We start from the raw sequence: 57,671 nt of genomic DNA, 5'->3' as shown, positions 1-57,671 counted from the left end.
CCCGGACCATCTGGCGCTTTGCCAGCCGGTCCATGCGCCGCGCCGGTCTGTCCGGCGCAGGCGCTTTTTTTTGAATCCTGATGAGGTGAACCATGCTTGACGCCGCCCTGATCCCCCAACTGAAAGCCTACCTGGAGAAGCTGCAGCACCCCGTGGAACTGGTGGCGACGCTGGGTGAGGACGAATCCTCGGCCCGGATGCGCGAGCTGCTGGGCGACATCGCGGCCTGCTCGGATAAGGTCAGCGTGCGCCTGGATGGTGACGATGCGCGCCGCCCGTCGTTCAGCATCGGGCGTCCGGGCGTGGACATGGGCATCCGCTTCGCCGGGCTGCCCATGGGGCACGAGTTCACCTCGCTGGTGCTGGCGCTGCTGCAGGCCGGCGGCCACCCGCCACGCATCGAGGCCGAGCAGATCGACGCCATCCGCGCGCTGCCTGGCTCGTGGGATTTCGTCACCTACATGTCGCTGACCTGCCAGAACTGCCCCGAAGTCGTGCAGGCGCTGAACCTGATGGCGGTGCTCAACCCCGGCATCCGCCACGTGACGGTGGATGGCGCGCTCTTCCAGGACGAAGTGCAGTCGCGCCAGATCATGGCCGTGCCGAGCGTCTACCTGAACGGCGAACCCTTCGGTCAGGGCCGCATGGGCGTGGCCGACATCCTGGCGAAACTGGACACTGGCGCTGCTGTGCGAGAGGCCGAAAAAATCGCCACCAAAGACGCCTTTGACGTGCTGGTCGTGGGCGGTGGCCCGGCGGGCGCCGCGGCCGCGATTTACGCTGCACGCAAAGGCATCCGCACGGGCGTGGTCGCCGAACGCTTCGGCGGCCAGGTGCTGGACACGGCGGGCATCGAAAACTTCATCTCCGTCCCCGAAACCGAGGGCCCGCGCCTGGCGGCCGCCATGGAGCAGCACGTCAAGGCCTACGAGGTCGATGTGATGAACCTTCAGCGCGCCGAACAGCTCATCCCCGCCGGGGCCGACGGCCTGCACGAAGTGCGATTGTCCAGCGGCGCCAGCCTGAAGGCGCGCAGCGTGGTGCTGTCCACCGGCGCGCGCTGGCGCGAGCTGGGCGTCCCCGGCGAGCAGCAGTACAAGGGCAAGGGCGTGTGCTTCTGCCCGCACTGCGACGGCCCGCTGTTCAAGGGCCAGCGCGTGGCGGTGATCGGCGGGGGCAATTCGGGCGTGGAGGCGGCCATTGACCTGGCCGGCATCGTCGCACACGTGACGCTGCTGGAGTTCGCCGACACCCTGCGCGCCGACGCCGTGCTGCAGGCGCGCCTGCGCAGCCTGCCCAACGTCACCGTCATCACCCACGCGCAGACCTCGGCGGTGCTGGGCGACGGCCAGAAGGTCAACGGCCTGGAGTACACCGACCGCCGCAGCGGCCAGACGCACACGGTTGCGCTGCAGGGCCTTTTCGTGCAGATCGGCCTGCTGCCCAACACCGACTGGCTCAAGGGCACGCTGTCGCTGTCGCGCCATGGCGAGATCGAAGTGAATCCGCGCGGCGAAACCAGCATCCCCGGCGTTTTTGCGGCGGGCGACTGCACCACCGTGCCTTACAAGCAGATCGTCATCGCGGTGGGCGAAGGCGCCAAGGCCGCGCTGTCGGCCTTCGATCACCTGATCCGTCTGCCGGTGGATGCGGCTGTGGCGGAGGAGGTTTCGGGGGGCTGACTGGGCCGGGGCAAAGTGACGGAGCACACCGCCCACATACGCTAGACTGCCCCTCACCCGATCCACAAGGACATCGCTATGCCCCATCAGGTTCTGAACGACGGCCGACGCATTCCCAGCCTGGGGCTGGGGGTCTGGGATATTGCGCAGGACGAGACCGCCGCCGCCGTGCTGCAGGCGCTGGAGCTGGGCTACCGCCACATCGACACGGCGGCGGCCTACGGCAACGAGCGCGGGGTGGGCCAGGCGCTGGTGCAGTCCGGGCTGCCGCGCGACGAGGTCTTCATCACCACCAAGGTCTGGAACACCCACCACGGGCGCGAAAAAGCCACCGCTTCGGTGCACCAAAGCCTGGAGCGTCTGGGGCTGGACAGCGTGGATCTGCTGCTCATCCACTGGCCCTGCCCGGTGCTGGGCCTGACCACCGAGACCTGGGAGACGCTGATCGATCTGCAGCAGCAGGGCCTGGCGCGATCGATCGGCGTGTCCAACTTCGAACCGGCGCACATTTCGGCACTGGTCAAGGCGACGGGCGTGCGTCCGGTGGTCAACCAGATCGAGCTGCATCCGCAGTTCCAGAACCGCGCGGCTTTCGAGTTCAACCGCCAGAACGCCATCATCACGCAGGCCTGGAGCCCGCTGGCCCGCGCTGGCGACGTGCTGCGCGATCCGCTGATCGCCCAGATGGCGGCGCGCTATGGCAAAAGCCCGGCGCAGGTGGTGCTGCGCTGGCATTTGCAGGAGGGCCGGGTGGTCTTCCCCAAATCGTCCAATGCCGAGCGCCAGCGCGAGAACCTGCAGGTGTTTGATTTCCAGCTGACGCGCGAAGACCTGCAGGCCATCCGCGCCATGGATACGGGGCAGCGACTCTTTGCCGACCCGAACGACAGCCCTTATCTTGAGCCGCTGACGCCGGGCACCTGACTCCCGGGCGCCGGGTCGAACCCCCCGGCGGGCGCCAAACTCGTCCGCTTTTCCCCCACTTATCGACCGGACAGCGCGGGCGCTGAAGGGCAAGATGCGATCACAACGCTGGCCGGATCGTGGCCGCTGCGATTTCCTGCATCACGCCCGCAACGCCCGCCATGTCCGACAGCGACAAGACCCTTCCCGCCACCGAGAAACGCATCCGCAAGGCCCGCGAGGACGGGCAGGTGGCGCGTTCGCGCGAGCTGTCGCACATGGCGGTCGTGGGCATGGGCCTGCTGCTGGTTTTTGCGGCGGCGCCCTGGCTGTGGGGCTGGCTGGTGCGCCTGATGCAGCAGGGGCTGACGTTTGACGCCCAGTCGCTGCGCGCCATGACGCTGCCCCAGCGCCTGCTGGGCCCGGGGCTGGAGGCGCTGGCCGCCATCGTGCTGCTGGGGCTGTGCATCACGGCGGGCGTGGTGGCGTCCAGCCTGGCGGCGGGCGGGTGGAATTTCTCGATGAAGGCGCTGGCCCCGAAGTTTTCCAAGCTCAACCCGCTGACGGGTGTGGCGCGGCTGGTCTCGCCGCAGCAGCTGGTCGAAACGGCCAAATCCGTCGGCGTGCTGGCCGTGCTGGGCAGTGTGGCCGGCGCTTACCTGTTTCACCACCTGTCGGATTTCACTGCGCTGCTGGGGCTGGACGTGCCCCAGGCCATCGCGGCCATGGGGCACAGCATCTGGGGCGGGTTGATGCTGCTGGTGGGGGTGCTTGGCCTGTTTGGTCTGGTCGATCTGCCGCTGCAGCGCTTCATGATGGCGCGCAAGCTGCGCATGAGCCACTCCGAGGTCAAGCAGGAGCACAAGGAATCCGAAGGCAGCCCCGAAACCAAGGGCCGCCAGAAGCAGCGCATGCACGAGATCGGCCGCCGCCGCATGCTGGCCGCCGTGCCCGCCGCCGACATGGTGGTGATGAACCCCGACCACTACGCCGTGGCGCTGAAGTACGACGAGGGCAGCATGGCCGCGCCCGCTGTGGTCGCGAAAGGGACCGATTTCCTGGCCTTCCAGATCCGCGACGCGGCCCGGCGCGCCGATGTGCCGGTGCTCACCAGCCCCCCGCTGGCGCGGGCGCTTTATGCCCATGTGCCGCTGGACCGCGAGGTGCCCACCGAGCTTTTCGCCGCCGTCGCGCAGGTGCTGGCCTATGTCTACCAGCTGCGCGCCGCGCTGCGCGGGGAAGGGCCCATGCCCGGCGACATGCCCCGCGTCAGCGTGCCGCGCGGGCTGGATCCGCAGGACGCGCCGCCGCCCGAGCCCACGGCCACCGACCCGCGCCGCAGCGCCACCTACGGGCCTGAGGCATGAACGCCGCCCTGCTGCGCCTGCAGTCCCTGATGGGCGGCGACCGCCGCGCCCTGACCCAGAGCCTGCTGGTGCCGCTCTTTGTCGTCATGGTGCTGTCGCTGATGGTGCTGCCCATGCCGGCCTTCGTGCTGGACCTGTTCTTCACCTTCAACATCGCCATGGCGCTGATGGTGATGATGGTGTCGGCCAGCATGGTCAAGCCGCTGGATTTCGCCGCCTTCCCCACGGTGCTGCTGTTCACGACGCTGCTGAGGCTGTCGCTCAACGTCGCCTCGACGCGCGTGGTGCTGCTGGAAGGCCACGAGGGGCCGGGCGCGGCAGGCAAGGTGATCGAATCGTTCGGACACTTCCTGATCGGCGGCAACTTCACCGTCGGCCTGATCGTTTTCGCGATTCTGGTGGTGATCAACTTCATCGTGGTGACCAAAGGCGCCGAGCGCATCGCCGAAGTGGGCGCACGCTTCACCCTGGACGCCATGCCCGGCAAGCAGATGGCCATTGACGCCGACCTGAGCGCAGGCCTGATCAACGAGGAAGGCGCCAAGCGCCGCCGCGCCGAAGTGGCCGAGGAAGCCGACTTTTTCGGATCAATGGATGGCGCCAGCAAGTTCGTGCGCGGCGACGCCATCGCGGGCATCCTGATCCTGTTCATCAACATCATCGGCGGCATCATCGTGGGCATGGTGCAGCACGACATGAGCGCCAGCGCCGCCGCCGACAGCTACATCATTCTGGCGGTGGGCGATGCGCTGGTGGCGCAGATTCCGGGCCTGCTGATCTCGGTCGCGGCGGCCATGGTGGTGTCGCGCGTGGGCTCCGAGAAAAGCATCGGCGGCCAGATCGGCCAGCAGATGTTCGGCACGCCGCGCGCCGTGGGCATGGCGGCGGGCATCATCGGGATGCTGGGCCTGATCCCGGGCATGCCGCACCTGGTGTTCTTCCTGATCGGCGGGGCGCTGGGCACGCTGTCCTGGTGGCTGATGCGCCAGGACGGCCGCCCGGACGATGCGGCGGCGGGCGCCAGCGGCGCGGATAGTGCCCCGGCGCGCGCGGCGGGCGAAGCCGCCGAAGCCACCTGGGACGACCTGCAGCCCGTGGACACGCTGGGCCTGGAGGTGGGCTACCGCCTGATCGCCATGGTGGACAAGGCCCGCGACGGCGATCTGCTGGCGCGCATCAAGGGCGTGCGCAAGAAGTTCGCGCAGGACGTGGGTTTTCTGCCGCCGCCCGTGCACATCCGCGACAACCTGGACCTGCGCCCCAGCGCCTACCGCATCTCGCTGCGCGGCGCGGTGGTGGGCGAGGGCGAAGCCTGGCCCGGCCGCTTCCTGGCCATCAACCCGGGCGGTGTCACGCACAAGCTGCCCGGCCAGGCGACCAGCGATCCGGCCTTTGGCCTGCCCGCCGTCTGGATCGATGGCGACCAGCGCGAGAACGCGCAGATGCACGGCTTCACCGTGGTGGACAGCGAAACCGTCATTGCCACCCACCTGTCGCACCTGATGCTGACGCACGCCGGCCGCCTGCTGGGCCGCGTCGAGGTGCAGAGCCTGGTCGATCACACCGCCAAGCTGGCGCCGCGCCTGATCGAGGACGTGGTGCCCAAGCTGGTCAGCTATACCGTGCTGCACAAGGTGCTGCAGCTGCTGCTGGACGAGGGCGTGCACGTGCGCGACATGCGCGGCATCATCGAAGCGCTGGCCGAGCACGCGGGCACGGTCACCGACCCGCAGGAACTCGCGCAGCGCGTGCGCGTGCAGCTGGCCCCGGCCATCGTGCAGCAGATTTTCGGCCCGGTGCGCGAACTGGATGTCATGGCGCTGGACCCGAGCCTGGAGCGTCTGGTGGTTCAGGCGCTGACCTCACCGCATGGCGCGGCGCTGGACCCGACCGTCGCCGAGGGCCTGACGCGCCACGCGGGCGAGCTGTCCCGTCAGGTCGAAGACATGGGCATGCCCGCCTGCCTGCTGGTGCCCGACGCCATCCGCCCGGCCATGGTGCGACTGCTGCGCCGCCCGGTGCCGCGCCTCAAGGTGCTCAGCCACAGCGAAATCCCCGAAACGCATTCGATCCGGATCGGGTTTCTGGTGACGGGGTGAACCGGCGACCGCGCGTGCGGGCCGCTTGTGGCCGCTTCAGCGCGTCTGCAGCTCGCCCAGGTGCGCGAGTAAAACGCGCTCGGAGTGGCTCAGATAGCTGTCCAGCTCCTGTGCGGCGGCGGCCATGTCACCGGCGTCGTAGAGCGCCAGAATGCGCTGGTTCATGCTGACATAGGGCGCGTGCAGCAGCTCGGGCGACTGCAGCAGCCCGAAGGCCAGGCGCAGTTCGGCCAGGATGCGCTCGAACAGCAGGTTCAGGCGTGGGCTGTCGGCCAGCTCGACGATCGCCTTGTGAAAAGCCATGTTGGCCGTGCCGACGCTGGGCCAGTCCTGGCGGGCCTGCGCTTCCTGCGCGCGCTGCACGGCCTGGTGGATGCGGCTGCTGGCCGGATGGCCGGCATAGGCCTGGCGCAGCGCCTGGCATTCCAGCAGACGGCGCACACGGTAGATGTCGATCACCGTGGCCATGGTCGGCACCGTGACCGATACGCCCTTGTTGGGCTCGTGGATCAGCAGGCCTTCGGCGACCAGGATGCGAAAGGCCTCGCGCAGCGTGTTGCGCGACACCTCCAGCTGCGTGCACAGCTTCGCTTCCGACAGCCGCTGGCCCGCCCGGATCTCGCCCGCGACCACGCTGAGGCGGATGTCTTCGGCAATCCTCAGGGCCAGGCCCTGGGGTTCAGTCGGTGTAGTCATGGCGGGGACGATGGATGCGTTCATGAAGCCCATCAGTTTACCCAGGGATAGCCCGGTGGTCGGGAAAGAAAAATTGTTGAACAATCGCTCCCATTCCCGATCAACCCAAGGAGCCATCATGGCCATGGACCCCACACCCGGTGCGAAGCCGGTCTCGTTTGCGGCATCGCGGCGCTCGTCGCTGGTCGCTGCCATTTTCCTCATGGCCACCTCGGCCATCGGCCCGGGTTTCATCACCCAGACCGCCACCTTCACCTCGTCCATGGGTGCGGCGTTTGCCTTTGGCATCCTGGCTTCGGTGCTAATCGATTTTGTCGTGCAGATCAACGTCTGGCGCATGGTCAGCCTGACGCGCATGCGCGCCCCCGAACTGGCCAACGCGGCGCTGCCGGGCAGCGGCCACCTGCTGGCGATCTTCGTGATTTTTGGCGGCCTGACCTTCAACGTCGGCAACATCGCCGGGGCGGGCCTGGGCCTGAACGCCCTGATGGGGCTGGATGTGAAGTGGGGCGGGGCGCTGAGCGCGCTGGTGGCGATCGGGATTTTCTCCTCGAAGCGCGCCGGGGCGGCGGTGGACCGCATCATCATCGTGCTGGGTCTGGTGATGATTGCCCTGACGGCCTTCGTGGCCTGGGTGTCCAACCCGCCGGTGGGTGAGGCGCTGCGCCAGACGGTGATGCCGGACAGCATCAACTTCGCCACCATCACCACCATCGTGGGCGGCACGGTGGGCGGCTACATCACCTACGCGGGCGCGCACCGCCTGCTGGACAAGGGCGTGCACGGCGTCGAGAACCTGGGCGCGGTCACGCGCGGCGCACTCAGCGGCATTGCGGTCACGGGCCTGATGCGTTATGTGCTCTTCCTGGCCGTGCTGGGCGTGGTCGCCAGCGGCATCTCGCTGGATGTGTCCGGCCAGGCGGCCAACCCGGCGGCGCAGGCTTTCCAGCATGCGGCGGGCGAGCTTGGTCTGCGCGTCTTCGGTCTGGTGCTGTGGGGCGCGGCCATCACGAGCGTGATCGGCGCGGCGTACACCTCGCTGTCCTTCATCACCGTTTTTCACAAAAACGTCACCGACCAGATCCGCAATCGCGGCACGGTGGTCTTCATCGTGATTTCGCTGGCGGTTTACCTCAGCCTGGGCACTGCGCCCGCTGCGCTGCTGGTGTTTGTGGGCGGCCTCAACGGCCTGATCCTGCCGCTGGGCCTGAGCATTTTCATGTGGGTGGGCTGGACGCGCGCCGACCTGATGGGCGGCTATCACTACCCGCGCTGGCTGCTGGTGCTGGGCACCATCACCTGCCTGCTGACCTGGTATATGGGCTACAAATCGATCGGCCCGATCTTTGCTTTCCTGTCGCTGTAAGGACACACGCATGACCTCCCTGCAGATGGATCTCAACAGCGACCTGGGCGAGAGCTTCGGCGCCTGGCGCATGGGCGACGACGAAGCCATGCTGGACATCGTCACCAGCGCCAACGTGGCCTGCGGCTTCCACGCGGGCGACCCGGCCGGCATCCTGACCACGCTGAAGGCTGCCCAGGCGCGGGGCGTGGCCGTGGGCGCGCACGTGGCCTACCCCGACCTGCCGGGCTTTGGCCGCCGCAACCTGGATATGGACAGCCGCGACCTGGTCGCCAGCGTCATTTACCAGATCGGCGCCATTCAGGGCCTGGCCGCTGCGGCCGGGACAACGGTGAGCTACGTCAAGCCCCACGGCGCGCTCTACAACACCATCGCCCACGACGAGCGCCAGGCGCGTGACGTGATCGCAGCGGTCCAGGCCGTCAACCCCCACCTGGCGCTGGTGGTTCTGGCCGGATCGCCGCTGGCCGGCTGGGCGCGCCAGGCCGGGCTGAAGGTGATCGCCGAGGCCTTTGCCGACCGCGCCTACACGCCGCAGGGCACGCTGGTGTCGCGCCGCGAAAAGGGCGCCGTGCTGCACGACCCGCAGCAGGTCGCCCAGCGCATGGTCCGCCTGGTGCGCGACGGCGCCATCGAGGCCATTGATGGCTCCATGGTGCGCATCCCCGTCGATTCCATCTGCGTGCACGGCGACAGTCCGGGCGCCGTGGCCATGGCTTACGAGGTGCGCCAGGCGCTGGTGCAGGATGGCGTGACGCTGCAGCCATTTGCTGCCGCCTGAGCTGTTGGGGTCGCCATGAACGCCATTCCTGATCGGCCCTCCGCCCGGGCAGCCCCCCAGGCGGCCCACGAAGCCCGGCTGGCCTACCGCGCCGGGCGTGTGGCGCCCACGGCGGGCGTGGCGCCGGGACTGACGCAGGCCAACATGATCGCCCTGCCGCGCGACTGGGCCTACGATTTTCTGCTTTACGCCCAGCGCAATCCCAAACCCTGCCCGGTGCTGGATGTCAGCGATGCGGGCGCGTACCGCACCGTGCTGGCCCCGCAGGCCGATCTGCGCACCGATCTTCCGCTGTACCGCGTCTGGCGTGACGGCCGTCTGGATGCCGAGGTGCCCGACGCCACGGCACTGTGGGATGAGCATCCCGATCTGGTCACCTTCCTGATCGGCTGCAGCTTCACCTTCGAGGGGCCGCTGCAGGAGGCGGGCATCGAGATGCGCCACATCGCCCGGGGCTGCAACGTGCCCATGTACCGCACCGGCATCGCCTGCCGGCCGGCCGGGCGCCTGAAGGGCGAGATGGTGGTCTCGATGCGGCCGATTCCCGCGCACCGCGTGGCCGATGCGGTGACCATTTCGGCGCGCTATCCTTCCGTCCACGGTGCGCCCGTGCACATCGGCAACCCGGCCGAATTGGGCATTGCCGACCTGGCCCGGCCCGATTTTGGCGACGCAGTGCCCATCGAAGCGGGGGAAATCCCCGTGTTCTGGGCTTGCGGGGTGACGCCGCAGGCGGCCGTCATGGCGTCCGGCGTGCCCTTTGCCATCACGCACGCGCCGGGCCACATGTTCATCACTGACGTGCCGGACAGCCGTTATCACGTCTGAACGGCCCCGTCTGATTCCAAGGATTTCATTTGCGATTTCTGCCTGTCAACCTCAATGCGCTACTGGTCGAGCTGGACGATCTGCCGCAGACCCTGGCCCTTCTGGGCGCCCTGCAGGCCGATCCGGTCCCGGGCGTGCAGGAGCTGCTGCCCGCCGCGCGCACCGTGCTGGTCACCTACGATTCGCACACGGTCAGCCGCGCTGCTCTGACGGCGCGCATCGCCGCCTGCGACATCCACACCCACACCGAGCGGCCGGGAGAGCTGGTCGAGATTCCCGTGCGCTACAGCGGCGAAGACCTGGCTGAGGTCGCGCAGATGCTGGGCCTGAGCCCCGACGAAGTCATCCAGCGCCACACGGCCAGCCTGTACACGGCGGCCTTTGTCGGCTTCGCGCCGGGTTTTGCCTACCTGTCGGGCGGCGATGCGGTGTTTGACGTGCCCCGGCGCAAGACGCCGCGCACCCACGTGCCCGCTGGGGCGGTGGCGCTGGCCAGCACCTTCTGCGGCGTCTACCCCAAGGTCAGCCCGGGCGGCTGGCAGATCATCGGCCAGACCGATGTCCCGATGTGGGATCTGGCCCGCGAGGTGCCCGCGCTGGTCCAGCCCGGCAGCCGGGTGCGTTTTGTGGAGCAGGGCGCCAGCCCGGCGCTGCCCCGGCCCCAGGCTGCGGCTGCGGTCCATCCGGAGCCGAAAGGGCCGACAAAAATTCCGGCACAAGGCCCCGCGCTGGTCGTGCGCCAGACCGGCCTGCTGGCGCTGTTTCAGGATCTGGGCCGTCCGGGCCAGGCCGGGCAGGGCGTGTCGGCTTCCGGCGCCATGGATCGCGCTGCGCTGCGTGCGGCCAACCGCCTGGTCGGCAATCCGCCCGGCGCGGCCTGCATCGAGCTGGCCTACGGCGGTTTCGAGGTCGAGAGCCGGGGCGACACCGTGGTCGCCCTCACCGGCGCGGACGTGCCGCTGACGCTGATCAGCGCCGCCGGGCCGCGCTGGCCGCTGTCCAGCCACGCGCCGCTGGCGCTGGCCGACGGCGACCGCCTGCAGGTTGGCCCGCCCCGCGCCGGGATGCGCTCTTACCTGGCGCTGCGCGGCGGTTTTGCCGTCGAGCCGGTGCTGGGCAGCTGCGGCACCGACGTGCTGGCTGGCATAGGCCCCGCGCCGCTGGCGGTGGGCGATGTGCTGGGCGTCGGCGCGTTGGCGCAGGGCGTGGTCGGCGCGGCCGGATCGCCCGTGGCCGATCTGCCAGCGGCGGGCGACACCGTCACGCTGGACGTGGTGCTGGGCCCGCGCACCGACTGGCTGGTGCCCCAGGCGGTCGAGCTGCTGCGCGCCCAGGCCTGGCAGGTCACGCCGCAATCCAACCGCGTCGGGCTGCGGCTGCAGGGCAACACGCCGCTGGCGCACGCCACGCCGCGCGAACTGCCCAGCGAAGGCACGTCCTGCGGCGCCATCCAGGTGCCGCCCAGCGGCCAGCCGGTGCTCTTCCTGGCCGACCATCCCATGACCGGCGGCTATCCGGTGATCGGCGCTGTGGCGCCTTACCACCTCGATCTGGCCGGACAGATTCCCGTCGGCGCTTTTGTCCGCTTCCACCCTGTTTCCGTGTTCGACCCGGTCGAAACGGCCTCCTGAACCCCGTCCCCTGACCGAAAAACTGCTACCATGAAGACTGTCCTGATCGCCAATCGCGGTGAAATCGCCGTCCGCATCGCCCGCGCCTGCCGTGATTACGGGGTGAAATCGGTCGCGGTGTACGCCGACGCCGATTTCGGCGCCCTGCACACCCGCACCGCCGACGAGGCCTATGCGCTCGAGGGCGAGCGCCCCGCCGACACCTATCTCAATATCGACAGACTGCTGGATGTGGCGCGGCGCAGCGGCGCCGATGCGGTGCACCCGGGCTACGGATTTCTGTCGGAAAGTGCGGCGTTTGCCCGCGCCGTGATCGCCGCCGGGCTGACCTGGATCGGCCCGTCACCCGAGGCCATCGATCTTCTGGGCGACAAGGTGCAGGCGCGGCGCCTGGCGCTCAAGGTGGGTGCGCCGCTGGTCCAGGGCACGCCCGGGCCGGTGAGCGACGTCAGCGAGGTGCTGGATTTTGCCCGCCAGCACGGCCTGCCCATCGCCATCAAAGCCGCTTTTGGCGGCGGCGGCCGGGGCCTGAAAGTGGTCTGGAAGCACGAGGATATCGAAGAGATGTACGCCTCCGCCGTGCGCGAGGCCATCACGGCTTTCGGGCGCGGCGAGTGCTTTGTCGAGCAGTTCCTCGACCGCCCGCGCCACATCGAGGCGCAGGTGATCGCCGACCAGCACGGCCAGATTGTTGTGCTGGGCACGCGCGACTGCTCGCTGCAGCGGCGCAACCAGAAGCTGGTCGAAGAGGCGCCCGCGCCTTTTCTGGACGAGGCGCAGCGCGAGCGCATCCACCGCGCCGCGCACGACATCTGCGCGGCGGCGGGCTACAGCGGCGCGGGCACGGTGGAGTTCCTGCTCAGCCAGGACGGCCGCATCTCCTTCCTGGAAGTGAACACGCGGCTGCAGGTCGAGCACCCGGTCACCGAGGAAACGGCGGGCGTCGATCTGGTCGTCGAGCAGCTGCGCGTTGCCGACGGCCTGCCGCTGGGCTACACGCAGGCGCCCGCGCCGCGCGGGCACGCTTTCGAGTTCCGCATCAACGCCGAAGACGTCGGACGCGGTTTTCTGCCCACGCCCGGCCGGATCACCGCTTTTGACGCGCCCAGCGGCCCTGGCGTGCGCGTGGACAGCGGCGTCGAGGCGGGCTCGGTCGTGTCCGGTCAGTTCGATTCGCTGATGGCCAAGCTCATCGTCACCGGCGCCACCCGTCAGCAGGCGCTGGCTCGCGCCCGGCGCGCACTGGCCGAATTTGGCATTGAGGGCGTCTCCAGCGTGCTGCCCTTTCACCGCGCGGTGCTGGAGCACGCCGATTTCACCGGCCGCGACGGTTTTGCCGTCCACACCCGCTGGATCGAGACCGACTTTGCGAATGCCACGCCCCCGGGCGAGCGGCCGCAGCCGCTGGGCGGTCCGGCTCTGGAGCGCACCGAGATCGAGATCGACGGCCGCCGCGTGCGTCTGGGGCTGCCCGGCGCGCTGCTGGCGCGGCTGGGGCAGCTCGCCCCGACAGGCGCGGCGGCCAGCGCCAGCACGCCCGGGGCAGGAAGCGACGATGCCGTCAGCGCTCCCATGGCCGGGCGCCTGCTGGCCTGGCGGGTGGGCGAGGGCGACAGCGTGGCCGAGGGTCAGCCCATCGCCACGCTGGAAGCCATGAAAATGGAGATGCAGGTGGTTGCCCCCCGCGCCGGACGCATCGCCTGCGTGGCGGCGGCGGGCGTGGAGGTTGCCGCGGGGCAGGTGCTCGCGCGGATCAGCTGAAGCGCGGCGGGTGCGGGCCCGTGCGGACAACATCCTTTTCATCCAGGGGTTTTGTCCCACCTGCATCCAATGGCCCGGGGGCTCCGTAAAAGGCTGTGACGGCACGGGACACCGTGTCGCATCAACCCAAGGAGAACCCCATGAACAAGACCACCCGCACCCTCACCGCCATGGCCACCGCCGCTGCAGGCCTGACTTTGGCGGGCGCTGCCCTGGCCAATGATCAGGCCGGGATGATGCCCGTGCTCCAGGCCAAGACCATGGCCAGCATGACAGTGCCCATGGTGGGCGGCGCGCCGATGTACCCGACCAAAGACATCGTGGATAACGCGGTGAACAGCAAGGACCACACCACGCTGGTCGCCGCCGTGAAGGCGGCGGGCCTGGTGGATACGCTGAAATCCAAGGGCCCGTTCACCGTGTTCGCGCCGGTCAACGCCGCTTTTGACAAGCTGCCCGCAGGCACCGTGGACACGCTGCTCAAGCCCGAAAACAAGGCCCAGCTCACCGGCGTGCTGACTTACCACGTCGTGGCCGGCAAAGTCAGCGCCGCTGATCTGATCCAGCAGATCAAAGCCGGTAACGGCCAGGCCACGCTGAAAACCGTGCAGGGCGGCGAACTGACGGCCCGGCTGGAGGGCGGCAAGGTCGTCCTGGTCGATGCCAACGGCGGCATGTCCACCGTGACGCAGGCCGATGTCAACCAGTCCAACGGCGTGATCCACGTCGTGGACAGCGTGCTGCTGCCCAAAGGTTGATTGCGGTTTTTGACCGATGTTCTGAACGTTCATGCGGTCAGCAAAAAACCCCGCAGTGGTGACGCTGCGGGGTTTTTGCTTTGCGGTGCAGGCGTGCCTCAGCCGGTATTGCGCAGACCCGCCGCAATCCCGTTGATCGAGATGTGGATGCCGCGCTTGAGCCGCTCCAGCTGCGCGCGCTGGGCGGGGGAGAGGCGCTCGGGGTTCTGGTTCTGCTCCCAGGCTTCGCTGCGGTAGCGGCGCATCAGTTCGACCTGCAGGTGGTTGATCGGGTCGAGGTAGGGGAAGCGGTGCTCGATCGAGCGCGCCAGCGCCGGGTTGCCCGCCAGGCGGCTGTCCTGCCCGGTGATCAGCGACATCATCTCGTTGGTCAGCTGCCATTCGTCGCTGATGGCGGCAAAAATGCGCTGGCCCAGCGCCTGGTCGTCGACCAGATCGAGATAACGCGAGGCAATGTGCAGGTCGGTCTTGGCCAGCACCATGTCCAGGTTGGACAGCAGGGTGCGCAGGAAGGGCCAGCTGGTGTACATCTCCTGCAGCAGCGTCAGGCGCTCGGGCTGGATCTCGCCGGTGAGCGCGCCCTCGGGCAGGGCGTCTCCCGCGTTGTGGCCCTGCAGCCAGGCGCGCACGCCGCTGCCGAATCCCGCCCAGCCGGGCAGGGCGACGCGCGCCTGGCCCCAGCTGAAGCCCCAGGGGATGGCGCGCAGGTCTTCGATCGAGCGCGTGGCTTTGCGCGAGGCCGGGCGCGAACCGATGTTCAGCTCGGCGATCTCGCGCAGCGGCGTGGCGCTGAAGAAGTAATCGGCAAAGCCCGGCGTGCCGTAAACTAGGCTGCGGTAGGCCTGGAAGCAGGCGTCGCTGATGGCAGCGGCGGCGTGCAGGTGGCTTTGCGGCGCATCCTGCGTGGGGTGCAGCAGCGTGGCTTCCAGCGTCGCGGCGATCAGGGTTTCCAGGTTGCGCCGCCCGATGTCGGGGTGCGCGTACTTGCTGGCGATGACTTCGCCCTGTTCGGTCAGGCGGATCTGGCCCTGCACCGTGCCGGGGGGCTGCGCCAGAATGGCCTGGTAGCTGGGACCGCCGCCCCGGCCCACCGTGCCGCCGCGCCCGTGGAAGAGGCGCAGGCGGATGCCGTGGCTGCGCTGCAGCGGCCCAAAAAGCGTCACCAGGCGCAGCTCGGCCTGGTAGAGGTTCCAGTTGCTGGTGAAGGTGCCGCCGTCCTTGTTGCTGTCGCTGTAGCCCAGCATGATGTCCTGCTCGGCACCGCTGCGCTGCACCATGGGCAGGATACCGGGCAGGGCGTAGAACTCGCCCATGATGCGCGCCGAGGCGTCCAGATCGGCGATGGTTTCGAACAGCGGCGAGACGATCAGGTCGCAGCGCGCCGTTTCGGTGCCGAACTGGCGCATCAGCCCGGCCTCTTTCAGCAGCACCAGCACCTCCAGCAGATCGCTGACATCTTCGGTGTGCGAAATGATGTAGTGGCGCAGCGCGGCACGGCCGTATTCGGCCAGGCGCTCGCGGGCGGCGCGGAAAATCGCCAGCTCGCTGGCCGTTTTCTCGCTGTAGGCGGCGTGCGGCACGGTCAGCGGGCGCACGTCGCGCAGCACCTGCATGAGGCACTGGCGTTTGGCCGCCTCGTCCAGCGCGCTGTAGTCGGCCTGCAGGCGCGCGGTGGCCAGCAGCTCGGCGACCACGGCCTCGTGCTGGTCCGAGCTCTGGCGCAGGTCGATGGTGGCCAGGTGGAAGCCAAACACCTGCACCGAGCGGATCAAATCCGCCAGGCGGATGGCGACCAGCGCCCCGCCGTGGTGGCGCTGCAGCGAGTTCTCCACCGTGCGCAGGTCTTCCAGGAAATCTTCGGCGCGGGCGTAGGGCTCGGTCGGCGCGACGGCGTGGCGCAGCGCGTGCGTGCCAGTGCGCGCTTCCAGCGTCGCGGCCAGGCGGGCGTAAACGCCGATCAGCGCGCGGCGGTAGGGCTCGTCCTTGCGGTGGGCGTTGGTGTCGGGCGAGCGGTCGGCCAGTTCCTGCAGCGCGGGCGTGACGCCGACCAGCAGCGTCGACATGGACAGCTCGCCGCCCAGCACGTGCACCTGCTCCAGATAGTGGCGGATCGCCGTTTCGGCCTGACGCGCCAGCGCCATGTTCAGCGAGGCGGCGGTCACAAAGGGATTGCCGTCGCGGTCGCCGCCGATCCAGTTGCCCATGCGGAAGAAGGACGCCAGCTGCGCACCGCCCAGGGCGTGCTCGATCTCGCCGTAAAGGCGCGGAATCTCGCGCAGGAAGGTGGACTGGTAATAGGTCAGCGCGTTGTTGATTTCGTCCGAAACGGTCAGTTTCTCGTAGCGCAGCATGCGCGTCTGCCACAGCTGGGTCACGCGCGCCTTGAGCAGCGCCTCGTTGAGCGCGCGCTCGCGCGGCGTGTGCAGGCTGTCGCGCTCGGCAATGAGCTGCGCAATGCTGCGTTCGGCGTCCAGCAGGCTCTTGCGCTGGACTTCGGTCGGGTGCGCGGTCAGCACGGGCGAAATGTAGGCGTTCTGTAGCATGTGGACCACGGCGTCGCGGTCGATGCCCGCCTTGTTCAGGCGCTCGAAGGCCACGGCCAGCGAGCCCTCCTGCGCGCTGCCCGCACGCTCGTGGTGCAGGCGGCGGCGCACGTGGTGGCGGTCTTCGGCGATGTTGGCCAGGTGCGAAAAGTAACTGAAAGCGCGCACCACGCTGACCGTCTGGTCCAGCGTCAGATTTTTCAGCAGCGCGTCCAGCGTGGCGCCCGCGCTGGCGTCGTTCTTCAGGCGATAGGCGACCGAAAGCTGGCGGATGCGCTCGACCAGCTCGTAGGCGGCCACGCTTTCCTGCTCGCGGATGACATCGCCCAGCAGGCGGCCCAGCAGGCGGATGTCGTCGATCAGGGGCTGATCCTTGGCGTTGTCTTGGGGGGTGGCGTTGGGCATGTTGGCGCTGTCAATCCGGGTTCGGAAGAGAGGAAGAGGCGGGCGTCGTCAGGATCGGGGGAGCGTGATCGTCCTAGAATGGCCGCTCGGCCGCAGTGCAGACCCGCCGGTGGGGCGCCGGGCCGTGTGCAAGACAATCAACGGGATTCTAATGGTTAACGATAGTACCGCCTCACTGAACGACGGTGGCCGGACGCCGGGCGAGCTGCGCATTGCCACGCGCGAGAGCCGCCTGGCGCTGTGGCAGGCCCACCACGTCAGCGCCCTGCTGCAGGAGCGTCTGGGCGTGCAGGCGCCGCTGTTGGGCATGACCACGCGCGGCGACCAGATTCTGGACCGCAGCCTGTCCAAAGTCGGCGGCAAGGGCCTGTTCGTGAAGGAGCTGGAGCGCGCCCTGCTGGACGGCCGCGCCGACCTGGCCGTGCATTCGCTCAAGGATGTGCCCATGGATCTGCCGGACGGCATGGCGCTGGTCGCCATCCTGAAGCGTGAAGACCCGCTGGACGCCTGGGTGTCGCCGCAGTTTACGCGCTTCGCCGACCTGCCGCCGGGCGCCCGCGTGGGCACGTCCAGCCTGCGCCGCGTGGTACAGCTGCTGGCGCTGCGGCCTGATCTGCAGGTGCTGCCCGTGCGAGGCAACCTGGACCGCCGCCTGGCGCGGCTGGACGCGGGCGAATACGACGGACTGGTGCTGGCTGCCGCCGGGCTGATGCGTCTGGAGCTGGGCGGGCGCATCCGCCACCGCTTCACCCTGGACGAGATGCTGCCCTGCGCCGGACAGGGTGCGCTGGGACTGGAAACCGTGGCGGGCCACGCCGCCAGCCACGATCTGATGGCGCTGGGCGATGCGCGCACCTGGCTGGCGACGCAGGCCGAACGCGGCGTCTCGCGCACGCTGCAGGGCAGCTGCAGCATCCCGCTGGCGGCGCACGCGCATTGGCTGGATGCCGCAAAAGAGGGATCTGTGCCGCGCCTGCGTCTGGCCGCCGTGCTGGGCCACGCCCTGGAGCCTCAGCGCCCGCTGATCCGCGCCAGCATCGAGGCCGATCTGCCGCCCGCGCTGCTGGCGCAGGCGCTGTCGCCCGACCCGGTGGCCGCCCGCGCCGCGCTGGACTGGGCGACGGACCTGGCCGCCCGCGTGGTCGCCGATCTGCGCGCGGCGGGCGATGTTCCGGCCTACCTGGACGCAGCGGCCAGCCTGTCCGCACCTTCCCTTGCAGCCCCCGGCGCCTGAGCGCATGAGCAATGAGGCGCCGCTGCCGCTGGTCAACACCCGCGCCCCCCACCAGGCCGCAGCGTGGGACGCCGCGCTGAAGGCGGCGGACCTGCCCGGCGTTCTGCCGGTGCATCTTCCGCTGATTGATATCCAGCCGCGCCGCCCGGTGCAGTGGCTGGATGCGCAGGGCCAGGAGTCGTCGGCCGCGCAGGAGGTCTGGTCGGGTCGGCGTTCATCCGGTCTGGTCGGCGCGGTCCTGGTGTTTGTCAGTGCCAACGCGGTCGCGTGCTTTTTCACGCCCACGCCGGTTCTGGACGCTTTTTCGCAGGGCTGGCCCCCCGGCGCCATTGCCTGCGCCACCGGCGCGGCCACCCGCCAGGCGCTGCTGGATCACGGCGTGCCGCCCGGCGCGCTGTGGTGCCCGCAGGGCGAGGGCGCTGGCGATTCCGAGGCGCTCTGGGCGCATCTGCAGCAGCAGCGTCCGCCCGACTGGTGGCAGGGGCGTCCGGTGCTGGTCGTGCGCGGTACGGGCGGGCGCCCCTGGCTGGGCCAGCGCCTGTCCGGGGCCGGGGCAGCGCTGTGTTACGCTCAGGCTTACTCGCTGGGCGAGCCGCTGTGGACGCCGCAGCAGTCGCTTCTGCTCGCGCAGAGCGCACAGGAACCTGGCAGCGTCTGGTGGTTGGCCAGCTCTGCGGTGCTGGAGCCGCTGGCCCAGCGCCTGGCCGATGCCGGTTTCTCGCCGCAGGCGGTGCTGGCGCGGTCGCAGGCCTGGGTGCTGCACCCGCGTCAGGCCGAAGCGGCCACGCGGCTGGGCTTCGGGCGCACACATCTGGTGTCTGGTCCCACGCCCGCCGCCCTGCATCAGGCCTGGCGCGACAGCCGGGCCGCCCGCGCCGCTTTTTGATGATCTCTGCAGCCAAGGACAGACCGTGAGCGCCACCTCCGCCCCCGCCGACAAAGACACCGTGACCGACATTCCGTCCGTCGACCGTCCCAACCCGCCTGCGGCCTTCGAGGCCTCGCGTCAGCCCGAACCTCAGCCGGTGCGCCAGCGACAGGGCGTTTCGCTCGGCCTGGTCATCGTGCTGATCCTGATGCTGGCCATTGCCGCCGTGGCCGCCTGGCTGGCCTGGGACACGCAGCAGCGCCTGATCAGCTTCCGCGAAACCATGACGCAGCGCCAGCAGGAGGTGCAGAACCGTGTCGATCAGGCCAGCACCCTGGTTGCGCAGTCGCGCGATGTCGGTACCCGCATCGAGACCCGCGTGGACGCCCTGCAGCAGCAGCTCGGCGAGCTGGCCGTGCAGCGCCAGCAGGTCGAGAACATGATGACGGCGCTGTCGCGCACCCGCGACGAGAGCGTTCTGGCCGAGATCGATGCCGCGCTGCGCGTGGCCACGCAGCAGGTCGGCCTGGTGGGCAGCACCGCGCCCCTGGTGCAGGCGCTGCGCCAGGGGCTGGAGCGCGTGGACCGCCTCAATCAGCCTTCGCTGGCGGCGCTGCAGGTGGCGTTGAAATCCGATCTGGACGCTGTTCAGGCTGTCAGCATGGTGGATGTGGCCGATCTGGCGCTCAAGCTGGATACCGTCGGGCGCGGCATCGACGAACTGCCGCTGCTGGCCGATGCCGCCCCGGCGTCCGGGTCAGCGGCTGTCCCGGCGTCCAGTGCAGCGGCTGCTCCGGCAGCTGGCACTGCAGCGACTGGCGCAGCTCCAGCGGCTGCGGCTTCGCAGAGCCTGCCCGCCGACGCGCCCTGGTGGCAGCGCCTGTGGGCCTGGCTGAGCGGCAGCACCCGCGAGCTGGTGGGCACGGCCAGTAAAGAGAGCCAGAGCTTTTTCCGCGTCACCCGGGTAGACAGCCCTGAAGCACTGCTGCTGGCCCCGGACCAGAGCCTTTACCTGCGCAAAAACCTGCAGCTGGTGCTGCTGGAAGCACGCATCGCGCTGCTGTCGCGCCAGTTCGCACTGGTGCGCAGCGACATCGCCCAGGTCGATGCCATGCTGGGCAAATACTTTGACGCCACTTCGGCCCGTGTGCAGGCCGCCCGCGAGCAGCTGAAAACCGTCAGCGACGCCGCGCAGGACCAGACTGTCCCAGAGCCTACCGCCACCCGCCAGGCGCTGCAGGCGCTGGGCAGCCAGGTTCAGGCCGCCGCCGCGTTGTCCGCTGCGGCGGCTACGCCGAAAGCTTCGGCTGCGGCGCCTGCCGATGCAGCGGCAGCAGACAAACCTGCTGCCGACGCGCCACCGGCCGCTCCAGCAGCGCCTTCCGTCCCCGCCAGCGGCGGCTGATTCTGCTCTATAATCTGCGCTTCGCTCGGCTGTTACAGCCGCGCCGGAGAGATGGATGAGCGGTTTAAGTCGCACGCCTGGAAAGCGTGTGTGGGTTCATAGCCCACCGCGGGTTCGAATCCCGCTCTCTCCGCCAGAATCAAAGCCCAGGTGATTGAATCACCTGGGCTTTTTTCTTTTCTGCTTTGTCAGGCCCCATATTGGGCCCCCCATTGCAAAAGTGGATCAGCGGTCGTGCCTTAGCTTGCGCTTGTGCATCGCGCAACTTGTTCCGAAAAAGCGTCAGATCAATCTCGTAATTACCCTGGGTGATGAGGCGTCCTGCTTTACAAATTGCCTGTGTGTGATACAAACCCTTACGTTTGGTCAGACCGGATTGTGCAGTTTTCTGGTCTAACCAAGCAGACTGTGTTTTCTGGCCTTCCCTGAACCCACCGACCGCTCCCGTGAGATTAACCTGGTTACGCTCCCGTTCGCTGTGCCCTCTGATCGGCCTGATCGGCATGGTCGCTGCTGTACTGCCCGTGCACGCACAAACCGACAGTCTGCAGCGCCAGCAGCAGGAGCAGCTTCGCCAGCTTCAGAGCCCCAGGCCATTTGTCGATCAGCCGTCGACTGCTGCTGCGGCGCAGGACGCCGCTCCGGCACTGCTCAGCGATCTGGGCGTGTCGCCGTTTTTCGGTTGCCGCACCCTGACGGCGCTGAACTGGCAGGGCACGATCACGGTGACTCGCCCGGTTTTTGATGGTGTGACCGCGCGCTGGCAGGGTCAGTGCGTGGACCAGAATATGGTGGCGCAACTGCTGCGCGATGCCGCAGCGTCGCTGGTGGCGGCGGGTTTTATCAGCTCGCGCATCAAGCTCGCGCCCGACACGATGTGGCAGCAGCACAGCCAGAACGCCTGGACGCTGAACCTGGAAGTGATCGAAGGCAAGGTCGAACAGATCGTGGGCCTGGGGGGGCTGTCCGCCCGGGAACTCAGGCACGCGCTGCCCCTGCGGCCCGGCGATGTGCTGCGTGTTGGCGACCTGGATCAGGGGCTGGACCAGCTCGGACGGCTGGCTTCGCGCAGTGTCACTGCCGACATCGCCCCGGGTGAGCAGACCGGCAACAGCGTGATCGTGATCCACAACCACCTGAGCAGCACGCCAGTGACCGGTTCGTCCAGTGTCACGGTCAGCAACCGTCTGGCGGCCAGCTCAGGGCCAGCGCGCGTGGACATGAACTGGACCGCCGACAACCCGCTGGATGCCAGCGACAGCCTGACCGTCGGGCTGGGCAGCAACCTGGGCGGCCACGCGGGCTCGCTGCTGTCGGCATTTGGCATTTACTCGCTGGCGCTGGGCTATGGCACGGCGTCCCTGACGCTGGATACGTCGCGCCAGGAGCAGAACCTGGCGATCAATGGGGTGGATCTGCTCAGCGTCAGCCAGGCCTCGCAGATTCAGGCGCGCTACGACCGCGTGCTGTGGCGCAACGCCAGCCAGCGCATCAGTGCCTGGGGCGCGCTGGCCCGCCGCCAGAGCCGCCAGACGCTGGACAACGATCTTCTGGCCGTCAGCAGCGGCGGCAACACTGGGCTGGAAGCGGGCCTGAGCGCCTCTGGCCGCAGCCAGTGGGCCAGCCGCCCCTGGTTCTGGTCACTGCAGGGCTGGCTGGCCGCGGGTGTGCCCTGGCTGGGTGGCCGGGGCGATTCCGGGGCCGTGCGCAGCACCGGCGACGCCGTTCGCCAGGAGTATCGCAAGTGGCAGATACAGGCCGATCTGCAGACCGCGATCAACCCGGACAGCCGCTCGCCCGTCTGGTACCAGGCTTCGGCCAGCGCCATGGGCTCGGCGCACCCGCTGCCGGGCGCGCAGGAACTGGGTCTGGGCGATGTGGGCGGAGTGCGGGGTTTTTTCCGCAACCCGGTTTCGGTGTACCGGGGCGCCTGGCTCAGACAGACCTTCAACCTCAGTGTTGCGGCCGGATGGACGGCCTGGGTGGGTCTGGACGTGGGTCAGGGCCGCTCGGCGACGCTGGGCGATCTCACTTTGGGATCGCTGAGCACTGGGCTGCGCTGGGAAAAAGGCCGCAGCGCAGTGGACGTGGAAATCAGCCGGGGCCAGATCCGCTCGGATCAGCCCGCAACACAGCCGGGCAGCACCGCTGCCGTGCGCTGGCAGTGGAAGACGTATTGAAGCAGTAAAGCCGGCCCCGGATCCCCCAGTCGTCCGGGTGCCACGGCCTTGAGTTGCTCCTGACCGGGACCTTGTCTCAAAAGCAGTACCGCAGTACCCGCAGTACCCGCAGTACCCCCTTGCGCCGCAGTTCGGCCCTGTCGCCGGATCGGCGTCGCTTTTCGCAGTCTGTTTTCTTTATTCAAAACCCAAATGAGGATGACCATGCCGTCCATTGCCAGCCGTAAAACCTTCCGAACCTCAACACTGGTGTCTTCGCTGACCGTTGCCGGGCTGATGGCGGCGAGCGCGGCCCACGCGCAAGGGCTCGATGCCGCAGCGGGCAGCGGGGTCACCGTCACGCAGCAGCAGAATGTGCCGGTGGTGCAGATCGCCACGCCGTCGGCGCAGGGCCTGTCGCACAACCGCTTCAGCAATTACAGCGTGGGCGCGGCCGGCGTGGTGCTGAACAACGCGCGCCAGGCGGTGAACACCCAGCTGGCCGGACAGGTCCAGGCCAACCCCAACCTGTCGGGCGGAACGGCCAAAGTCATCCTGAATGAAGTGGTGGGCAGCAGCGTCACCACCATCACCGGGACGCACGAAATTGCGGGCGACAAAGCCGCGCTGATCGTGGCCAACCCCAATGGCCTGAGCGCCACCAACGCCAGCTTCATCAACACCAGCCGCGCGACGCTGCTGGCCGGACGCCCGGAAGTGGCCGACGGACAGCTCAAGGCGCTGGTGACGGATCCCGCCGCGGTTCTGTATGTCAATGGCGCGCAGAACACGGCGGGCGACCAGCTGGACCTGATCGCCACGCAGGTGCTGATCGGTTCTGATCCCGATGCTGCGGGCAAAAAGCCCCGGCTGGATGGCGGGAAGATGCTCAGCGTGATCGGCGGCTCCAATCGCGTCGATTATGCGAAGTCGGCCCGCGACGGTTTCACCGAAGCCAGCATCACGCCCGTCAACCCGGCGGCGCCGTTTGCAGCGCCGGTGCAAAAGCAGATCGATACCGCGGCCCTGGGCATCGCCACCACGGGACGCATCAGCGTGCTCGACACCTACGCCCCGCCGGTGGATGCCAGCGCGGCGGTGGTGAGCGCGCCCAAAAAAGTCCTCAAGGGCACCGTGACCGATGTGGGCACGCAGATCAAGGCCGGGGGGTCGCTCAATGACAGCGCGGGCACTGTGATCAGCAAAGCCGCTGTCGGCCAGGTCAACACCAAAGTGGACACGCTCAGCGTTAGCGTGGACATCGGCGGCAAGGCCGATGTCAGCGCGATCGGCCGCCCGGTCTACAACGCGGCGCAGACCATCATCACCGGCGGCAGCGTGCTTGAGGCCGGAAAAACCGCCGCCACCGCACTGACGCCGGTCATCAAGGACAGCATTTCCAGCGGCAAACCGCCTGTCACCTTCACCTTCGGCATCGGGGTCGATGTCAAGACCAGCTCGGCGACCAGCCAGGCCACGACCGCGCTGGCCAGCAAGACCGAATCGGGCGCCTCGGTCAACCTGACCGGCAAGGACAACGTCACCCTGGTCGGCACGGACATCGCGGCCAAGGACAACATCAACGTCAAGGGCGGCACTGTCAACCTGAACGCGGCGCAGACCAGCACCGCAGGCACCAGCAAGAGCACCGACGTGGGGGTGGACCTGAGCCTGAAGCTCGACACCAAAGCCAACGCCACCTTTGGCCTGGACGTGTCGGTGCAGAACGGCAGCGGCAACACCGCCAGCACCACCGCCAAGGGCGTGAACCTGAACGCGGGCAAAGACCTGAACGTGGCCGCCGACAAGGGCCTGAGCACGCAGGCCGCCACGCTGACCTCGGGCGGCAACACCCGCCTGAGCGGCAGCACCGTCTCCCTGGGTTCGGCGACCAACACCCAGTCCGAGAACAAGCAGAGCTCGGGCGGCAGTGGCAGCCTGTCGGTGTCGGCCAATCTGGTCTCGGGCACCGTCTCGGGCGCGGGCATCGGCGTCAAGGTCAACAACAGCGCCAGCAGCAGCGCCAGCAGCACCGAAGTGGGCAACACCCTCACGTCGGGCGGCAAGGTCGATGTCACTTCGGGCGATTCGCTGCTCTTCAAAGGCGCCGTGCTGGCCAAGGACGATGTCACCCTGAAAGCGGGCGGCGACGTCACCGTGGACAGCCTGAAAGGCAGCACCAGCGCGTCCAACAAAGCCATGACCGCTGAGGCTGGCCTGAGCCTGTCCTTTGCCGACGGCGCCGTGGGCGGTGGCAAAGCCAACTTCGGCTTCACCGACAGCAAGGGCAACTCGGCCACGTCCACCGCCACGGGCAGCAGCATCACCAGCGGCGGCAACGCCACGGTGACCGCCGGCAAAGACGTGAACCTGGCGGGCACCGCCATCAAGGTGGTGAAGAACATCAGCTTGGGCGCGGGCCAGAACGTCAACGCCCTGCCCACGACCAGCACCACAGCCAGCAACAGCAGCAGCCTGGGCGTGAAGGTGGGTGTCGAGGCCACCAGCACCAGCGCCACAGGCACTTTTGGCTTCAACAACGGCAAGGACAGCGCCAGCTCGTCCACCCAGAACGGTGGCAGCCTGACCTCGGGCGGCAACACCACCGTCCAGGCGGGCAAGAACGTGCAGATTGCCAGCGACATCAAGGCCGGGGGCACGACCACGGTCAGCGCGCCGGGCAAGATCGACGTGCTGGCCACCAGCAGCTCCAGCAGCAGCTCCAGCTCCAAGGTGGGCGTGGATCTGGGCCTGACCCTGGGCTGGGGCACGTCGGGCCTGACCTCGGGCAGCGGCAACGTGGGCGTCGATGTCTCCAGCAGCCAGGCCGCGAGCCAGGCGCAGGCCGGCTCCAAGGTCGATTCGGGCGTGGACGTGGGCGTGGCCTCCGGCAAGGATCTGACCCTGACCGGCACGCAGGTCAGCGCGGGCAACAACGTGGCCCTGACCGCGGGCGGCAACCTGAACCTCAACCCCGCCAAGGGCAGCAGCAGCAGCTCGTCCAGCAGCGTGGGCGTCAAGGCGGATGTGACGGTCAGCGACGCCAAAAAAGGCGCCGGTTTTGACGTCAGCGTGGCCAACAGCCAGGCCAGCGCCACGACGCAGCAGGGCGTGAACGTGACCGGCGGCAACAACGTCACCCTGGGCGCGGGCAAAGACCTGAGCCTGACGGGCAGCGCCACCGCGGGCAACAACCTGACGCTGACGGCGCCGGGCCGCATCAGCGTGGTGGCGCCGGTCAGCACCGAGAACAAGACCAGCAGCAGCACGGCCGTGGGCGCGGGGGTGAACGTGAACTTCACCAGCGGCGCGCCCAGCTCGGGCGATGGCCGCCTGAATGTCGCGCTGAGCAACAGCAAGCTGCAGTCCAGCACTGCCACAGGTGGCGCGCTGGGGGCGACAAAGGGCGACCTCACGGTGACCGCCGGCAAGGATGTCTCCACACAGGGCACGGCCATCACGGCAGGCAAGAACGCCACGATCGCGGCGGGGGGGAATGTGTCGCTGGGCTCGGCCAACAGCGGCATCGTCTCGACCAGCAGCGATCTCGTGGTGAACCCCACCGTGTCGGCTGACCCCAAAACAGGGGGAACGGGCACGCTCAAAATCACCGTGAACCGCAGCAGCACGAACAACAGCACGCAGGCACCGACCACCGTCAACGCCGGGAACAACATCACGGTGACGTCGGGTGGCAATGTGCTGCTGACGGGCGATGCCAAAGCGGGGAATTCGGTCAGCATCACCGCAGCTGGCCCGGTCACGGTGGCGGCCACGACCAATACCGTGAACCAGCTGGATCAGAAGTTTGGTCTGGACACCAGCGCCACGCTGAATCTCGACGCCAGCAAGGGCTTCCAGAAAGGCGCTTTCAAAATCGATCTGAACAGCCTGGGCAGCACGCAGAACAGCATCACCACCACCCCGGCGGTGATCAGCGCTGGCAGCGGCAACGTGACGATCCAGTCGGGTGGCCCGCTGACCCTGGTTGGCACGCAGATCAGCGCGCCCAAAGGCACGGCCAGCATCAGCGCGCCCAGCATCGTGCGCCGCACGGTGAAAAGCAGTGCCAGCTCCAGCACCCAGCCCACGGTGAATATCTCGGGCTCTGCCTCGCTGGACAAAGGCAAGATCGACACCATCGTCGCCGCCGCGAAAGATGTCGCCAGTCTCAATTTCAAGGACACGACGAATCTTGAAGCGGCTGCCGCCATCAACCCGCAAGACATTGCCAGCGGCACCGTGCCTGTGATCAGTATCCAGCCGGGCAGCAGCTCGTCGTCCAGTTCGAGCACCGCCGTGAAAATCAGCGATCAGAAAACCCGTTAATCCCCGAAATCCGATAACCCCACGCAAGGATGGTCATCATGAAAACGCAGAAGAAATCCAACGCCTTCACCGCTTCCCGTCTGGCGCAGGCCCTGTCCGTCTCCGGGCTGATGGCAGCGAGTTTGGCCCACGCCCAGGCGCTGACTCCCGCTTATGGCAGCGGCGTTGAAATCACCCGGCAGAATAATGTCCCGGTGATCCAGATCGTCAAACCCACGCCGAAAGGGCTGTCGCACAACCGCTTTACCGACTACAACACGGGCACCGAAGGGGTGATTGTCAATAATGCCAGGACAGCGGTTGCCACCAATATCGCCGGTACGGTTCAGGCCAACCCCAATCTGGCCGCAGGAACCGCCAAAGTCATTCTGAACGAGGTGGTCAGCGGCAACCCCAGCACGATTGCCGGGCGTCATGAAATTGCGGGCGACCGCGCCGCTCTGGTCATTGCCAACCCCAACGGCATCACGGCCAACGGCGCAGGCTTCATCAACACCAGCCGCGCGACGCTGGCCGCAGGCCGGGCGGAGGTGGTGGACGGCGCACTGAAATCCATCGTGACGGATCAGGGCGCCGTGCTTCGCGCCAATGGCGTCGGCAACGCCGGGGGCGAGCAGCTGGATCTCATGGCCAGCCATGTGCTGGTCGCGCCGGGCAGCAAGCTGGAAGGCGGCATGATGCTGAACGTGATCGGCGGTTCCACCAAAACCGATTACGACAAATCGGCCCGTGCGAATTACGACGCGGGCAGCTCGGTCGCCGTGAATCCGGCCAAACCGTTTGCCCAGACCAATGGCCTGAAAGAGTATGACGTGTCCATTCTGGGCAGTGCAGAAGCGGGCCGCATCAATATTGTGAGCAACCACGTCAATCGCGGTACTTTCATCCAGGGCGCCAGCCTGAAAGCCACCGACGGTGATCTCTCGATCAACGGCCATGGAGGCCGGGTGGAGGTGGGCGCCAAGGTGGAGAAGCATGTTTACGAAGACAAGACCTCCGACGACAGCTGGTGGAACTGGGGTGCGGCAGGCTGGGAATGGAGCGGCGGGCATCGCTGGGTCTGGAATGAATTCATCACGACATCCGGGCTGGAGGCCAAAGGCAACGTCAATATCTCAGGCGGGGTGATGAATCTGGATGCGGCGCAGATCAAGGGCAAGAATGTCGCCATCGCTGGCGATACCCTGTCTCTGGGCGCCGTCAATACCACGAATCTGAGCGATGTCTACCAGGCCAATTCCCTGCACTTCTGGAACAAGCAGGTCACCACTTACAGCAAAAAAGTGACCCCCAACGTCACGAATATTGTTGCCAGCGAAGACGCCAGCATCGTCGCCAATACCGCCAACCTGTCGGGAACCACGGTTAAGGCCGATGGCAAAGCGCGTCTGGAAGGCCGCACAACCCTGAATGTCGGTGTGGCCGAAGGCCTGGTGGACGACCACAACTCCACGGTTGAAAACAACCGCACGATCATCAACCGGTCGGATTCGGGCACCTATGTCTACGACACCACGGTCAGCCAGAGCAGCATCAACGGGGCCAAAGGCCTTGGCATCACGGGCGGGACGGTCAAGCTCAATGCCGTGACGGCCAGCACCGGCGGCGATGCCGTGATCAACGCCAGCGAGTCGCTGCGCGTGGGCGAGACCAAGTTCGAAACCTCACGCGATGCCCACGATTTCTACTCCAACACCAATGGCGCTTTTGGCGGTTACAGCCGCAGCGATAACGGCAAAATCTCCAACGTCCTGGGCAGCAACATCAACGCCGGTGGCGAGATGTTCCTCACCGCCAACAAGGGCGTGGATGTGGTCGCCAGCATCGTCAAGGCCACCGGAGGCGTCTACGGCGACGGCGGCGCGGGCGATGTGCGCGTGGACGTGTCCACCGGCCAGCAGCTGCGCAACCTGACCGATCACAACTGGACGGTGTTTGGCATCGTCACCAAAGACGACAACAGTCAGCTGCAGAAAGACCTGGTCAAGGGCTCGGTCGTGCACTCGGACGCCGACATCAACCTGCTGACCAAGGCCGATGTGCGCGTGATCGGCAGCCTGCTGGAGGCGGCGGACAACCTGAACATCTCGGCCGACGGCGTCGTGGCGATCGAAGCCGCCAAGGAGCGCACCCAGGCCGGAACCCAGAAGCTGTGGTGGACGGCCGGAACCAGCAGCAGCACCGACGCCAACGGCAACACCACGGTGTCGGCCAGCCTGAAGCAGCACCAGGAGCGCACTACCCTGGATCAGTCTCTGGCCAAGAGCGCCAACCTGACCGCGGGCGGCGCGATCAACATCACGGCCGGCCGCAACATTGGTGTCGTGGGCAGCAACCTGACGGCGGGCAAGGACGTGAATCTGGTTGGTGAGAACGTCAGCGTCACAGCGGCGAATGAAACCAAAAAGACGACGCAGTTCAAGCAGGAAGCCGGGATCACGTTCTGGGCCACGGGCGGTCCCGACACCGTGGGCCTGGGCATCAATATCGGGGTGGACAGGACCAACACCGCCACCGATGCCACGACGCCCAAATCGTCCACCATCACGGCCGGCGGTGACGTGAACCGGGCGGCCACGGGCGAGGCGGGCACCGCCGCATCCAATGCCGCCTTTGCCAAGGACGCGATCGGGCTGAACGCCCAGACGGCCACGGGCAAAACGCCGGCTTCGGGCACGGTGAATGATGTGGGCACGCAGATCACGGCGGGCGGTGCGGTGACCAATGCCGGTCAGGCCACCACGGCCATGGCGGCCACGGGCTCCAGCACCAGCACGAGCATCAGCGGCAAGATGAACCTCACGCTGTCCACCAAGCTGGGCGACTTCACCGTCGTCACCCCCGATGTCACCCGCAGCAGCAGCACCAGCACGACATCGACGTCCAGCTCGACCCCAGCCAGCACCGCCGCATCTCAGGGCGTGATCAACGTGACGCAAGGCGTGCGCCGCAAGGTCAGCACCCCAGCCGGGACCCCGCCTTCGCTGGTCTTCACTGGGGCGCAGCTGGTCGCGCAGTAAGCGGCTGGCTCCCCGCCGATGAAACGGCATGGCCTGCGGGCCATGCCGTTTTTTTATGCGCGGTGATCGTGCGCTGCTGCTGCGGCGGCGGCCGACTGGTTGAGCAGCTTGTCGGTGCAGGCGATGGCCATGGCGCTGAGCAGGAAGACGACGTGGATCAGCGTCTGCCACATCAGCACCTGCTCGGAGTAATTGGCGGCGTTGATGAAGCTCTTGAGCAGGTGGATCGAGCTGATGCCGATGATGGCCGTGGCCAGTTTCACCTTCAGCAATCACCACGTCGATCAGGCCCAGCACCACCAGCATGATGATGACCTCGTTGAGGCTCTCCACCGTGGTGTCGGCCTTGTAATTTTAACGACAGAGGGGCTGCTTCAAAAAAAGCCAGCCCGCTCACGCGGACTGGCTTTCGGGGGCAGTGCAGCAGGCGGCCAGGCCGCCAGACTCAGGCGTGCTGCTGCTCGGCTTTCAGGTGCTGGCCCAGCCGGGTCAGCTCGGCCAGAACCAGCTGGTCGGCATCCAGCGCCGGGGTCAGCGCGGCGTGCGGGCTGCTTTCGCCCGGCGCAGGAGCCGCCGTATCCCGGATCGCAGGATTCCCTTCGGCGCCAGGCCCAGCGGGCAGCAGCTTCGAGAAATCCAGATGCCCCTCTCCGGCGGCGGGCAGCAGATCAGCCAGGTGCAGGCTGCCGTGTGGCGGAGTCTGCGCCGCCGGGTGCGCGTCGCCTTCGGTCGCCCGGCCGGCGGCCGCGTCCGCAATGCCCTGCTGGATGGCCGCCTGCTCGGCAGCACCCAGCGTGGCCACGTGGGCGGCGCTGGCGGCGCTGCTCTCGGCCAGTGCGGCCAGGTTCGTGACGCTCAGGGTGCCGCTGTCCACCTGGAAGTAGACATCGCCCATCAGCAGCTCGTGGCCGTTGGCCAGGATGGCCGTGCTCTTCTCGATCACCACGTTGCCGTGGCCGTCGTTGCTCGGGTCGATCTCGTAAGAGACTTTCAATGCCACGATGCCCACCTCGGCCAGCGTTTTCAGCTCGCCTGGTTCGGTGATGCGGTCGCCGTTGGCATCGACCCAGACCTTGAACGCGCCAAAATCCTTGTCGTGGATGTTGATGTAGCCGTCGCCATTGCTGTCATACCGGGCCAGCGTGGCGAAACCTTGACCGATGGCGCCGCCAAACATCTCGTGGACGCTGTCGATCTGGCCGTTGTGGTTGGTGTCGATGACGAGGAAGCCATCGCCTTTGGCCAGCCAGCCCGAATGCACCTTGTCGCCTGTGCCCAGCAGATCAAAGCGGTGTTCGCTGCCGTAGTCGACGCCCACCGTGTTGATGTGGCCGTCGTCGTTCAGATCGATGGCGATCGGGCTGCTGCGGTACATGGTGCCATCAGCCCGGACGACGGTTTCAGACGTGTTGTTGATGGCGAACTGGGTGACGGTGAACACCGAGCCCCAGCCCACCCGCCAGCCGTCGCCGCCGACAGAATCGCTCGAACCGGAGTTGTGGGTGTCCCACATCACCGCTTTGCCTGCGTTGCTGCCGCCATAACTGCCGTCCGCGTTGAACTTGACGTAGTAGTTGCCGGGCTCGGTGATGACGCCCTTGAAGGCGTAATCGCCATGGGCATCGGCGCGCGTCGAGGCAATGGCGTATTCGCCCCGGCTGTCCTTGACGTAGAGCTGGACCAGGCAGTTCACCAGCGCGTAATTGCCGTTCTGCTGGTCCGCGAGGTGCCCGGACACCGTCACGCCGCCCGTTCTGGCACTGGCGTTGAGGATCATGGTCTGTCCGGCCGTGAAGTCAAAGGGCTTGGACCAGCCGCTGTTGCTGTTGTCGCGCAGGCTGGAATCGCCGCCGGCCGACAGCCGGTACCCGGAAGGCAGCTGGCTTTCGTTGACATCCACAAAATAGCGGCCCGTCGGCACGTTGCCGAAGCTGTAAGTGCCATCCGCTCCCGTGGTCGTGGTGGCCACCAGCCGGTTGATGGCGTTGCCTGCCGCGTCGGTGGCGTACAGCGCAACCTGGACACCGCCCAGACCCGCTTCGCCAGAGTTCTGCTGGCCATCCAGGTTGGCGTCGTGCCACAGGCGACCGGTCACGGCCGACGGACGGGCGCCCGCGTCTATGTGCTGCACGGTATCGCCGCTGTTGAGCGTCAGCTCGCTGGTCCACCCGGCGCCGGGGTTGACCACGTCGCTGTCCACGGCCGTGTTGCTGCCCACATGCGATTGCGTGAAGCCCTTGCCGCGCAGTGCCGCGCTGGTTTCGTCGAAATCCACAAAGAATTTGCCCGGGCGGATGTCGCTGAAGCTGTAGTTGCCGCTGGCGTCCGTCACCGCTGTGGCCACCGAGTTGGTCGTTCCCGCCACGCGCACGTCCACGGTCACGCCCGCGATGCCCGCTTCGCCGGACTGGCGGATGCCGTCCCCGTTGGCGTCGTTCCAGACCGAGCCACTCAGCGTCGCGCCCTGGGGCTTCACGGCCGCATCAAAATTCTTCAGCGCCTGGCCCTGGGTCAGATCAAAGGCGTAGGTGTGGCCGCTGTTGCTGGTGTCGCGGATGTCGGTGTCGCCGCCCGGAACAAAGCGGGCGCCTGCGGGCAGTTTTGATTCATCAAAATCAACCAGATAGTGGCCCGACTTCTGCTGGGTGAAGCTGTACTCGCCGTTGGCGCCCGTGGTGGTGGTGGCCACGATGGCCCCCAGGCTGCCGTCGGCATTGACCGCGCGCAGCTGGGCCACCACACCGGCCACCCCGGATTCGCCCGCCTGGCGCACCTTGTCCTCGTTGCTGTCCACCCAGACCACGCCCGACACGGAGGAGGTTGGCACCTCCGACCAGTTCAGGTTGACGTAGTACGGCGTGGTTTTGACCGCATCGCCCACGTCCTGGCTGGTGGCTTCGAACACCAGATGAAGGGTGCCCAGCTTGTCCGCAGGCGGGATGATGCGCAGCGAGCCCAGATCCCAGTTGCCGCCCGTCGTGTCCCTGCTGTTGTAAACCACCAGATTGACGCCCTCGGGCGGGACGAGGTAGCTGTGGCCCTGGTTGTCGGCGAGCCCGTAGCCGGGTTCCAGGCCTTTCAGGATGATTTTCTGGGTTTCGCTGCCATCGGCATCGACCGAGCCCACCAGGCCCACGGGCACCTTGAGCGGCGGAGTGCCCTGCACGGACAGCGTCGCCGGGTTGGCCTGCGTGCCATCGCCCGTGTAGGTCAGCGTGCTGGACGGCAGCGCGCTGCCTGCCGTGGCCGGATCGCTGGTATACAGCCGGATGTTGTCGACCACGCCGCCCACGCTGTTCGCATCGGCGGAGCGCAGTTCCACCAGGTCGGAGCCGGTGCCCTTGAAGCTGACTTCGAAGTTCTTCCAGCTGGCGCTGTGCGTGTCCATCACTGCTTTTTCGACGCCATTGACATAAACCGACAGCTTGCTGGTGTTCTCGAAGCCCTGCCGTGCCGCGTAATCCAGGCTGATCCTGTAATCGGCCCCGGCCACGGTCTGGAAGGTGCGGCCCAGTGTGTTCACACCCGCGGTCGATTCCACCTCCAGCACCTTGTTGGTCGAGCTGCCGCCCAGGTAAGACGACTGCGGGCCGATTTCCACGGCTTCGGGCGTCCCGGGGGTGCCCAGCTTGTATGCTGTCCAGCCCTGAGCCTGTCCGTCTTCAAAATCCTCGCTGGTGACCAGGCGGGTCACGGGCTGCGGGGCAGGCAGATCCCCGCTGCCGGCCACCAGTTTGAAGTTGCTCACGAGCCCGCCGGCCCCGTTGGCGTTCGCGCTGCGGAATTCCAGCAGGTCAGAGCCCGTGCCCGTGAAGGTGAACTTGAAGGGTGTGAGCGTGGTCGACTGCGTGTCCATCACCCCGCGCTCGACGCCGTTCACATAGAAAGCGAGCTTGCTGTCTCCGCCTGTTTCAGCGCCTTTGCGCGCCGCGTAGTCCAGCGAAAAGGTGTAGACCGCGCCCGGATCGGTGACCAGCGTGGTCCCCAGCACATTCACGCCGGGGTCGGATTCCACCTCGATCAGCGGGCGGGTTCCTGTGCCGCCCAGGTAGGCGCTTTCGGGCGCAATTTCTGTGCGCTCGGTGGTGGCGGGCGTCGCCGATTTGTAGGAGCGCCAGCCTTGCGCCTGGCCGTCGGCCAGGTTTTCGGTGTACAGCACTGTTCCGGCGGCGGGCGGCAGCACCGATTCCGCGCTGGGCGCGATCCACACGGGCGCGTCGGTGACCGGACGGATGTCCACGGTCAGCGTGCGCTCGGCAGTCAGCGTCACGCCATCGCTGCCCGCAAAGCGGAACTGGGCGTAATCGTTCTTCAGGTTGCCGACGCCGGGGGTGGCAAAGGCGTCGATGCCCGATTCGTTGGCATCGGGCACAAATTTCAGCTTGCCTGCATCAATGTCCGCCCGGCTGATCACGGTGCCTGCGGTCACGGCGCTGCCGCCCAGCTGCAGCGCGCCGTCAGCGGGCAGGCTGACGACTTTGATGCCCAGCGCCGATCCGTCGCCGCCAACGCCAAACTGGCTCCAGCCCAGGGTCAGCGCCGTGTCCTCGCTGCCGACCACGGTTTTCAGGGCCGACTGCTCGGCCACGGTCACACCCAGCTTCGCGCCCTCGATGGTGATGGCAATGGTCTCGCGGGTGCCGTCCAGCGTCTGGTAAGCGACGCTGTCGGTCACCTTCTGGCCCGAGGCCAGGGCAGCAATTGCGGCTTTGGACTGATCCAGGGTGTACACCCAGTGGCCCGTCGCATCCAGGGCCAGCGCGCCATACTGGCCGGTGTAGCTGCCGGCCTTGACGCCGCTCTGGTCGTGATCGGCATCGGTTACGCGCACGGTGCCCTCGGCTTTGACCGCGCTGCTGCCGTGGTTTGCGCTGAGGCTGGCGGCCTGGTTGCCGCTGACCACAGGCGCATCGTTGCTCCCCCGGATGGTGATGGTGATGTCGGTGGCCGTTGCGCCCTCGCCGATGGTGTAGACCTCTTTGATCTCGTCGCCTTCGGCCAGCGACTGGACCGCAGCCGCTGTGTTGTCGAGGGTGTAAGACCAGCTGCCGTCGGTCTTCAGCGTGATCGTGCCGTAATCGCCGGGCGCGCTGGAGGCAGGGAAGACCAGCGTTTCGCCAGCGGCATTGGTGCCCGGCAGCTTGCCGCTTTGCGTGTAGGGCGGGGCGTCCTCGACAAAGGTGGCGGCCGCCACCACCGCGCGCACCGCGCCGTCAACGTGGGCCAGCTGCTGGCTTGAACCCAGGGTGAAGTGGGAGGTCTCGCCGCCCGCGTTCTGTACATCGTTGTTGCTGGCCGCGTCCCCCGCAGTCGCAGCGCTGAACACCTTGCCCGCCAGGGCCGGGCTTTTAGCATCGAAATCCACGTAGTAGCGTCCGGCCGCGACGCCCGAGAAGCTGTACGCGCCATTGGCTCCTGTGGTGGTGGTGGCCACGACCGAGTTGTCGGAGTCTTTGCGCAGCACGGCGCTGACACCCGCGACCCCAGCGGTTTCGCCCGCCTGGTGCACGCCATCGCCGTTCGTGTCGGCCCACAGCACGCCGGACACGCCGGCATTGGCCACCGGGGCATAGCCTGCGTCGATGTGGCTCAGGGTCTGACCGGCGGCCAGCGTCAGCACGCCGGTGGCATTCCAGCTGGTGTTGGTCGCGTCGCTGTTGCGCGTGGTGTCGCTGCCCTGGTTGGCGGCGACCAGCCGCAGGCCGTTCAGCGCAGCGCTGGATTCCCGGAAATCAACCACATACTGGCCTGCTGCCAGGTTGCCAAAGCTGTACTGCCCGCTGGCGTCGGTGGTCGTCGAAGCGAGCAGCGCGCCTGCGGCATTGCGCAGTTCGACGCCCACGGCAGCGATGCCATTTTCGCCCGTCTGGCGGATGCCGTCGCCGCTGGTGTCGGACCAGACCAGGCCAGACAGGCTGCCCAGCGCTGGCGTGGGTGTGGGCGGTGGCGCCGTCACGGACCGGCCATTGATGTCGACGACGACATCCACCGGCGTGCCATCCAGCGTGCGCACCACGATGGTGTCGGTCAGCCGCGCGCCGTCATTCAGGCCGGTGACTGCTGGTTTGCTCTGGTCCAGGGTGTACACCCAGCGGCCGTCAGCGCCCAGCACCACGGTGCCGTACTGGCCCGTGTAGGTGCCTGCGGTCACGCCGCTCTCGTCCAGATCCTTGTCGGTCACGACGATCTGCCCCTCGGCCTTGACCACGCCGCTGCCGTTGTTTTCGGTGACCACCGCCGTGCGCACGCCAGTGACGGTGGGCACATCGTTCACGCCCGCGATGGTGACGACCACATTGGCCGTGGCACCGCCCGCGCTGATCTGGATGGTTTCGGTCAGCTCCTCGCCCGCGCGCAGCGACTGCACATCGGCGCCGTCATTTTTCAGGGTGTAGGTCCACGCGCCGCTGGCGGCCAGCGTGAACGTGCCAAATTCGGACGACTGGCTGCCCACAGGAAAAACAATCTTCCCGCCGTTGGCATCGGTTCCGGTCAGAACACCGCTTTGTGCATAAGGCGGCGTGTCTTCGGTGAATGTGACGCTGGCCCCGTTCAATACTGTGGTGGGGAGCGTTTCCCGGACGTTGATGGTGATGGGAATCTGCGTTTTGCCGTCACCGGCCGTCACCGCCAGGGTATCTGTCAGGACGCCCTGAGGCCCCAGGGCCTTGACCTCGGCATTGTTTTTGTTCAAGGTGTACTGCCAGTGCCCATCGGCATCGATATTCAGTGAACCATATTTTCCAATAATACCGCTGGCGGCCCGGGTGCCATTCTGGTAGGCCTTGCCATCCTTGATATCCGGATCCTGCACCGTGATCTGGCCGGCCAGAACCGGGTTGGCTGCCGTGCTGGCCACAGTACCGCCCAGGTTGCCCGTCACCGAGGGCAGATCATCGGTCGCCACGATCTTCAGGGTCTGGGGCGCATTGCGCGTCATGCCTGTGTCCGTGTCCCGCAGCACCGCCGTGAAAGCGTAACTGGCCTGCGGAATGTAGTCGGGCGTGCCAGCGGGCGTCAGGCGGGGCGTGCCGTCCGCGTTTTTGTAGTAATCCGGCTCAGGCAGGGACACATAAAGGGCGTTGCGCTCGTAGGTGCCGGAGCCATCGGCATTGATCCGCTCGACCCCGTAAGGGTGAGTCAGCGTGAACGAACCATCGCTGTTGCGCGTGATGGTCAGCTCAGGCGAGTTGGACACAAGATTTGACAGGATGGTGGCCATATTTGTATTCCTTGAGGGTCTTACTGCGATGAGTAGGCCCAAGGGATGAATATCCCCAAGCCTTGGTCTGACCATTATGCACAGATTACTGCTTCTGCCCGTCGGCAAGGCTGAATTCACTGAGGGCTTTGTGTGGTATCCCGACACATACCCATGAAAACCCTAATTTACTGGATGCGAAAACAGGGTTTACCCGTGTCGTCCAGGTTTTCACCCCATCATGGCTTTCAGGAAGCGTCCAGTATGGCTCGCCGGATGATCGGCGATCTGCCGGGGCGTGCCGGTGGCGACGACCTGGCCGCCGCCGGAGCCGCCCTCGGGGCCCATGTCGATGACCCAGCCGGCGTTGCGGATGACGTCCAGATTGTGCTCGATGACCACCAGGGTGTTGCCCGCGCTGTGCAGCTGGTGCAGCACCTGCAGCAGCTGGTCGATGTCGGCGAAGTGCAGGCCGGTGGTGGGTTCGTCCAGGATGTAGAGCGTGCGGCCGGTGTCGCGTTTGGACAGTTCCAGCGCCAGCTTGACGCGCTGCGCTTCGCCGCCCGACAGCGTGGTCGCGCTCTGGCCCAGGGTGATGTAGCCCAGGCCGACGTCCATCAGCGTCTGCAGTTTGCGCTGCAGCGCGGGCAGGGCGCCAAACAGGGCCAGCGCGTCCTCGACCGTCAGGCCCAGCACCTCGTGGATGTTCAGGCCCTTGTAGCGCACCTCCAGCGTTTCGCGGCTGTAGCGCGCGCCCTGGCAGATGTCGCAGGGCACGTAAACGTCGGGCAGAAAATGCATTTCCACCTTGACCATGCCATCGCCCTGACAGGCCTCGCAGCGTCCGCCCGCCACGTTGAAGCTGAAGCGGCCCGGGCCGTAGCCGCGCTCGCGCGAGGTGGGCAGATCGGCGAACAGCTCGCGGATGGGCGTGAACAGGCCGGTGTAGGTCGCCGGATTGCTGCGCGGCGTGCGGCCGATGGGGCTCTGGTCGACGTTGATGACCTTGTCGATGGCGTCCAGGCCTTCGATGGTGTCGTGCGGCGCCGCTTCGGTGTGCGCGTGGTGCAGCAGGCGCGCGGCGGCGGCGTGCAGGGTGTCGTTGATCAGCGTGGATTTGCCCGAGCCCGACACGCCGGTGACGCAGATGAATTCGCCCAGCGGCAGATCGACGCTGACGTTTTTCAGGTTGTTGCCGCGCGCGCCGGTGATGCGCAGCGCAGGGCGGGTCGGGGCGGCCCTGGCGCTTTTGCCGGGTTTTGCGACTTTTTCAGCCTGGGCTGGCGCTTTGGGGGCTTTGGGCGCTGTAGGCGCTTTGGATGTTTTGCCCGCATCAGACATGGCCGGACGGCTGACACGGCGCTCGCCGGACAGGTAGCGTCCGGTGATGGAATCGGGGTGCGCGGCAACCACCTCCGGCGGCCCTTCGGCCAGCACGCGCCCGCCGTGGACGCCCGCGCCGGGGCCCATGTCCAGCACCCAGTCGGCGGCGCGGATCATGTCCTCGTCGTGCTCGACCACGATCACCGTGTTGCCCAGATCGCGCAGGTGGCGCAGGGTGGCGATCAGGCGCTCGTTGTCGCGCTGGTGCAGGCCGATGCTGGGCTCGTCCAGCACGTACATCACGCCGGTCAGGCCGCTGCCGATCTGGCTGGCCAGGCGGATGCGCTGGGCTTCGCCGCCCGAGAGCGTGTCCGCGCTGCGCTCCAGGCTCAGGTAGTTCAGGCCGACATCGTTCAGAAAGCGCAGCCGCGACGCGATCTCGCGCACGATTTTCCCGGCGATCTGCGCCTTGGCGCCGTCAAAATGCAGCGCCTCGAAGTAGGCATGGCACTGCGCCAGGTTGAGGCGGCCCAGATCGAAAATCGCCACGCCCGTGCGTTTTTTATCGGCCGCAAGCGGCCCGGCGCAGGGCAGGACAACGTGGCGCGCTTCGCGGCGCAGGCGCGCGCCCGCGCAATCGGGGCAGGGGCGGCTGCTCTGGCAGCGGGCGAGTTCGTCGCGCACGGCGGCGGAATCGGTCTCGCGGTAGCGCCGCGTCCAGTTGGGGATGATGCCCTCGAAGGGGTGTTCGCGCTCGACGTGGCGCGATCGTCCGCCCGGGCCGTCGGCGGTGTAGGTGAAGCGGATGGCCTCGTCGCCCGAGCCGTAGAGCAGGATGTCCTGGTGGCGCGGGCTCAGGCTGGCGAAGGGCGCTTCCAGATCCATCACGAAATGCGCGGCCACGGCCTTGAGCATCGTCCAGGTGTAGGGGTTGCGCTTTTCCCAGCCCTTGATGGCGCCGCTGGCCAGGCTGAGCTGCGGGAAGGCGACGACGCGGTCGCGGTCGAAATCAGTGATGTGGCCCAGACCGTCGCAGCGGCTGCACGCGCCCTGCGGCGAGTTGAACGAGAACAGACGCGGCTCCAGCTCGGCCAGCGCGTAGTCGCACACCGGGCAGGCGTAGCGGCTGGAGAAGAGCGTCTCCTGGCCGCTGTCCATGTCCAGCGCGATGGCCTTGCCGTCGGCCAGCAGCAGCGCCGCTTCCAGGCTCTCGGCCAGGCGCTGGCCGATGTCGGGGCGGATTTTGATGCGGTCGACGACGACGTCGATGTCGTGCTTCTCGTGCTTGGCCAGGCGCGGCAGGCTGCCGGCTTCGGCGACCTCGCCGTTGACGCGAAAGCGCACGTAGCCGCGCGCCTGCATCTGCTCGAACAGCACTTCGCCCTCGCCCTTGCGGCCGCGCTGCACCGGCGCCAGCACCATCAGGCGCGTGCCTTCGGGCTGGGCCAGCAGCGCATCGACCATCTGCGCGACGCTCTGGCTGGCCAGCGCGTGGCCGTGGTCGGGGCAGTGCGGCGTGCCCACGCGGGCGTAGAGCAGGCGCAGGTAGTCGTGAATCTCGGTCACCGTGCCCACGGTCGAGCGCGGGTTGTGGCTGGTGGCCTTCTGCTCGATGGCGATGGCGGGGGACAGCCCTTCGATGACATCGACATCCGGCTTGCCCATCAGCTGCAGGAACTGGCGCGCGTAGGCCGACAGGCTCTCGACGTAGCGGCGCTGGCCCTCGGCGTAAAGCGTGTCAAACGCCAGGCTGGATTTGCCCGAACCCGACAGCCCGGTGATCACCACCAGCGCGTTCTTGGGCAGATCGATGTCCAGGTTGCGCAGGTTGTGCGTGCGGGCGCCGCGCACGCAGATGTGCGTCAGCGCGCTGGCCGGGCGCGGCGTGCTGGGGCTATCGCTCATCCGGCGGCGTCTGTTTTGGGCTTTTTCACCGGCCGGTGCCAGTGCGACAGGCTGACCTGGCGCGTGCGCGCGATGCTGAGCTGTCCGGGCGGCGCGTCCTTGCTGATGATGCTGCCGCCGCCGATGGTCGCGCCTGCGCCCAGACGCACCGGCGCAATCAGCACGCAGTTGGAGCCGACCAGCACGTCGTCCTCGATCACGGTGGGGTGTTTGTTGACGCCGTCGTAGTTGGCGGTGATCGAGCCTGCGCCGAAGTTGACGCGCTCGCCCACCGTGGCGTCGCCCAGGTAGGCCAGGTGATTGGCCTTGGCCCCCCGCGCCAGGCGGCTGTTTTTGATCTCGACAAAATTGCCCACGCGCACGTCGGCCGCCAGGTCGGCGCCCGGGCGCAGGCGGGCGTAGGGGCCGATCAGGGCGTCAGCGCCCACGCGTGCGCCGTCGATGTGGCAGAAGGCCGACACGTGCGTGCCGCTGGCGATCTCGCAGTCGGCCAGCACGCAGTGGGCGTCAATGCGCACGTTGTCGCCCAGCACCACGCGGCCCTCGAACACGCAGCCGATGTCGATGCTGACGTCCTGGCCGCAGCTGAGTGTGCCGCGCACGTCGATGCGCGCCGGGTCGGCCAGGCGCACGCCGGCCTCCATCAGGGCCAGCGCCTGCTGGCGCTGGAAGAGGCGCTCCAGCTCGGCGAGCTGAAGCGGGCTGTTCACGCCCAGCACCTCGACCGCCTCGGCGGGATGCGCGCTGCGCACCGCCACGCCCTGCGCGACCGCGGTGGCGACGATGTCGGTCAGGTAGAACTCGCCCTGGGCGTTGTCGTTGCCCAGCGCCATCACGGCCTGTTTCAGCCAGGCGGTGGGCGCCGCCATCATGCCGGTGTAGACCTCGCGGATGTGGCGCTGCTCGGGCGTGGCGTCCTTGTGCTCGACGATGGCGCGGATGCCGCCCAGCGCGTCGCGCACGATGCGGCCGTAGCCCGTGGCGTCGTCCAGCGAAATCGTCAGCAGCGCCAGATGCTGGCCGGCGCAGGCCTGAATGAGCGCCTGCGCGGTCTCCAGCCGGGTCAGCGGCACGTCACCGTTCAGGATCAGCGTCACGCCGTCGTCGGGCAGATGGGGCACAGCCTGCTGGACGGCGTGGCCGGTGCCCAGCTGCGGGCTCTGGCGCACACAGCGGGCATCAGGGCCCACAGCGGCTTCGACCTCGCCCGCCTCGTGGCCGGTGATGACCAGCGTTGCTTCAGCGCCCGCGCCCAGGCCCTGCATGGTGTCCAGCACGTGACGCAGCAGCGCCTTGCCCGCCAGCGGGTGCAGCACTTTGGGGCGGCGCGATTTCATGCGCGTGCCCTTGCCGGCGGCCATGATGATGACGTGCAGGGGAGATGTGGCGTTCATGGGACAGGGTTCCGGATTCAGTTACTGGGGAAGGGCGGGCGCCAGCGGCGGCACCGGCCGGGGGGCGGATGTCACCCCCACGCGCTGCGGCTGCGGGCGGGCCTGCGGGAAGGGCGCCAGCGCGGCGTCCAGCAGGGCTTCGATGAGGGCAGGGTCGTCGCTGCGCGCGTCGGGCTCCTGGACGCGGGCTTCATACAGCACGCGTGAGCTGGCGGCGTCGCGCAGCACCAGCGCGATCTGGCGCTGGTAGACCACGCTGTAGCGCGCCGGGCCCCAGGCGGGCGAGGCGTACCAGGGCCAGCCCGCGTCGAAAGGATCGTCGTAGCCCGAGCCCAGCAGCACGCCCACCGACACGCCATTGCGGTGACGGTGGCGGTGGCCCAGGCCCACGGACAGCTCCCAGCCCACGCGCAGCGGGTTGGGCGCGACCTCGCGCTCCAGCGTCTGGCTGACCTGAACCAGCACCTGCGGCGCGCTGCCCACCGGCGCGGGGAAAAAGCCCCGGCGCGACAGCACGGCCTGGGCGCTGCGCTCCAGCGGGCTCAGGCTGGCGCTGTTCTCGTCGCGCTGCACCTTGCCCTGGGCATTGAGCACCGGCGCCAGCGGCAGGCCGGCAAAGCCCTGCTGCGAGGGCAGGCGGTCAAACACATAGCTGCCCGCCGTCCGGCCCGCAGGCCAGTCGCCAAAGCTGCTGACCCAGGCGGTGGTGGACGCGCCGCCCGGGAAAATGGCGCAGCCGCCCAGCGCCAGCGCGGTCAGCAGCAGGGCGCCCAGACGGGTGATTTTTGAGGCGGCAGCGGTCATGGCTCAGTCAGAGTTTGAGGCGCCCAGCCAGGTCACGGCCTGCGGGGCGTTGGGGGTCAGGATCGGGCTCAGGCCGGCGGCCGGAGCGCAGGGCTCGTCGTCAAACGCGATGTCGCCGTCCGGCAGGGGGACGCCCGTGGCGCGCAGCTCGGCAAAGGGCTGCAGTCTGGGGTCCATCAGGTGCGTGGTCACGACCTGGCCCAGCGAGCTGAAGATGCGGTCGATGCGGCCGGGGTGGCGCTTCTCCCACTCGTGAACCATGGCTTTGATCTGCACGCGCTGCAGGTTGTCCTGGCTGCCGCACAGCGTGCAGGGGATGATGGGAAACGCCCGGTGCGTGGCCCAGGCCTGCAGATCGTGTTCGGCCACATAGGCCAGCGGGCGGATGACGACATGGCGGCCATCGTCGCTGACCAGCTTGGGCGGCATGGCCTTGAGCCGTGCGCCGAAGAACATGTTCATGAAAAAGGTCACCACGATGTCGTCTTTGTGGTGGCCCAGCGCGATCTTGGTCGCGCCCAGCTCGCTGGCCACGCGGTACAGGATGCCCCGGCGCAGGCGCGAGCACAGGCTGCACATCGTCTTGCCCTCGGGGATGTGGCTTTTGACGATGCTGTAGGTGTCCTGCGTCTCGATGTGGAAGGGCACGCCCAGATTCTTCAGATAGCCGGGCAGCACATCGGCGGGAAAGCCGGGCTGCTTCTGGTCCAGATTGACGGCGATCAGCTCGAAGCGCACCGGGGCACGCTTTTGCAGATTCATCAGAATGTCCAGCATCGAATAGCTGTCCTTGCCGCCCGAGAGGCAGACCATGACGCGGTCGCCTTCTTCAATCATGCTGAAATCGACAATGGCCTGGCCGACCTGGCGATGCAGGCGCTTGGACAGCTTGTTGATCTCGACGCTCTGGCGCGGGGCGCTGCGGGCGTGCGGGGCCGTGGCGGATTCGGGGGGCAGGGGGTGATTCATGGCGGCGGAAGGCGGCTGGCCCGCCGCACCGGACGGTGGCGGGCAGGCCTGCATTCTATCGTTTGCCACATCCGGCCCGCCGGGCTTTACACTGCGGGGCGCGCGGGCGGACGGCCTGCCATCACCCTGGATTTTCTCCCCCCATGTGCGACCCGCTTTTCCTGCGTCCCGGACGGCGCGGCTTTTCCCTGATCGAACTGATGGTGGTGCTGGCCATCATGGGCGTTCTGGCCGCCTTGGCCATTCCGGCCTATTCGTCCTATGTCTCGCGCGCCCGCCTGAGCGAAGCGCTGTCGCAGGCCGCCAGCTACAAGACGCTGGTGCTGGAAAACGTCAGCGCCGGTCGCCCCTTCAACCAGGGCCTGAACGACGATGGCAGCGAATACCTCAAAGTCGGCACAGCCAATGTGCGCTCGGTGCGCATCATTGCGACCACCGGCGCCATCGGCGTGGACACGTCCGACGTGCCCGGCCAGGGCACGTTTTATCTCATCCCTTACACCGGGGCGGACAAGGCCAAAGCGCCTCTGCGGCCCGGCGTTTCGCCGCCAGGCAATATCAGCTGGCTGTGTGTGGGCGATGGCTGGGCGCAGGTCGGCAACGATTTTTACAAGGGCACGCTGTCGCCTGGCGTGACGCCCGCCTCGTGCCGGGCCCCTGCGCCGTGAGACGGCGCTGTGGGGCAGCAGCGGGTCGGCAGGTACAATCCGGCTTTTGATCGATAGGTGTTTGCCCTGACATGACTTCCGCTTGGCTGTTGCCCGAACATCTGGCCGACGTGCTGCCCATAGAGGCACGCCAGGTCGAAACGCTGCGCCGTCTGCTGCTGGATACGGCCCGGCTTTATGGTTTCGAGCTGGTCATGCCGCCCATGCTGGAGCACCTGGACGCCATGCTGCAGGGCGGGGCGGCGTCGCTGAACCTGAAAACCTTCAAGGTGGTCGACCAGAAAAGCGGCCGCACGCTGGCGTTGCGCTCTGATGCCACGCCGCAGGCGGCGCGCATCGACGCCCACCTGCTCAACCGCGACGGCGTGGTCCGCCTGTGTTACTGCGGCCCGGTGCTGCACGCACTGCCCGACGAGCCCGCCAGCAGCCGAGAGGCGCTGCAATTCGGCGCCGAACTCTTCGGCCACGCGGGTCTGGAAGCCGACCTTGAAATCCTCGATCTGACGCTGCACTGCGCCCGCGAACTGGGCCTGCAGGGCACGGTGCTGGACCTGGCCGACGCGCGCCTGCTGCGCGCCCTGCTGGAGCTGCACGCCGCCCAGGGCGGCACGCCGCTGTCGGCGTCGCGCCAGGACGCGCTGGCGCAGGCCCTGGCGCACAAGGATCTGTCCACGCTGGAGCAGCTCAGCAGCGCCTGGCCGCGCACGCTGCGCCAGCCTCTGCTGGCGCTGCTGGATCTGTACGGCGAGATCGGCCAGGACGGCCCACGCCCGCTGCTGGAACGCGCCCGCGTCGCGTTGCCCGATCACCCGCTGATCCGCGCCGCGCTGTCCGATCTGGCCGATCTGGCCGATCACCTGCGCCGCACCCACCCTGGCCAGCGCCTGAGCCTGGATCTGTCCGACATGGGCAGCTCGGGCTATTACACCGGCGTGCGTTTTGCCCTGTTTGCGCCGGGCTGCAACCGCTCGCTGCTGCGTGGCGGGCGCTACGATGCCATCGGCGCGGCCTTCGGGCGTGAGCGTCCGGCTGTGGGGTTCAGCGTCGATGTGAAGGCGCTGGTGGATGTGGCCCAGCGCCCGCAGCGCCAGCAGGCCGTGCTGGCGCCCTGGCACCCGGACGCCGCCCTGCGCCAGGCCGTGCAGCAGCTGCGCGCCGAGGGCCAGACCGTGGTCTGCGCGCTGCCGGGGCATGCGCCGCAGACCGACGAATTCGACCTGACCGGCCAGCTGGCCCACCAGGGTGGCCAGTGGCGGGTTGTGCCGCTAGCGCCGTAATCCTTCTTCATCCCGCCCTTTCCACCCGTTTCCACCGCATTTTTTCGACAGACCGAAAGCAAGGCCATGAACGCAGTCACCGCTCCGCCATCCTCCGCCGTCCGCCACATTGTCGTGGTGGGTACCCAGTGGGGAGACGAAGGCAAAGGCAAGCTGGTCGACTGGCTGACCGACACGGCGCAGGCCGTGGTGCGTTTCCAGGGCGGCCACAATGCCGGTCACACCCTGGTCATCAATGGCGTGACCACGGCGCTGCAGCTGGTGCCTTCGGGCGTCATGCGCCCCGAGGTGCAGTGCTTCATCGGCAACGGCGTGGTGGTGGACCCCGAGCACCTGATGGGCGAGATCCGTCGTCTGGAAGGCATCGGCCTGTCGGTGCGCCAGCGCCTGTTCATCAGTGAATCGTGCCCGCTGATCCTGCCCATGCACGTTGCGCTGGACCGCGCCCGCGAGGAGCAGCGCGAAAAGGGCGGCAGCAGCAAGATTGGCACCACCGGCAAGGGCATCGGCCCGGCCTACGAGGACAAGATCGCCCGCCGCGCGCTGCGCGTGCAGGATCTCAAACACCCCGACCGCCTGCAGGCCAAGCTGCGCACGCTGGTCGATCTGCACAACCTGGCGCTGGCCGACATTTACGGCAGTCCGGACCAGATCGCTTTCGAGCCGCTCTACGCGCGCCTGCTGGAGCTGGCCGCCGAGATCCGTCCGATGATGGCCGATGTGGGCCGTCTGCTGGCCGACCTGGACCGCGCGGGCGGACGCATCCTGTTCGAAGGCGCGCAGGGCACGCTGCTGGATGTGGATCACGGCACCTACCCCTTTGTGACCAGCAGCAACTGCGTGGCGGGCACTGCCGCCGCAGGCAGCGGCGTGGGGCCGCAGATGCTGCATTACGTGCTGGGCATCACCAAGGCGTACACCACGCGCGTGGGCAGCGGGCCGTTTCCCACCGAACTCGACTGGCAGACCGAAGGCACCGTGGGCCACCACCTGGCCACCGTCGGGCGCGAGAAGGGTACCGTCACCGGGCGCCCGCGCCGTTGCGGCTGGCTGGATGCGGCCGCGCTCAAGCGCTCGGTCATCATCAATGGCCTGAGCGGCCTGTGCATCACCAAGCTGGACGTGCTGGACGGCCTGGACGAGATCAAGGTCTGCACCGGCTACCTGCTGCGCGGCGAGCCGGTGGACATCCTGCCGCTGGACGCCGACGACATCGCGCTGTGCGAGCCGGTCTACGAGACCTTCCCCGGCTGGACGCAGACCACCGCTGGCGTGACGCGCTGGGACGCGCTGCCGCCCACGGCGCGCGCCTACCTGGAGCGCGTGCAGGAGCTGATCGGTGCGCCCATCGCCCTGGTGTCCACAGGCCCGGACCGCGATCACACCATCCTGCTGTCCAATCCCTTCCAGCTCGCCCGGGGCTGAAGCCCGGCGCACGACGACCCCATAAATCACAAGGGAGAACCCGCATGCTGACCGACGACGGCAAACACCTGTACGTGTCCTGGGACGAGTACCACATGCTCATCGAGCGCCTGGCGCTCAAGGTGGCGCATTCGGGCTGGGCGTTCGACCAGATCCTGTGTCTGGCGCGGGGGGGGCTGCGACCGGGCGACGTGCTGTCGCGCGTGCTGGACAAGCCGCTGGCCATCATGTCGACCAGCTCCTACCGCGCCCAGGCCGGAACGCTGCAGGGGCGGCTGGACATGGCCAAGTACATCACGCTGCCCAACGGGGACCTGCAGGGCCGCATCCTGCTGGTCGATGATCTGTCCGATTCTGGCGTCACGCTGGACGCCGTGATGCAGCGCCTGCGCGCCACGCCGGGTGTTGAAGCGGTGAAATCGGCCGTGCTGTGGGTCAAAGCCTGCTCGACTTACACGCCCGATTACTACATGGAGCACCTGCCCACCAACCCCTGGATCCACCAGCCCTTCGAGGAATACGATGGCCTGACGCCCGAGGGCCTGGCCAAAAAGTTCGCCCTCTGATTCCCCGGAATTCCCTCTTCAGGCCGACGTCCTGCGGCCTGTGTTACCTTAGCTGAACGCTGTGGTGATTTTTTTACGCCCCGCAGCGGGGGCCATTCCTCTGTCCTCCTGTCTTTCCCATTCAAACCAGCACGGAACATATCGTGACTACAAAAAACCAGCAACTGCTCCAGGACCCTTTCCTCAACCTGCTCCGCAAGGAACACGTGCCGGTTTCGGTCTATCTCGTCAACGGCATCAAGCTGCAGGGCCACATCGAATCGTTCGACCAGTACGTCGTGCTGCTGCGCAACACCGTGACGCAGATGGTCTACAAGCACGCCATTTCCACCGTGGTGCCTGGCCGCGCCGTGTCTTTCCAGCCGGCTGACCAGGTCGCTGCGGCGCCGGCTTCCGCGTCCTGAAACACGGCCTAGGCCCGGCCGCCGCATCTGCTGATCTCTTGAGCGCCACCGCTGTTCCCACCGCTGCCGACCTGCGACCCGCCGTTGTGCTGGTCGGGGTCGAGTTCGGCCGCGATCCGCACTTCGATGCCGAGCTGACCGAGCTGGCGCTGCTCGCCGAAACGGCGGGCGACCGCGTCGCCGATCGCGTCAGCGTGCGCCGCGCCAGCCCCGATCCGTCACTGTTCATCGGCTCGGGCAAGGCCGACGAAATCAAGGCGCTGGTGTCCATGCACGGCGCCGTGGGCGTGATTTTCGATCAGGCCCTGAGTCCCGCGCAGCAGCGCAACCTGGAGCGCCACTTCGGCGTCGCGGTATCCGACCGCACAGCGCTGATCCTGGAGATTTTCGCCCAGCGCGCGCAGAGCCACGAGGGCAAGCTGCAGGTCGAACTGGCGCAGCTTCAGTATCTTTCTTCGCGCCTGGTGCGTCGCTGGACCCACCTGGAGCGCCAGACCGGCGGCGCCGGACAGCGTGGCGGCCCCGGCGAAACCCAGATCGAACTCGACCGGCGCATGATCGCCGAGCGCATCAAAGCCATCAAGCTGCGCCTGGTCAAGGTGCGCCGCCAGCGCGACACGCAGCGGCGCTCGCGCAAGCGCAGCGGCGCGGCACGCATCTCGCTGATCGGCTACACCAACGCGGGCAAATCGACGCTGTTCAACGCGCTGGTCAAGGCGCAGGCCTATGCGGCCGACCAGCTCTTTGCCACGCTGGACACCACGACGCGCGCCTGCTGGCTGGCTGATCTCGGCGCTTCGGTGTCGCTGTCGGACACGGTGGGCTTCATCCGCGATCTGCCGCACCGCCTGGTCGAGGCCTTTGCCGCGACGCTGCAGGAAGCCGCCGACGCCGATGTGCTGCTGCATGTGATCGACGGTTCGCGCGCCGACTGGCACGAACAGTGCCTCGAGGTCGAACGCGTGCTGGACGGTATCGGCGCGCAGGACATCGCGCAGATTCTGGTCTTCAACAAGGCCGATCTGCTCGAACCCGACCAGCAGCCGCGCAGCAATCCAGGCCGCTTCGAGCGCCTGGGCCAGAGCGGCGCAGGCACCTGGGTGCCCAGCGTCTATGTTAGCGCGCAGACCGGCGCCGGCCTGGATGTGCTGCGCAGCGTGATCGCCCAGCGTGTGCTGGGCCTGCAATCTTCTTCGGAAATCCAGGACAGTCGGCCTGATTCCGGCGTTTATGATGACCCCGCAGAAGCCGCCTCCGCGCAGGAGGAAGGCTCTGCTGACCACCACCTTCAACCGGGCGAGACACCTTGAGCAAGCTTCGCGTATTCCGAACCCCCTCCGAGTCCGATGCCACATCCGGCGCGTCGAACCGCCGCGGCGGCTGGCGGCGCTGGCTGGTCTGGAACAAGGGCAAAAATGACGGCCCTCCCGATCTGGACGAGCTGTGGAAAGACTTCAACCGCAAGCTCAGCGACCTGATGTCGGGCAAGAAAACCGGCGGTGGCCGGGCCCAGCCCCAGCGCCCTGAGCCAGATGATTCCGGCTCTGGCGGGGGCGGCGGCGGTCAGGGCGGGGGGACCTCCGGCGGCGGCATGCCCATGCCCGACGCCCGCATGGCGGGGCGCATCGGCGTGATCGTGGTGCTGGCGGCGGTGCTGCTGTGGCTGGCCAGCGGCCTCTTTATTGTGCAGGAAGGGTCGCGCGCAGTGGTCACCACCTTTGGCCAGTACAGCAAGACGGTGGGCGCGGGCCTGAACTGGATCCTGCCTTGGCCGGTGCAGCGCCGCGAGATCGTGCCCTTCACCCAGCTGCGCTCGGTCGAGATCGGCCGCCAGCAGGTGATGCAGTCCACGGGGCTGGAGGATTCGTCCATGCTGACCATGGACGAAAACATCGTCGACATTCGCTTCACGGTGCAGTACCGCCTGAGCGATGCGCGCGAATACATCTACAACAACCGCGATGCCGACGGCGCCGTCGTGCAGGCCGCCGAATCGGCGGTGCGCGAGATCGTCGGGCGCAGCAAGGTCGATTCGGTGCTGTACGAAGAGCGCGACGCCATTGCGGCGGGCCTCGTTAAATCGGTGCAGGACCAGCTCAACCGTCTGAAGGCCGGCATCCTGATCACCAACGTCAACGTGCAGAATGTGCAGGTGCCCCGCCAGGTGCAGGCCGCGTTCAACGACGCCGTCAAGGCCGGGGCCGACCGAGACCGCCTGAAAAACGAAGGCATGGCCTATGCCAGTGACGTGATTCCGCGTGCCCAGGGCACGGCCGCCCGTCTGAAGGAAGAAGCCTCCGGCTACGCCAGCCGTGTGGTGGCGCAGGCGGAAGGCGACAGCTCGCGCTTCACCGCGGTGCTGGACGAGTACAAAAAAGCCCCCCGCGTGACCCGCGACCGCATGTACACCGACGCCATGCGCACGGTGTACAGCAACGTCACCAAGGTGATGGTGGACAGCAAGTCCGGCTCCAACCTGCTTTACCTGCCGCTGGACAAGATCCTGGCGCAGAACCAGGCCGAGGCCAATGCCGCAGCGCGTGCCGCCACGTCGACCCCAGGCGCTGCGGCATCCACTCCCGCAGCGATGCCGGGCAGCCCGGCGGCAGCTGCCGCGCCCGCAGCCGCAGCCCCGCAGGTCCAGCCGCCCCAGATGCTGCGCCCCGATGACGACGCTGCCCCCCGCAGCGGCGCCCGCTGAAGCCGACCGAGGAAGCCAACCATGAACCGATTGGGTATGACCGTTGCCGGGGTGGGCCTGGCGCTGCTGCTGGGCTCCAACATGCTGTACGTGCTGGATCAGAAAAACGTCGCGGTGGTGTACGCGTTGGGCGAGATCCGCGATGTGATCACCGAGCCCGGCCTGAAAACCAAGCTGCCTGCGCCGCTGCAGAACGTGGTCTTTCTGGACCGCCGCATCCAGACGCTGGAAAGCCCGGAATCGCGCCCCATTTTCACCGCCGAGAAGAAAAGCCTGCTGATCGACTGGATGATCAAGTGGCGCATCAGCGATCCGCGCCAGTTCATCCGCAACAACGGCACCGACATCCGCAACCTGGAGACGCGCCTGTCGCCCATCGTGCAGGCCGCGTTCAACGAAGAAGTCACCAAGCGCACGGTCGGTCAGGTGCTGGCCAGCCAGCGCAACCAGATCATGCAGGACGTGGAAAAGCGCCTGCGCGCTGAAACCGGCTCCTTCGGCATCGAGATCCAGGACGTGCGCCTCAAGCGCGTGGATTTCGTCGCCGACATCACCGATTCGGTCTACCGCCGCATGGAATCCGAGCGCAAGCAGGTGGCCAATGAGCTGCGCTCAGAAGGCGCGGCCGAGGGCGAGCGCGTCCGCGCCGAAGCCGACCGCCAGCGCGAAGTCATCGTCGCGCAGGCCTACAAGGAAGCCCAGGAAATCATGGGCCAGGGCGACGCCAAGGCCAATGCGATCTTTGCCAAATCCTTCGGTCAGGACCCGTCTTTCGCCAGGTTCTACCGCAGCCTGGACGCCTACCAGAGCGCCTTCCGCAGCAAATCCGATGTGATGGTGCTGGACAAGGACAGCGATTTCTTCCAGGCGATGAAGACGCCGGGCGGCACGCAGTAAAGCATCCGGGTCGGGCGGTTGATCCGGGTCAACCCCCCGGCGGACTGACCGGTTTCAAGGCCGTTCAGTGCGGGCTGTCGGTCCAGTGCTGGGCAATCCACAGCGCCGGTCGGATGCGGCGCCAGTTGCCATTGCTGCGCCCGGCCAGAGCGTCGGGCGGATTCATGACGCCGTGAAAGACCACCACGCGCGCCTCGTGCGGCACGGTGGGCGCCCGCCACAGGTTGAGCGGAAAGCGCGGAATGCAGTGGTATTTGAAACTGCAGCACCACTTTGCGGGCCAGTACTGCAGCAGGCCCGCGCGCTGCATGACGTGTGACAGCCAGGCCTGTTCGTTGCGGAACTGCTGCCGGATCTGGGCGAAATTGCGACGAAATTCGTCCAGCAGCGCACCGTGCACGCCCAGCTCGAAACGGTAGACCGACGAGTTGCCGGTGATGCGCCAGGGCCGCTTCCAGTCGTGAATGATGAGAAAACGCCCCGGCTCGCTGAAAAACGGGTCCAGGCTGGCGACGATGACGACATCCACATCCAGGAAGAGCGCGGTGCCACGCAGGCCCCACACCTCGCCCAGCGTGGTCAGCTTGGTCCAGCCGCGTTCGGGCAGCCCGGCAGGCAGGTCCAGTGGCGGAATGGGCAGGCAGACCACGTCCGGGTGGATGCCGCTGCTGTCGTCGGTCAGGCAGACAAAGGCGTGCGGCGTGCGCGTGTGGCGCTGCACCATGGCGTGCAGGCGGTTGACATACTCCGGGCCGTACTTCGTCCCCCATTTCATGCACAGGATTTTGGGCACAGCCGCATCGGTCAGCTCGGGGCGGTCGGGCGGCAGCTGGGGCAGGGGAGCTGTCATGGCGGATTCTTTCACGGCGCCTGCAGCGGCATGCTGTCCCAGCTGCTGCAGCCGGGGCATTGCCAGAAATGGCGCTGGCTCTCGAAGCCGCAGGCGACGCAGCCGTGACGCTGCTGGCTCTGCGCCAGACGGTTGATTTCGCGGCGCACCAGCGGGCCGCAGTCGGCGACCCAGGTCTCGGGCGGAATCTGCAGCAGGGCCATCAGGCTGGCCGGATCGGTGTGCGCCAGGAAGTGCGTGCGCACGCGCTCGCTGGCGGCGGCGGAGTCGGCGTCGAGCAGGTTCCAGGCCTCGATCAGGCTGAAAGCGGGCTGGGCGGCGTACTGCGCCTCCAGCGTCTGCAAAAGGCGGCTGCGCTCGGCCAGGCCCCGTTCGGGGTCGCTGGCATGGAGTTCCAGCGCCGTGCGCGCCGCGTCCACGGCCTTGAGCGCGAAGGCTTCAGGGTGATGCGGCAGCAGGTCCAGCCAGGTGTCCAGCGCAGCGGCCAGATCGCCCTGGTCACGCAGGGCATCCCCCTGCATCCAGCGCGGGCGCGGGCTGTCGGGCGCGAGCTGCACAGCGCGTTCCAGCTGTGCCAGGCGCTGTGCGGTGTCGCCGCGCGCCTGCGCTTCCTGCGCCTGCTCGCAGGCGTGGTGCGCCATGCGGCGGTGGAAGGATCCGGCCGCGCTGTCCTCCAGCTGCTGGGCGATCTGGCTGGCGCGGGGCCAGTCGCGGGTGCGTTCGCTCAGGGCCAGGCCTTCCAGCCGGGCGTCGGTGGCGAAGCTGCCGTGGCTGGCGGCTTCGAAGGCGGCTTCGGCGCGGTCGTACAGCCCCGCGCTCATGTAATCCAGCCCCAGTTCGAACTGGGCCTTGTCGCGGTCCGCAGCGTCCTGCTGCGGGCGGCCGAGCAGATGCTCGTGCACGCGCACCGCACGCTCGTACTCGCCGCGCTTGCGCAGCAGCTTGCCCAGCGCGAAGTGCAGGTCGCTGCTGTCCACATCGTTCTGCGTCGAGGTGATGAAGGCGTCAATCGCCTTGTCCTGCTGGTCGGACAGCAGCAGGTAGAGCCCCCGGTAGTAGGGCTGGAGCTGCTCCTTGCGGTCGTGTTCGCGCTGGCGCCGGTCAAAGCGGCTGGCCAGCCACCCCAGGCCAAAGGCCAGCGGCGCGATCAGCAGCAGCCAGACGGGATCAAGCTCGGGCATGGTCGTCCTGTTCGGCAGCGACGGCCGCTTTGGGCTTCAGGCTGACCAGCGCCGAGCTGTGGCGCGCGCTGGCCAGTTCGCCCTTCAGGCGCTTCACGTCCAGATTCGCGCGGTGCAGACGCCAGCGCAGGCCCAGCCAGACCGGCAGCATGGCCAGCAGACCGACGATCAGCCCGGCGACGAACAGCACCAGCACGAGGTAAATCATGCTCGTGTCCCACTGTGAGCCGCCAAAGCCGTAGACGGTGGCGGGCTGCAGGTTTTTCAGGCCAAACGCCAGCACCAGCAGGCAGGGAATGATCCAGATCAGGCGGGTCAGCCAGCGCATGTGAGTTCCTTGAGACGATGCATGAAAGCATTCTATCGTCTGGCGCAGGCGGGGGCAGACGGACCCGCTGCGGGGTTCGTGCCATCCCGGTTCAGCATAAAAAAACGCCAGCTCTTTTGAGCTGGCGTTTTTCGGTTCTGGTGGCCAAGGGCGGAATCGAACCACCGACACGCGGATTTTCAATCCGCTGCTCTACCGACTGAGCTACTTGGCCGTGAAGCTGCGCATTGTAGCCGAAAATCGGCTGTTTTTTGCGCTGACTGGAAAAAACGTGTGGGAAGCCGTCTCAGGCACCGCGCTTGTTGCGGCTGAGATCGATCCCCAGCTGCTTGAGCTTGCGGTACAGGTGCGTGCGCTCGAGGCCCGTGGCTTCAGCGATGCGCGTCATGCTGCCGTTTTCCTTGGCCAGGTGGAATTCGAAGTAGCTCTTTTCGAACTGGTCGCGGGCCTCGCGCAGGGGGCGATCCAGGTTGAAGCTCTGCTCGGAGGCCGGACCCAGATCCAGCGTGCCCGTGGGCAGGCCCAGGCCGCCGGTCATGGCCGATTCGACCGTGAGCTGGCTGTCCGCAAAGCCGCCGCCCAGCGCGGGCGGGTAGGGCGCGGCCACCGGCGCAGGAGCAACCGGCTGCGCGCCCGGTGCGGGCACGATGGTCATCAAAGGGCCGCGCGGCATGGTGGGGCGGGTGAGCGCCTGCTCGACCGAGTGCAGCAGCTTTTGCAGCGTGATCGGCTTTTCCAGGAAGGCGGCAGCGCCGAATTTGGTCGCCTCGACGGCGGTGTCTATGGTGCCGTGGCCGCTCATCATGACCACGGGCATGGTCAGCTGGCCGGTCGCGCCCCATTCCTTGAGCAGCGTCACGCCGTCAACATCGGGCATCCAGATGTCCAGCAGCACCAGATCGGGCCGATAGCGCTCACGCTGGCGCCTCGCCTGGGCGGCGTTCTCGGCCAGCTCGACGCTGTGTCCTTCGTCGGTCAGGATCTCCTGCAGAAGGGCACGGATGCCCAGTTCATCATCGACGACAAGAATATTGGCCATAACTACACCTGCAAAACGGGAGCATCAACGGGGAATGATAGCGACACCTGCGCCCCACGATGGGCGGATTTTGCCTCAAGTTCAGGGCTTCCCCCAGGAGCGGCCCCCAGACTGGAGGCGCTGATCAGGGCATGGTGCTCTTCGGCGATTTTCTTCACCATGGGCAGGCCCAGGCCCGTGCCCTTGGTTTTGGTGGTGACGTAGGGCTCGAAAATGCGCTTTTCCACCCCCGGCGCAAAACCCGGGCCGTTGTCCTGCACCAGCAGCGTGACGTGGCTGACGCGGCCGTCGGCGCCCCGGCGCGGCAGGGCGCGCAGCCAGACCTGTCCGTCGTCCTGTCCGGCCACGGCGTCCATGGCGTTCTGCACCAGATTGTGGATGACCTGGCGCAGCTGCGTGCTGTCGGCGCGGATGGCGGGCAGATCGGGCGCGGTCTCGACGTGCAGCAGGCCGCGCTCCAGCGCGCCGCCGTAAAGGGGCAGGATGCCGGTGATCTCGTCAGCCAGGCTGACGGCCTTGAGCTGCGCCTTGGGCAGGCGGCCGTAATCGCGGAACTCGTTGACCAGGCGGATCATCGCCTGCACCTGCGCCACGATGGTGCTGACCGAGCGCGTCAGCAGCGCACGGTCGGCCTCATCCAGTTTGGCGTCCAGCTTGCGCTGCAGGCGCTCGGCGGCGAGCTGGATGGGCGTGAGCGGGTTTTTGATCTCGTGCGCCAGACGCTTGGCGACCTCTCCCCAGGCCTGTACGCGCTGGTGCGCGACCATCTGGCTGATGTCGTCAAACACCAGCAGGCGGTTGTTGCCCGGCAGCACGGCCACGCGCAGCATCAGCGTCAGGCTGAGTTCGGCCTTGCTGTGGACGTAATCAAAGCTCTCTTCCCACTGCGTCTGCGCCTGCCCGGGCGCCTGCTGGATCAGGCGCTGGAAGTGCTCGTCCACCGTCACCGCCAGGCCGCGCAGCTCGGGGCTGCGGTGCAGGGGCTGACCGATCAGCGGGTAGAAATCGACCTGCAGGATGCGCGAGGCGCCAGGGTTGGCGGTTTCCAGCAGCCCCTGGCTGTCAAACACCAGCACGCCTGCGCTGAGATTGTCCAGGATGGTCTGCAGCCGCGTGCGCGTGGTCACGATCTGGTTGACGCCGCGCTGCACCTGCGCGCGCGCATCGGCCAGCTGGTCGGTCATTTCGGCGAAGGCGCGCGTCAGGCCGCCCAGTTCGTCGTTGGAGGCAAAGGTCGGGCGGCTGCGCAGGTTGCCGCGCGCCACCTGCTCCACGCCCTGGGCCAGCAGCAAAAGTGGCGTCAGCAGCTGGTTGCCCAGCACCGAGGCCAGCAGGAAGGCGCCAAACAGCGCCAGCACCAGCGCCATCGTCAGCGTGCCGATGTAGGCCGAGCGCAGCCCGTCGCGGCCCAGCGCGCGCTGCTGGTATTCGCTGTAGGCCTGCTGCACCGACAGCGCCTGCCAGGCCAGCGTCGGCGGAACCGTCTGGCTGACCATCAGATAGTGATCGTTGTCGGTGCGCAGCGACAGGCTGCTGCCGGGCACCCAGGCCAGGGCGCGCAGCGTGACCGAGAGCGAATCCGGCGGGCCTTCGGCAGGCACGTCACCGGCAATATCCAGGCCATCGTATTCGGAGGCGACGCGCGCTGCCCGCGCCTGGCGCACCAGCGTTGGCGGTACGCGCACGAGGCGCAGCGGCTGGCCGCTGACGTCGGCCGACTGCAGCACCTGGCCGCGGCCATCCAGCCAGGTCACGCGGCTGGCGCCGAGCTGGTCGCGCAGGCGCTCCAGATCGGCCACGGTGACTTTGGCGGGCGCCAGCGCCAGGCGGTCGGCCCCCGCCAGCGTGCGCGATTTGAGATCGGCCTGCAGCGTGTCCAGCGTCAGGCGGCCCAGCGCCAGGCCTGCGTTAAGCGCGCTTTGCACGCGCTGGTCAAACCAGACTTCGAAACTGCGCGTGACAAACTGGTAGCTCACGGCATAAACCAGCGCGCCGGGCAGCACGCCGACCAGGCCCAGCAGGAATGCCAGTTTGACCAGCAGCCGGCTGCCGAACTTGCCGGCCTTGAGCCGCCGCCCCAGGCGCACCAGCGCCCCGACGATGACCGCCAGGAGGGTGATGGACGCCGCGATGTTGGCGCCAAACAGCCAGACCAGATGCTGGTCCACCCAGGAAGCGTCCTCGCGCGTCAGGGCCAGAACAAAGGCAAAAATCGTGGCGATGCCGACCAGGACCACGGCCGTGACCACCAGGGTCAGGGTGAGGGTGCGCCAGTTGCGCGGGGCGCGCAGTCGCGTCAGGGTGCGCCGGGCGCCTTCAGCGGCGGGCACCTCGTCCAGTTCCTGCGGCACAGGCGGCTCTGGCGTCACGGATCCACATCCAGCTGCTGCTGCACGCCCACATCCCAGCGCGTGCCGCTGCCCGAGCCCAGCAGCAGCAGTGGCGGCAGCTGCGTGGTGTCCAGGCGGTAGGACAGATCCACATAAAGACGCCGGCCGTCGGCCTTGTCCAGCTGCGTCTTGCCGGCCAGCACCCAGTTTTCCAGCCGCGACACGGCGATCAGGGCGCTGTTGAGGTCGGCGTAGCTCTCGCTGGCGTTTCCGGTGGTGACGCGCCAGGTGTTGGTCAGCGGCTGGTAGAGCAGCTTCCAGGTGCGCTGGCTGCTGGCAATGCGCTCATCGCGCCAGTACCAGCGCCGGGCGTACACCTGGGCTTCAGCGATGAAAACCAGGGGCACGGCCGCCTGCAGCACACGGTCGAATTTGGCCGGGAGCTCAAAACGCAGGTCGGCGTCCAGCACCAGCTGCTGCGCCGGGGTGACGCGCGCCTGTTCGTGCGTCAGCACCACGAACTGCGCCAGCGCCACCAGCGGCAGCATCAGCAGCGCGGCCAGCAGCATCCGCC

At 67.5% G+C, this 57,671-nt stretch carries 38 protein-coding genes, 2 tRNA genes and 1 pseudogene; 25 read left to right on the top strand and 16 right to left on the bottom strand.

The genetic code is table 11. The features are described 5' to 3' along the window. Nucleotides 1–92: 92 nt before the first annotated feature. From ahpF to flhA, 4 genes are all read left to right on the top strand, one after another. Nucleotides 93–1,682: an alkyl hydroperoxide reductase subunit F gene (gene ahpF, locus RV045_RS08530; RefSeq protein WP_423235358.1), complete on the top strand. Its 1,590-nt coding sequence runs from the start codon at nt 93–95 to the stop codon at nt 1,680–1,682. A 78-nt stretch (nt 1,683–1,760) separates the two neighbouring features. Then, nucleotides 1,761–2,606, top strand: a complete 846-nt coding sequence (locus tag RV045_RS08525) for an aldo/keto reductase (protein ID WP_423235357.1) — start codon at nt 1,761–1,763, stop codon at nt 2,604–2,606. Between the two features lie 119 nt (nt 2,607–2,725). After that, nucleotides 2,726–3,952 carry an EscU/YscU/HrcU family type III secretion system export apparatus switch protein gene (locus RV045_RS08520; protein ID WP_423235356.1) on the top strand — a complete coding sequence of 409 codons (1,227 nt, stop codon included), beginning with the start codon at nt 2,726–2,728 and terminating at the stop codon, nt 3,950–3,952. Further along, on the top strand, nt 3,949–6,051 hold the full coding sequence (gene flhA / locus RV045_RS08515) for a flagellar biosynthesis protein FlhA (protein WP_423235355.1): 2,103 nt from the start codon (nt 3,949–3,951) through the stop codon (nt 6,049–6,051). Before RV045_RS08520 ends, flhA begins: the two co-directional genes overlap by 4 nt. 36 nt (nt 6,052–6,087) lie before the next feature. On the opposite strand, the gene RV045_RS08510 is transcribed toward flhA, so the two are convergent. Further along, the gene (locus RV045_RS08510) at nt 6,088–6,747 is read right to left on the bottom strand and encodes a GntR family transcriptional regulator (protein ID WP_423235401.1); all 660 of its coding nucleotides are present in this window, start codon (nt 6,745–6,747) and stop codon (nt 6,088–6,090) included. Between the two features lie 118 nt (nt 6,748–6,865). Between RV045_RS08510 and RV045_RS08505 the strand changes: the two genes are divergently transcribed. From RV045_RS08505 to RV045_RS08480, 6 genes are all read left to right on the top strand, one after another. Further along, a complete protein-coding gene (locus RV045_RS08505) occupies nt 6,866–8,113 on the top strand; it encodes an NRAMP family divalent metal transporter (protein WP_423235354.1) in 1,248 nt (415 codons plus the stop codon). Nucleotides 8,114–8,132: 19 nt separating this feature from the next. Further along, entirely contained in the window at nt 8,133–8,894 is a 762-nt protein-coding gene (locus RV045_RS08500) for a LamB/YcsF family protein (protein WP_423235400.1), read from the top strand. Nucleotides 8,895–8,909: 15 nt separating this feature from the next. Further along, the gene (locus RV045_RS08495; protein WP_423235353.1) at nt 8,910–9,722 is read left to right on the top strand and encodes a putative hydro-lyase; all 813 of its coding nucleotides are present in this window, start codon (nt 8,910–8,912) and stop codon (nt 9,720–9,722) included. Nucleotides 9,723–9,751: 29 nt separating this feature from the next. Next, the gene (locus RV045_RS08490) at nt 9,752–11,353 is read left to right on the top strand and encodes a 5-oxoprolinase subunit B/C family protein (RefSeq protein WP_423235352.1); all 1,602 of its coding nucleotides are present in this window, start codon (nt 9,752–9,754) and stop codon (nt 11,351–11,353) included. 30 nt (nt 11,354–11,383) lie between these two features. Next, nucleotides 11,384–13,114 carry an acetyl/propionyl/methylcrotonyl-CoA carboxylase subunit alpha gene (locus tag RV045_RS08485; protein WP_423235351.1) on the top strand — a complete coding sequence of 577 codons (1,731 nt, stop codon included), beginning with the start codon at nt 11,384–11,386 and terminating at the stop codon, nt 13,112–13,114. 233 nt (nt 13,115–13,347) lie between these two features. Continuing rightward, the gene (locus RV045_RS08480; protein ID WP_423235399.1) at nt 13,348–13,872 is read left to right on the top strand and encodes a fasciclin domain-containing protein; all 525 of its coding nucleotides are present in this window, start codon (nt 13,348–13,350) and stop codon (nt 13,870–13,872) included. Nucleotides 13,873–13,970: 98 nt separating this feature from the next. On the opposite strand, the gene ppc is transcribed toward RV045_RS08480, so the two are convergent. Further along, nucleotides 13,971–16,820 carry a phosphoenolpyruvate carboxylase gene (gene ppc / locus RV045_RS08475; RefSeq protein ID WP_423235350.1) on the bottom strand — a complete coding sequence of 950 codons (2,850 nt, stop codon included), beginning with the start codon at nt 16,818–16,820 and terminating at the stop codon, nt 13,971–13,973. Nucleotides 16,821–16,971: 151 nt separating this feature from the next. Between ppc and hemC the strand changes: the two genes are divergently transcribed. The 4 genes from hemC (at nt 16,972) to RV045_RS08455 (ending at nt 20,463) form a co-directional block, all read left to right on the top strand. Further along, a complete protein-coding gene (gene hemC / locus RV045_RS08470; RefSeq protein WP_423235349.1) occupies nt 16,972–18,054 on the top strand; it encodes a hydroxymethylbilane synthase in 1,083 nt (360 codons plus the stop codon). 4 nt (nt 18,055–18,058) lie between these two features. Beyond that, nucleotides 18,059–18,940, top strand: coding sequence for a uroporphyrinogen-III synthase (locus tag RV045_RS08465; RefSeq protein WP_423235348.1), 882 nt, complete (start codon nt 18,059–18,061; stop codon nt 18,938–18,940). Nucleotides 18,941–18,965: 25 nt separating this feature from the next. Then, on the top strand, nt 18,966–20,327 hold the full coding sequence (locus tag RV045_RS08460) for a uroporphyrinogen-III C-methyltransferase (RefSeq protein WP_423235347.1): 1,362 nt from the start codon (nt 18,966–18,968) through the stop codon (nt 20,325–20,327). Nucleotides 20,328–20,372: 45 nt separating this feature from the next. Continuing rightward, a tRNA-Ser gene (locus tag RV045_RS08455) sits at nt 20,373–20,463 on the top strand. Nucleotides 20,464–20,466: 3 nt separating this feature from the next. Here RV045_RS08455 and RV045_RS08450 read toward each other — a convergent pair. After that, entirely contained in the window at nt 20,467–20,832 is a 366-nt protein-coding gene (locus RV045_RS08450) for a hypothetical protein (RefSeq protein WP_423235346.1), read from the bottom strand. Between RV045_RS08450 and RV045_RS08445 the strand changes: the two genes are divergently transcribed. From RV045_RS08445 to RV045_RS08435, 3 genes are all read left to right on the top strand, one after another. Then, entirely contained in the window at nt 20,831–22,507 is a 1,677-nt protein-coding gene (locus RV045_RS08445) for a ShlB/FhaC/HecB family hemolysin secretion/activation protein (RefSeq protein WP_423235345.1), read from the top strand. The two genes, RV045_RS08450 and RV045_RS08445, sit on opposite strands and share 2 nt — an antisense overlap. A gap of 204 nt (nt 22,508–22,711) precedes the next feature. Beyond that, the gene (locus tag RV045_RS08440; RefSeq protein ID WP_423235344.1) at nt 22,712–26,815 is read left to right on the top strand and encodes a beta strand repeat-containing protein; all 4,104 of its coding nucleotides are present in this window, start codon (nt 22,712–22,714) and stop codon (nt 26,813–26,815) included. 38 nt (nt 26,816–26,853) lie between these two features. Next, entirely contained in the window at nt 26,854–29,835 is a 2,982-nt protein-coding gene (locus RV045_RS08435; protein ID WP_423235343.1) for a two-partner secretion domain-containing protein, read from the top strand. 53 nt (nt 29,836–29,888) lie between these two features. Here the strand turns inward: RV045_RS08435 and RV045_RS08430 are convergent. The 6 genes and pseudogenes from RV045_RS08430 to ttcA form a co-directional block, all read right to left on the bottom strand. Further along, nucleotides 29,889–30,186, bottom strand: a pseudogene (locus RV045_RS08430) (TIGR00645 family protein); the annotation flags it as partial. Between the two features lie 94 nt (nt 30,187–30,280). Continuing rightward, entirely contained in the window at nt 30,281–37,057 is a 6,777-nt protein-coding gene (locus RV045_RS08425; protein ID WP_423235342.1) for an SdrD B-like domain-containing protein, read from the bottom strand. A 210-nt stretch (nt 37,058–37,267) separates the two neighbouring features. Then, entirely contained in the window at nt 37,268–40,264 is a 2,997-nt protein-coding gene (gene uvrA, locus RV045_RS08420) for an excinuclease ABC subunit UvrA (protein WP_423235341.1), read from the bottom strand. Further along, nucleotides 40,261–41,658, bottom strand: coding sequence for a bifunctional UDP-N-acetylglucosamine diphosphorylase/glucosamine-1-phosphate N-acetyltransferase GlmU (gene glmU / locus RV045_RS08415; RefSeq protein WP_423235340.1), 1,398 nt, complete (start codon nt 41,656–41,658; stop codon nt 40,261–40,263). The genes uvrA and glmU overlap by 4 nt, the downstream gene beginning before the upstream one ends. Nucleotides 41,659–41,679: 21 nt before the next feature. After that, nucleotides 41,680–42,462, bottom strand: a complete 783-nt coding sequence (locus tag RV045_RS08410) for a DUF4136 domain-containing protein (RefSeq protein ID WP_423235339.1) — start codon at nt 42,460–42,462, stop codon at nt 41,680–41,682. Between the two features lie 3 nt (nt 42,463–42,465). Then, nucleotides 42,466–43,485, bottom strand: a complete 1,020-nt coding sequence (ttcA, locus tag RV045_RS08405; RefSeq protein ID WP_423235398.1) for a tRNA 2-thiocytidine(32) synthetase TtcA — start codon at nt 43,483–43,485, stop codon at nt 42,466–42,468. Nucleotides 43,486–43,574: 89 nt separating this feature from the next. On the opposite strand from ttcA, the gene RV045_RS08400 reads away from it, so the two are divergent. The 8 genes from RV045_RS08400 to hflC all read left to right on the top strand — a co-directional run bounded on the left by RV045_RS08400 (nt 43,575) and on the right by hflC (nt 51,369). Further along, on the top strand, nt 43,575–44,099 hold the full coding sequence (locus tag RV045_RS08400; protein WP_423235338.1) for a pilin: 525 nt from the start codon (nt 43,575–43,577) through the stop codon (nt 44,097–44,099). A gap of 71 nt (nt 44,100–44,170) precedes the next feature. Next, nucleotides 44,171–45,376 (top strand): ATP phosphoribosyltransferase regulatory subunit, encoded by a 1,206-nt coding sequence (locus RV045_RS08395; RefSeq protein WP_423235337.1) that lies wholly within the window; start codon nt 44,171–44,173, stop codon nt 45,374–45,376. A gap of 66 nt (nt 45,377–45,442) precedes the next feature. Next, nucleotides 45,443–46,801, top strand: coding sequence for an adenylosuccinate synthase (locus RV045_RS08390; RefSeq protein WP_423235336.1), 1,359 nt, complete (start codon nt 45,443–45,445; stop codon nt 46,799–46,801). Nucleotides 46,802–46,845: 44 nt separating this feature from the next. After that, entirely contained in the window at nt 46,846–47,367 is a 522-nt protein-coding gene (locus RV045_RS08385) for a phosphoribosyltransferase (protein ID WP_423235335.1), read from the top strand. A 143-nt stretch (nt 47,368–47,510) separates the two neighbouring features. Beyond that, nucleotides 47,511–47,771 (top strand): RNA chaperone Hfq, encoded by a 261-nt coding sequence (gene hfq / locus RV045_RS08380; RefSeq protein ID WP_423235334.1) that lies wholly within the window; start codon nt 47,511–47,513, stop codon nt 47,769–47,771. A gap of 38 nt (nt 47,772–47,809) precedes the next feature. Next, nucleotides 47,810–49,081, top strand: a complete 1,272-nt coding sequence (gene hflX, locus RV045_RS08375; RefSeq protein ID WP_423235333.1) for a GTPase HflX — start codon at nt 47,810–47,812, stop codon at nt 49,079–49,081. Continuing rightward, nucleotides 49,078–50,472: an FtsH protease activity modulator HflK gene (gene hflK, locus RV045_RS08370; RefSeq protein ID WP_423235332.1), complete on the top strand. Its 1,395-nt coding sequence runs from the start codon at nt 49,078–49,080 to the stop codon at nt 50,470–50,472. Before hflX ends, hflK begins: the two co-directional genes overlap by 4 nt. 21 nt (nt 50,473–50,493) lie before the next feature. Then, on the top strand, nt 50,494–51,369 hold the full coding sequence (gene hflC / locus RV045_RS08365) for a protease modulator HflC (RefSeq protein WP_423235331.1): 876 nt from the start codon (nt 50,494–50,496) through the stop codon (nt 51,367–51,369). Nucleotides 51,370–51,433: 64 nt separating this feature from the next. On the opposite strand, the gene RV045_RS08360 is transcribed toward hflC, so the two are convergent. The 7 genes from RV045_RS08360 to RV045_RS08330 all read right to left on the bottom strand — a co-directional run. Then, nucleotides 51,434–52,144: a glycosyltransferase gene (locus RV045_RS08360; RefSeq protein ID WP_423235397.1), complete on the bottom strand. Its 711-nt coding sequence runs from the start codon at nt 52,142–52,144 to the stop codon at nt 51,434–51,436. An 86-nt stretch (nt 52,145–52,230) separates the two neighbouring features. Continuing rightward, entirely contained in the window at nt 52,231–53,400 is a 1,170-nt protein-coding gene (locus RV045_RS08355) for a lipopolysaccharide assembly protein LapB (protein WP_423235330.1), read from the bottom strand. Continuing rightward, on the bottom strand, nt 53,387–53,728 hold the full coding sequence (locus RV045_RS08350; protein WP_423235329.1) for a LapA family protein: 342 nt from the start codon (nt 53,726–53,728) through the stop codon (nt 53,387–53,389). The genes RV045_RS08355 and RV045_RS08350 overlap by 14 nt, the downstream gene beginning before the upstream one ends. 138 nt (nt 53,729–53,866) lie before the next feature. Continuing rightward, nucleotides 53,867–53,942, bottom strand: a tRNA-Phe gene (locus tag RV045_RS08345). A 72-nt stretch (nt 53,943–54,014) separates the two neighbouring features. Further along, nucleotides 54,015–54,767, bottom strand: coding sequence for a response regulator (locus RV045_RS08340; protein ID WP_423235328.1), 753 nt, complete (start codon nt 54,765–54,767; stop codon nt 54,015–54,017). A 2-nt stretch (nt 54,768–54,769) separates the two neighbouring features. Further along, nucleotides 54,770–57,136, bottom strand: a complete 2,367-nt coding sequence (locus RV045_RS08335) for a sensor histidine kinase (RefSeq protein WP_423235327.1) — start codon at nt 57,134–57,136, stop codon at nt 54,770–54,772. After that, nucleotides 57,133–57,671: DUF4390 domain-containing protein (locus RV045_RS08330; protein ID WP_423235326.1), on the bottom strand; the 539-nt coding region annotated here is incomplete at its 5' end. The genes RV045_RS08330 and RV045_RS08335, both read right to left, overlap by 4 nt.

This window comes from Amphibiibacter pelophylacis (genome assembly GCF_037688875.1).
GTDB lineage: Bacteria > Pseudomonadota > Gammaproteobacteria > Burkholderiales > Burkholderiaceae_C > Amphibiibacter > Amphibiibacter pelophylacis.
This window is presented reverse-complemented; position numbering and strand designations above follow the sequence as displayed.

Excerpts from the sequence above, each read along its gene's own strand:
- ahpF (WP_423235358.1), top strand. The coding sequence starts at position 93 with ATGCTTGACGCCGCCCTGATCCCCCAACTGAAAGCCTACCTGGAGAAG.
- RV045_RS08525 (WP_423235357.1), top strand. The coding sequence starts at position 1,761 with ATGCCCCATCAGGTTCTGAACGACGGCCGACGCATTCCCAGCCTGGGG.
- flhA (WP_423235355.1), top strand. The coding sequence starts at position 3,949 with ATGAACGCCGCCCTGCTGCGCCTGCAGTCCCTGATGGGCGGCGACCGC.
- RV045_RS08510 (WP_423235401.1), bottom strand. The coding sequence starts at position 6,747 with ATGACTACACCGACTGAACCCCAGGGCCTGGCCCTGAGGATTGCCGAA.
- RV045_RS08505 (WP_423235354.1), top strand. The coding sequence starts at position 6,866 with ATGGCCATGGACCCCACACCCGGTGCGAAGCCGGTCTCGTTTGCGGCA.
- RV045_RS08495 (WP_423235353.1), top strand. The coding sequence starts at position 8,910 with ATGAACGCCATTCCTGATCGGCCCTCCGCCCGGGCAGCCCCCCAGGCG.
- RV045_RS08485 (WP_423235351.1), top strand. The coding sequence starts at position 11,384 with ATGAAGACTGTCCTGATCGCCAATCGCGGTGAAATCGCCGTCCGCATC.
- RV045_RS08480 (WP_423235399.1), top strand. The coding sequence starts at position 13,348 with ATGATGCCCGTGCTCCAGGCCAAGACCATGGCCAGCATGACAGTGCCC.
- ppc (WP_423235350.1), bottom strand. The coding sequence starts at position 16,820 with ATGCCCAACGCCACCCCCCAAGACAACGCCAAGGATCAGCCCCTGATC.
- hemC (WP_423235349.1), top strand. The coding sequence starts at position 16,972 with ATGGTTAACGATAGTACCGCCTCACTGAACGACGGTGGCCGGACGCCG.
- RV045_RS08465 (WP_423235348.1), top strand. The coding sequence starts at position 18,059 with ATGAGCAATGAGGCGCCGCTGCCGCTGGTCAACACCCGCGCCCCCCAC.
- RV045_RS08445 (WP_423235345.1), top strand. The coding sequence starts at position 20,831 with ATGGTCGCTGCTGTACTGCCCGTGCACGCACAAACCGACAGTCTGCAG.
- RV045_RS08450 (WP_423235346.1), bottom strand. The coding sequence starts at position 20,832 with ATGCCGATCAGGCCGATCAGAGGGCACAGCGAACGGGAGCGTAACCAG.
- RV045_RS08440 (WP_423235344.1), top strand. The coding sequence starts at position 22,712 with ATGCCGTCCATTGCCAGCCGTAAAACCTTCCGAACCTCAACACTGGTG.
- RV045_RS08435 (WP_423235343.1), top strand. The coding sequence starts at position 26,854 with ATGAAAACGCAGAAGAAATCCAACGCCTTCACCGCTTCCCGTCTGGCG.
- RV045_RS08425 (WP_423235342.1), bottom strand. The coding sequence starts at position 37,057 with ATGGCCACCATCCTGTCAAATCTTGTGTCCAACTCGCCTGAGCTGACC.
- uvrA (WP_423235341.1), bottom strand. The coding sequence starts at position 40,264 with ATGAGCGATAGCCCCAGCACGCCGCGCCCGGCCAGCGCGCTGACGCAC.
- glmU (WP_423235340.1), bottom strand. The coding sequence starts at position 41,658 with ATGAACGCCACATCTCCCCTGCACGTCATCATCATGGCCGCCGGCAAG.
- RV045_RS08410 (WP_423235339.1), bottom strand. The coding sequence starts at position 42,462 with ATGACCGCTGCCGCCTCAAAAATCACCCGTCTGGGCGCCCTGCTGCTG.
- ttcA (WP_423235398.1), bottom strand. The coding sequence starts at position 43,485 with ATGCAGGCCTGCCCGCCACCGTCCGGTGCGGCGGGCCAGCCGCCTTCC.
- RV045_RS08400 (WP_423235338.1), top strand. The coding sequence starts at position 43,575 with ATGTGCGACCCGCTTTTCCTGCGTCCCGGACGGCGCGGCTTTTCCCTG.
- RV045_RS08395 (WP_423235337.1), top strand. The coding sequence starts at position 44,171 with ATGACTTCCGCTTGGCTGTTGCCCGAACATCTGGCCGACGTGCTGCCC.
- RV045_RS08390 (WP_423235336.1), top strand. The coding sequence starts at position 45,443 with ATGAACGCAGTCACCGCTCCGCCATCCTCCGCCGTCCGCCACATTGTC.
- RV045_RS08385 (WP_423235335.1), top strand. The coding sequence starts at position 46,846 with ATGCTGACCGACGACGGCAAACACCTGTACGTGTCCTGGGACGAGTAC.
- hflC (WP_423235331.1), top strand. The coding sequence starts at position 50,494 with ATGAACCGATTGGGTATGACCGTTGCCGGGGTGGGCCTGGCGCTGCTG.
- RV045_RS08360 (WP_423235397.1), bottom strand. The coding sequence starts at position 52,144 with ATGAAATGGGGGACGAAGTACGGCCCGGAGTATGTCAACCGCCTGCAC.
- RV045_RS08355 (WP_423235330.1), bottom strand. The coding sequence starts at position 53,400 with ATGCCCGAGCTTGATCCCGTCTGGCTGCTGCTGATCGCGCCGCTGGCC.
- RV045_RS08350 (WP_423235329.1), bottom strand. The coding sequence starts at position 53,728 with ATGCGCTGGCTGACCCGCCTGATCTGGATCATTCCCTGCCTGCTGGTG.
- RV045_RS08340 (WP_423235328.1), bottom strand. The coding sequence starts at position 54,767 with ATGGCCAATATTCTTGTCGTCGATGATGAACTGGGCATCCGTGCCCTT.